The 57029-nt window shown below is 74.4% G+C and carries 52 protein-coding genes (1 of these 52 cut by a window edge); 35 read left to right on the top strand and 17 right to left on the bottom strand.

What is annotated here, in order from left to right:
- The 4 genes from ET471_RS16985 to ET471_RS16970 all read left to right on the top strand — a co-directional run.
- A protein-coding gene (locus tag ET471_RS16985) for a DUF3375 domain-containing protein (RefSeq protein WP_129190277.1) crosses the window boundary here: on the top strand, positions 1–784 show its 3' portion. The gene continues 707 nt to the left of window position 1, outside the view; only the last 784 of its 1491 coding nucleotides appear in the window; its start codon lies beyond the left edge, outside the window; it ends in the stop codon at positions 782–784.
- Positions 781–1485, top strand: coding sequence for a DUF4194 domain-containing protein (locus tag ET471_RS16980; RefSeq protein WP_129190275.1), 705 nt, complete (start codon positions 781–783; stop codon positions 1483–1485). Before ET471_RS16985 ends, ET471_RS16980 begins: the two co-directional genes overlap by 4 nt.
- Positions 1482–4847 (top strand): ATP-binding protein, encoded by a 3366-nt coding sequence (locus ET471_RS16975; protein ID WP_129190273.1) that lies wholly within the window; start codon positions 1482–1484, stop codon positions 4845–4847. Before ET471_RS16980 ends, ET471_RS16975 begins: the two co-directional genes overlap by 4 nt.
- Positions 4848–4949: 102 nt before the next feature.
- Complete coding sequence (locus tag ET471_RS16970) at positions 4950–7421, top strand: glycogen/starch/alpha-glucan phosphorylase (RefSeq protein WP_129190271.1); 2472 nt, start codon at positions 4950–4952, stop codon at positions 7419–7421.
- Between the two features lie 65 nt (positions 7422–7486).
- Here ET471_RS16970 and ET471_RS16965 read toward each other — a convergent pair whose 3' ends face one another.
- Complete coding sequence (locus ET471_RS16965; protein WP_129190269.1) at positions 7487–8767, bottom strand: GNAT family N-acetyltransferase; 1281 nt, start codon at positions 8765–8767, stop codon at positions 7487–7489.
- Positions 8768–8875: 108 nt separating this feature from the next.
- On the opposite strand from ET471_RS16965, the gene rpmG reads away from it, so the two are divergent.
- Positions 8876–9040, top strand: coding sequence for a 50S ribosomal protein L33 (gene rpmG / locus ET471_RS16960; RefSeq protein ID WP_129190267.1), 165 nt, complete (start codon positions 8876–8878; stop codon positions 9038–9040).
- Position 9041: 1 nt separating this feature from the next.
- Positions 9042–9266 carry a type B 50S ribosomal protein L31 gene (locus tag ET471_RS16955; RefSeq protein WP_129190265.1) on the top strand — a complete coding sequence of 75 codons (225 nt, stop codon included), beginning with the start codon at positions 9042–9044 and terminating at the stop codon, positions 9264–9266.
- Positions 9267–9331: 65 nt separating this feature from the next.
- On the opposite strand, the gene ET471_RS16950 is transcribed toward ET471_RS16955, so the two are convergent.
- A complete protein-coding gene (locus ET471_RS16950) occupies positions 9332–11161 on the bottom strand; it encodes a helicase HerA-like domain-containing protein (RefSeq protein ID WP_129190263.1) in 1830 nt (609 codons plus the stop codon).
- A 77-nt stretch (positions 11162–11238) separates the two neighbouring features.
- Here ET471_RS16950 and ET471_RS16945 point away from each other — a divergent pair, with 77 nt between their 5' ends.
- A complete protein-coding gene (locus ET471_RS16945) occupies positions 11239–12156 on the top strand; it encodes a DegV family protein (RefSeq protein WP_129190261.1) in 918 nt (305 codons plus the stop codon).
- A gap of 7 nt (positions 12157–12163) precedes the next feature.
- On the opposite strand, the gene ET471_RS16940 is transcribed toward ET471_RS16945, so the two are convergent.
- Genes ET471_RS16940 through ET471_RS16925 form a run of 4 tightly spaced genes read right to left on the bottom strand, consistent with a single transcriptional unit; the run spans position 12164 to position 15969 of the window.
- On the bottom strand, positions 12164–12916 hold the full coding sequence (locus ET471_RS16940; RefSeq protein WP_129190259.1) for a succinate dehydrogenase/fumarate reductase iron-sulfur subunit: 753 nt from the start codon (positions 12914–12916) through the stop codon (positions 12164–12166).
- Complete coding sequence (locus tag ET471_RS16935; protein WP_129190257.1) at positions 12913–14847, bottom strand: fumarate reductase/succinate dehydrogenase flavoprotein subunit; 1935 nt, start codon at positions 14845–14847, stop codon at positions 12913–12915. Before ET471_RS16935 ends, ET471_RS16940 begins: the two co-directional genes overlap by 4 nt.
- Before the next feature lie 10 nt (positions 14848–14857).
- The gene (locus ET471_RS16930) at positions 14858–15691 is read right to left on the bottom strand and encodes a hypothetical protein (protein WP_129190255.1); all 834 of its coding nucleotides are present in this window, start codon (positions 15689–15691) and stop codon (positions 14858–14860) included.
- Complete coding sequence (locus ET471_RS16925; protein ID WP_129190253.1) at positions 15688–15969, bottom strand: hypothetical protein; 282 nt, start codon at positions 15967–15969, stop codon at positions 15688–15690. Before ET471_RS16925 ends, ET471_RS16930 begins: the two co-directional genes overlap by 4 nt.
- A 212-nt stretch (positions 15970–16181) precedes the next feature.
- On the opposite strand from ET471_RS16925, the gene ET471_RS19040 reads away from it, so the two are divergent.
- From ET471_RS19040 to holA, 3 genes are all read left to right on the top strand, one after another.
- Positions 16182–17219 carry a ComEA family DNA-binding protein gene (locus ET471_RS19040; RefSeq protein ID WP_342586055.1) on the top strand — a complete coding sequence of 346 codons (1038 nt, stop codon included), beginning with the start codon at positions 16182–16184 and terminating at the stop codon, positions 17217–17219.
- Positions 17216–19798: a ComEC/Rec2 family competence protein gene (locus tag ET471_RS16915; RefSeq protein WP_129190251.1), complete on the top strand. Its 2583-nt coding sequence runs from the start codon at positions 17216–17218 to the stop codon at positions 19796–19798. Before ET471_RS19040 ends, ET471_RS16915 begins: the two co-directional genes overlap by 4 nt.
- 100 nt (positions 19799–19898) lie before the next feature.
- Positions 19899–20927: a DNA polymerase III subunit delta gene (gene holA / locus ET471_RS16910; protein WP_129190249.1), complete on the top strand. Its 1029-nt coding sequence runs from the start codon at positions 19899–19901 to the stop codon at positions 20925–20927.
- Between the two features lie 167 nt (positions 20928–21094).
- Here holA and rpsT read toward each other — a convergent pair whose 3' ends face one another.
- Positions 21095–21355 (bottom strand): 30S ribosomal protein S20, encoded by a 261-nt coding sequence (gene rpsT, locus ET471_RS16905; RefSeq protein WP_129190247.1) that lies wholly within the window; start codon positions 21353–21355, stop codon positions 21095–21097.
- A 193-nt stretch (positions 21356–21548) separates the two neighbouring features.
- Positions 21549–21926 carry a type II toxin-antitoxin system PemK/MazF family toxin gene (locus ET471_RS16900; protein WP_425356563.1) on the bottom strand — a complete coding sequence of 126 codons (378 nt, stop codon included), beginning with the start codon at positions 21924–21926 and terminating at the stop codon, positions 21549–21551.
- A 324-nt stretch (positions 21927–22250) separates the two neighbouring features.
- On the opposite strand from ET471_RS16900, the gene ET471_RS16895 reads away from it, so the two are divergent.
- From ET471_RS16895 to ET471_RS16885, 3 genes are read left to right on the top strand one after another with little or no spacing between them, the layout of a single operon-like run.
- Positions 22251–23861: a circularly permuted type 2 ATP-grasp protein gene (locus ET471_RS16895; RefSeq protein WP_129190242.1), complete on the top strand. Its 1611-nt coding sequence runs from the start codon at positions 22251–22253 to the stop codon at positions 23859–23861.
- Entirely contained in the window at positions 23855–24787 is a 933-nt protein-coding gene (locus tag ET471_RS16890; protein ID WP_129190240.1) for an alpha-E domain-containing protein, read from the top strand. The genes ET471_RS16895 and ET471_RS16890 overlap by 7 nt, the downstream gene beginning before the upstream one ends.
- Positions 24784–25623 (top strand): transglutaminase family protein, encoded by an 840-nt coding sequence (locus ET471_RS16885; protein WP_129190238.1) that lies wholly within the window; start codon positions 24784–24786, stop codon positions 25621–25623. Before ET471_RS16890 ends, ET471_RS16885 begins: the two co-directional genes overlap by 4 nt.
- Positions 25624–25689: 66 nt before the next feature.
- On the opposite strand, the gene ET471_RS16880 is transcribed toward ET471_RS16885, so the two are convergent.
- Together ET471_RS16880 and ET471_RS16875 are read right to left on the bottom strand one after the other, a co-directional pair.
- The gene (locus tag ET471_RS16880) at positions 25690–26832 is read right to left on the bottom strand and encodes a ScyD/ScyE family protein (protein ID WP_129190236.1); all 1143 of its coding nucleotides are present in this window, start codon (positions 26830–26832) and stop codon (positions 25690–25692) included.
- 93 nt (positions 26833–26925) lie between these two features.
- Positions 26926–27678, bottom strand: a complete 753-nt coding sequence (locus tag ET471_RS16875; protein WP_129190234.1) for a maleylpyruvate isomerase N-terminal domain-containing protein — start codon at positions 27676–27678, stop codon at positions 26926–26928.
- 384 nt (positions 27679–28062) lie between these two features.
- Between ET471_RS16875 and ET471_RS16870 the strand changes: the two genes are divergently transcribed.
- From ET471_RS16870 to ET471_RS16840, 7 genes are all read left to right on the top strand, one after another.
- Positions 28063–28725, top strand: coding sequence for a hypothetical protein (locus ET471_RS16870; RefSeq protein ID WP_129190232.1), 663 nt, complete (start codon positions 28063–28065; stop codon positions 28723–28725).
- 161 nt (positions 28726–28886) lie between these two features.
- Positions 28887–29888: a peptidoglycan-binding domain-containing protein gene (locus ET471_RS16865; protein WP_129190230.1), complete on the top strand. Its 1002-nt coding sequence runs from the start codon at positions 28887–28889 to the stop codon at positions 29886–29888.
- A 4-nt stretch (positions 29889–29892) separates the two neighbouring features.
- The gene (locus ET471_RS16860; protein ID WP_129190228.1) at positions 29893–30498 is read left to right on the top strand and encodes an ABC transporter ATP-binding protein; all 606 of its coding nucleotides are present in this window, start codon (positions 29893–29895) and stop codon (positions 30496–30498) included.
- Positions 30495–31601, top strand: coding sequence for a hypothetical protein (locus ET471_RS16855; RefSeq protein ID WP_129190226.1), 1107 nt, complete (start codon positions 30495–30497; stop codon positions 31599–31601). The genes ET471_RS16860 and ET471_RS16855 overlap by 4 nt, the downstream gene beginning before the upstream one ends.
- Before the next feature lie 193 nt (positions 31602–31794).
- Positions 31795–33657 carry a translation elongation factor 4 gene (gene lepA / locus ET471_RS16850; RefSeq protein ID WP_129190224.1) on the top strand — a complete coding sequence of 621 codons (1863 nt, stop codon included), beginning with the start codon at positions 31795–31797 and terminating at the stop codon, positions 33655–33657.
- A 4-nt stretch (positions 33658–33661) separates the two neighbouring features.
- On the top strand, positions 33662–34915 hold the full coding sequence (gene hemW / locus ET471_RS16845; protein ID WP_129190222.1) for a radical SAM family heme chaperone HemW: 1254 nt from the start codon (positions 33662–33664) through the stop codon (positions 34913–34915).
- Positions 34916–35005: 90 nt separating this feature from the next.
- Positions 35006–36193: a tyrosine-protein phosphatase gene (locus ET471_RS16840; protein WP_129190220.1), complete on the top strand. Its 1188-nt coding sequence runs from the start codon at positions 35006–35008 to the stop codon at positions 36191–36193.
- Positions 36194–36255: 62 nt separating this feature from the next.
- Here the strand turns inward: ET471_RS16840 and ET471_RS16835 are convergent, their stop codons facing one another.
- Complete coding sequence (locus ET471_RS16835) at positions 36256–36738, bottom strand: DUF4870 domain-containing protein (protein ID WP_242496345.1); 483 nt, start codon at positions 36736–36738, stop codon at positions 36256–36258.
- Between the two features lie 268 nt (positions 36739–37006).
- Between ET471_RS16835 and ET471_RS16830 the strand changes: the two genes are divergently transcribed.
- On the top strand, positions 37007–37729 hold the full coding sequence (locus ET471_RS16830) for a DUF2189 domain-containing protein (RefSeq protein ID WP_129190218.1): 723 nt from the start codon (positions 37007–37009) through the stop codon (positions 37727–37729).
- Between the two features lie 26 nt (positions 37730–37755).
- On the opposite strand, the gene ET471_RS16825 is transcribed toward ET471_RS16830, so the two are convergent.
- From ET471_RS16825 to ET471_RS16820, 3 genes are all read right to left on the bottom strand, one after another.
- On the bottom strand, positions 37756–38598 hold the full coding sequence (locus ET471_RS16825; RefSeq protein ID WP_129190216.1) for a DUF3097 domain-containing protein: 843 nt from the start codon (positions 38596–38598) through the stop codon (positions 37756–37758).
- 21 nt (positions 38599–38619) lie between these two features.
- Positions 38620–38796 carry a hypothetical protein gene (locus ET471_RS18100; RefSeq protein ID WP_165350527.1) on the bottom strand — a complete coding sequence of 59 codons (177 nt, stop codon included), beginning with the start codon at positions 38794–38796 and terminating at the stop codon, positions 38620–38622.
- A gap of 306 nt (positions 38797–39102) precedes the next feature.
- A complete protein-coding gene (locus ET471_RS16820) occupies positions 39103–39333 on the bottom strand; it encodes a hypothetical protein (protein WP_129190214.1) in 231 nt (76 codons plus the stop codon).
- A gap of 219 nt (positions 39334–39552) precedes the next feature.
- On the opposite strand from ET471_RS16820, the gene hrcA reads away from it, so the two are divergent.
- The 12 genes from hrcA to ET471_RS16760 all read left to right on the top strand — a co-directional run bounded on the left by hrcA (position 39553) and on the right by ET471_RS16760 (position 52873).
- Complete coding sequence (hrcA, locus tag ET471_RS16815) at positions 39553–40593, top strand: heat-inducible transcriptional repressor HrcA (RefSeq protein WP_129190212.1); 1041 nt, start codon at positions 39553–39555, stop codon at positions 40591–40593.
- Between the two features lie 37 nt (positions 40594–40630).
- A complete protein-coding gene (dnaJ, locus tag ET471_RS16810; protein ID WP_129190210.1) occupies positions 40631–41755 on the top strand; it encodes a molecular chaperone DnaJ in 1125 nt (374 codons plus the stop codon).
- A gap of 74 nt (positions 41756–41829) precedes the next feature.
- On the top strand, positions 41830–42600 hold the full coding sequence (locus ET471_RS16805) for a 16S rRNA (uracil(1498)-N(3))-methyltransferase (protein ID WP_129190208.1): 771 nt from the start codon (positions 41830–41832) through the stop codon (positions 42598–42600).
- Between the two features lie 22 nt (positions 42601–42622).
- On the top strand, positions 42623–42982 hold the full coding sequence (locus tag ET471_RS16800) for a histidine triad nucleotide-binding protein (RefSeq protein ID WP_129190205.1): 360 nt from the start codon (positions 42623–42625) through the stop codon (positions 42980–42982).
- A gap of 47 nt (positions 42983–43029) precedes the next feature.
- Positions 43030–44070, top strand: a complete 1041-nt coding sequence (locus ET471_RS16795; protein ID WP_129190203.1) for a PhoH family protein — start codon at positions 43030–43032, stop codon at positions 44068–44070.
- The gene (gene ybeY, locus ET471_RS16790; protein WP_129190202.1) at positions 44067–44528 is read left to right on the top strand and encodes an rRNA maturation RNase YbeY; all 462 of its coding nucleotides are present in this window, start codon (positions 44067–44069) and stop codon (positions 44526–44528) included. The genes ET471_RS16795 and ybeY overlap by 4 nt, the downstream gene beginning before the upstream one ends.
- A complete protein-coding gene (locus ET471_RS16785; RefSeq protein ID WP_242496344.1) occupies positions 44525–45937 on the top strand; it encodes a hemolysin family protein in 1413 nt (470 codons plus the stop codon). Before ybeY ends, ET471_RS16785 begins: the two co-directional genes overlap by 4 nt.
- Complete coding sequence (era, locus tag ET471_RS16780) at positions 45934–46890, top strand: GTPase Era (RefSeq protein ID WP_129190200.1); 957 nt, start codon at positions 45934–45936, stop codon at positions 46888–46890. The genes ET471_RS16785 and era overlap by 4 nt, the downstream gene beginning before the upstream one ends.
- 96 nt (positions 46891–46986) lie before the next feature.
- Positions 46987–48549, top strand: coding sequence for an alpha/beta hydrolase family protein (locus ET471_RS16775; protein WP_242496343.1), 1563 nt, complete (start codon positions 46987–46989; stop codon positions 48547–48549).
- Between the two features lie 89 nt (positions 48550–48638).
- On the top strand, positions 48639–50504 hold the full coding sequence (locus ET471_RS16770) for a DUF7937 domain-containing protein (protein WP_129190198.1): 1866 nt from the start codon (positions 48639–48641) through the stop codon (positions 50502–50504).
- Between the two features lie 176 nt (positions 50505–50680).
- Positions 50681–52453 (top strand): 2-isopropylmalate synthase, encoded by a 1773-nt coding sequence (leuA, locus tag ET471_RS16765; RefSeq protein WP_129190196.1) that lies wholly within the window; start codon positions 50681–50683, stop codon positions 52451–52453.
- Between the two features lie 105 nt (positions 52454–52558).
- Complete coding sequence (locus tag ET471_RS16760) at positions 52559–52873, top strand: helix-turn-helix domain-containing protein (protein ID WP_129190194.1); 315 nt, start codon at positions 52559–52561, stop codon at positions 52871–52873.
- An 84-nt stretch (positions 52874–52957) separates the two neighbouring features.
- On the opposite strand, the gene ET471_RS16755 is transcribed toward ET471_RS16760, so the two are convergent.
- Both ET471_RS16755 and ET471_RS16750 read right to left on the bottom strand, forming a co-directional pair.
- The gene (locus ET471_RS16755; RefSeq protein WP_129190192.1) at positions 52958–53545 is read right to left on the bottom strand and encodes a ClpP family protease; all 588 of its coding nucleotides are present in this window, start codon (positions 53543–53545) and stop codon (positions 52958–52960) included.
- On the bottom strand, positions 53542–54168 hold the full coding sequence (locus ET471_RS16750) for a ClpP family protease (RefSeq protein ID WP_129190189.1): 627 nt from the start codon (positions 54166–54168) through the stop codon (positions 53542–53544). Before ET471_RS16750 ends, ET471_RS16755 begins: the two co-directional genes overlap by 4 nt.
- Before the next feature lie 160 nt (positions 54169–54328).
- On the opposite strand from ET471_RS16750, the gene recO reads away from it, so the two are divergent.
- Positions 54329–55096, top strand: coding sequence for a DNA repair protein RecO (gene recO, locus ET471_RS16745; protein ID WP_129190187.1), 768 nt, complete (start codon positions 54329–54331; stop codon positions 55094–55096).
- Positions 55096–55878, top strand: a complete 783-nt coding sequence (locus ET471_RS16740) for an isoprenyl transferase (RefSeq protein WP_129190185.1) — start codon at positions 55096–55098, stop codon at positions 55876–55878. The genes recO and ET471_RS16740 overlap by 1 nt, the downstream gene beginning before the upstream one ends.
- A gap of 84 nt (positions 55879–55962) precedes the next feature.
- Here ET471_RS16740 and ET471_RS16735 read toward each other — a convergent pair whose 3' ends face one another.
- Positions 55963–57009: an iron-siderophore ABC transporter substrate-binding protein gene (locus tag ET471_RS16735; protein ID WP_129190183.1), complete on the bottom strand. Its 1047-nt coding sequence runs from the start codon at positions 57007–57009 to the stop codon at positions 55963–55965.
- Positions 57010–57029: the final 20 nt, after the last annotated feature.

Below are 57029 nucleotides of genomic sequence, written 5' to 3'. Positions count from 1 at the left end.
GCTGCGCGAGTATCTCGACGCGGCCGAGCACCTGCTCGAGTCCACGTCGGAGGGGCGGGCGTTCAGCGGCGCCCTGCGGCTCGTGGGGGAGCCGGAGCAGCTCGACGCGCTCGCCGACCACCTCGACCTGATCCTCCGGCAGCCGTTCACGCAGCGGCTGCCCGCCCGGCAGCGTGCCGAGCTCGCGGGCGTCGCCCGCCGCATCGAGGAGGGCCTCGACGCCGTCCTCGCCGCGCAGCGCACGGCCTCGCGCGTCATCACCACGCAGGTGCGCCACCACGACCCGCTGCGCGACCGGCAGGTCGACGACCTGCTGCGCGACGTCATCGTCGAACTCGCCGCGTGGATCCCGGGGACGCGCCGCGGCCAGCCCGTGCACGCCGTGCCGCGCCTGCCGCGCGCCCAGGTGGGCCGCCTGCGCGAGACCCTCGACGACCTGCGCCTCGCCCAGCCCCCGGCCCCGCTCCCGGAGTGGGACGACGACGCCGCCGGCTCGCTCGACCACGCGCGCGCGTGGGGCGGGCCGCACTACGCCGACCTGCGCAGCCACCTCACGGCGCACGAGGGCAGCCTCGCCGCGGCGTTCGCCGCGGCCCCCGAGGCGCTGCGCCGCCCCGTCGACCTGCTCGGGCTGCTCGAGATCGCCGACGGCCTGGGCGCCGTCGCGTCCGACGAGGTGGTGGAGGTCGTCGCCGTGCGCCCGGACGGCACGCGCCGCCGCCTCGCGTTCAGCGACGTCGTCCTGGCTCCCGAACCCACCCCCACGACGTCGGAGGACCGATGACGACCGACGACCCCGGCTTCATCGAGCCGGTCCCCATGGAGGCCGACCCCGCCGCGCTGTTCGCGGGGGACACCGGCACCCTCGACGCCGAGGCGCGCCGCGTCCTGGTCAACCTGCTGCGCCGCCGCTACCTGCGCGCGGACGCGAACCCGGCCCAGTGGAAGGCGCTCATCGCGCACCAGGCCGTCATCGAGTCGCGCCTGCACGACCTGTTCGTGCGCCTCGTCGTCGACCACGACCGCGGCCTGGCCTACAAGCGGCAGGTCCGCACGGCCGAGACGGAGGTGCCCGTGCTGCTGCGCGACGAGGCGTACTCGCGCATCGAGACGATCCTGCTGGTGCACCTGCGCACCGTGTTCCAGCGCGAGCAGGGCGCCGGCGAGCGCTCGGCGCGGCTCGACGCCGAGGAGCTCGAGCAGACCGCGCTGACGTACCTGGACCCGCACGAGACGAACCAGGCCGCGCTCCAGCGCGAGATCCGCGCGGCCGTGGCGCGGCTGGTCAAGGAGGGCTTCCTCGAGGAGGAGTCCGAGGGCCGCTACCGCGTGACGCCGCTGGTCGAGGTGGTGCTCTCGGTGGAGCGGCTCGGCGAGCTGCTCGCGTGGCTGCGCTCCGGCGCGCACCTGGCCGCCGCCTCGGTCGGCGCCCCGGCGGGCGCCCCGGCCGGCGCGGCCGCCGACGACGAGGAGGACGACGAATGACGATGCTCGACTCCCTGTTCGGGCTCATCCCCGCGGCCTCGACGGGCCAGCAGTGGGTGGCCCGCGAGCTCCAGCTCGTCAACTGGGGCGGCTACGACGGCCACCACCGCGTCGTCCTCGCCCCGGGCGCCACGCTGCTCAGCGGCGCGTCCGGCTCGGGCAAGTCGACGCTCATGGACGCGTACATCGCCCTGCTCATGCCGCACACGACGCCCTTCAACGGCGCGTCGAACGGCGGCGTCACCGGGCGCCCGCGCGGCAAGGACCAACGCAACGTCATCTCGTACGCGCGCGGCAAGATCGACGAGTCGCGCACGGCCGACGGCACCCGGCAGCGCGTGCTGCGCGGCGACGGCCGCGACACCTGGTCTGCCATCGCCATGACGTGGGCCGACCAGTCCGGCTCGCTCTTCACGGCCGTGCGCGCCTGGTACGTGCCCGCGGGCACCCAGGCCATGGAGGACCTGGTCGCGGTCCGTGCGACGGTCGCCGGGCGCTTCGACGCGCGCGACCTCACGACGCCCGCCGAGCAGCGCTTCGCCCGCGCGACCCTCACCGCGCTGGGCCTGACCTGCTTCGACACCGACAAGGAGCTCACGGCCCGCCTGCACTCGACGCTCGGCATCGGCGCCGCGGGCGGCGGCGCCAAGGCCGTCGCGCTGCTCGCCCGCATCCAGGCCGGCCAGCAGATCACCACGGTCGACGCGCTCTACAAGGCCATGGTGCTGGAGGAGCCCGAGACGCTCGCCAAGGCCGACGACGTCGTCGAGCACTTCGACGAGCTCGCCGGCACGCGCGCGCAGATGCTCACCGCGCAGCAGCAGGTGCGCGTCCTCGCCCCGATCCGCCAGCACCGGGCGTCCGTCGACGCAGCGCGCGCCCGCCTCGACGTCATCGCGGGCGTCGGCACGCTCGACGACGTCGCCTCGCCCGTCTCGCTGTGGCGGCACCGCCGCCGCGTGGAGCTGCTGCGCGGCGTCGAGGAGGACGTCCAGCGTCGTGCGCGCGCCGCCACCGCCCGGGTCGCCGACCTCCAGGCGAGCGTCAGCGCCCGCAAGGACGAGCTCGACGGCACCCGCGCCACGCTGTGGACGTCGGGCGGCGCCGCGCTCCAGAACGCCCAGCGCGAGCTCGCCACGGCCACCGCCCACCTCGAGGCCGTGCGCCGCGACCGCGGCAAGCTCGACGCGGCCCTCGCGCAGCTCGAGCACGACGCCGTGACCACCCGGGCGGGGCTGGAGAAGGCCGCCGCCGCGCTGCACGCGCGGATCTCCGACGGCGCCGCCCGCCACGCCCTCTTCGCCGCCCGCGACACCGCCCGCGACCTGGTCAAGGACGCCGAGCGCGATGTGCGCACCCTCGAGGCGGAGCGGACCGCGCTCGCCGGCCGGCAGGGCAACGTGCCCGAGCACCTCCACGCGGCGCGTGTCGCGCTCGCGAAGGCCGCCGGGCTGCGCGCCGAGGACCTGCCGTTCGTCGCCGAGCTCGTCGAGGTGCGCACCGAGCACGAGGCCTGGCGCGACGCCTTCAACCTGGCCCTCGGCGGGTTCGCCACCCAGGTGCTCGTCGACGAGGCCCACCTGGACCGGTTCCGCGCCGCGATCGAGGCCGTCCCCACGCGCGAGCGCATCCGGTTCGAGGGCGTGCCCACGGACCTCGACTGCGACGTCGCGCTCGACGCGGGCACGCTGCCCGGCCGCCTGGACGTCAAGGCGGGCCCGTTCCACGGCTGGCTCAGGGGCCGCCTGGCCGAGCGGTACGCGTACGTCTGCGTGGAGTCGGCCGACCGGCTCGCCCGCCACGGCAAGGCGCTGACCCGCGCCGGCCAGACGAGCGAGGGCGCCCGCGGTGCGCACGGCGGCCAGGGCCGCGCCAACGTGCTGGGCTTCACGAACTCGCGCCGCCTTGCCCACCTCGACGAGCAGGTCGCCGCGGCGAAGGAGGCCCTGGTCAAGGCGTCCGAGGCGCTGCGCGGCGCCGACCTGCGCCTCGACGCGCACGAGGAGGACGTCGCCGCGGCCCGCGTCGTCGTCGACCTCGCCTGGGAGCAGGTCGACGTCGTCGGCGCGCAGGGCGAGCTCGACCGGTGGACCGACGTGATCGACAAGGTCCGTGACGACAACGGCGACCTCGGCGGGCTCGAGGCGCGCTCGCGCGAGCTCGACGCGCTCGTCGGCGCGCTCCAGCAGGACCTCGGCTCGGCCAAGGCCGCCGCCGCCGCGCTCGAGCGCGAGTGGGAGCAGGTCAGCGACGCCGTCGACGTCGCCCAGCGTGCGCTCGACGACGCGGACGACCGCGGCGGCTCCGTGGACGACGAGCAGCGGGCCTACCTCGACGCGCTCGTCGCGGACGCACCCGGCGACCCGGCCGGCGGCGACCCCGCCGCCGCGCTCCGGGCCTTCGACGACGTCGTCGGCCGCGTCGCGGACCGGCTCGTGCACGACACCGAGACCGCCCGCCTCGAGGCCGCGACCAGCACCGACGCCCTGCGGGCGACGTTCGAGGCGTTCCTGCGGCAGTGGGACGACCCGAACCTGGGCACCGACCCGGACGCGAGCTACCCCGACTTCGAGCGCGTGCTCACGACGCTCGAGACCGCCCGCCTGCACGAGCTCGAGGCCGACTGGCGCAAGAGCCTGCTGCGGCTCTCCGGCGCCGACCTCACCGACTTCGAGCACACCATGGCCCGCGCGGTCCGCGAGATCACCGACCGCATCGCCCCGGTCAACGAGATCCTCGCCGGCCTGCCGTTCGCCGACGACGTGCACCGCCTGCGCATCGACGCCCACCAGACGCAGTCCGCCCTGGTCACGGGGTTCCGCAAGGAGCTGCGGGCCGTGCGCACGCTCCTCGGCGAGCAGGCCACCGACGCCGAGCGCGAGGTGCGCTACGCCCGCATGGCCCGCCTCGTCGACCGCATGCGCCGCACCGCCCCCGACTTCGCCGACCTCGTCGACGTGCGCCGGCACGTGCGCCTGGCCGCCGAGAAGGTCGACCTCGACGGCACCCACGTCGCGCTCTACGACCACATCGGGGAGAAGTCCGGCGGCGAGTCGCAGGAGCTCGTCGCCTTCATCGTCGGCGCGGCCCTGCGCTACCAGCTCGGCGACGCCGGCGCCGCGCGGCCCCGGTACGCGCCCGTGTTCCTCGACGAGGCCCTCATCAAGGCCGACGCCCAGTTCTCCGGGCGTGCCGTGGGGGCGTGGCGCGGGCTCGGGTTCCAGCTCGTCGTCGGCGCGCCCAACGACAAGGTGAGCGCGCTCGAGCCCCACGTCGAGGCCTCCTACGTCGTCGTGAAGGACGCGAGCGGGCGCTCGCGGGCGCGCGCCGTCGTCGGGCTGGACGGGGAGCCGGCGAGCTGACGGTGGGGCGCCGCCGGGCGGCCGTCCGCGGACGCCCGGCCCGGGGGCTCACAATGGGCCGCTGCTGGTGCTGGCCGCGGGCGTGGCTTGTACTGTCAAACCGTGACCGAGACGACCCCCCTCATCGCCAGCCCCGAGCTGAACGTCGAAGGCTTCACGCGCCAGTACCTGCGCGAGCTGACGTACACCCAGGGCACCACGCTCGAGCGTGCCTCGACCAACGACAAGTACCTCGCGCTCGCGCGGACCGTGCGCTCGTACCTGATGTCGCGCTGGAACCGGACCGTGACGCAGCAGTACCACGAGCCCGCGCGCGCCGTCGCCTACCTCTCCGCCGAGTTCCTGCTCGGTCGCCAGCTCGACAACGCGCTCATCGCGTCGGGCCTCGAGGAGATCGCCGCCGAGGGCCTCGCCGGCCTGGGCCTGAGCCTCGACGAGCTGCGCGCCGCCGAGGTCGAGCCGGGCCTCGGCAACGGTGGCCTCGGCCGCCTCGCCGCGTGCTTCATCGACTCCCTCGCGACGATGAACATCCCCGCGATCGGCTACGGCATCCGCTACGAGTTCGGCATCTTCCGCCAGACGTTCGTGGACGGCCGCCAGGTCGAGGAGCCGGACAACTGGCTCGACAACGGCTCGCCGTGGGAGATCGCCCGCCCCGAGCAGGAGGTCGAGATCTCGTTCGGCGGCCACACCGAGACCACGACCGTCGACGGCGTCGAGAAGACCACGTGGGTGCCCGGCTGGTCCGTGCTCGCCCTGCCGTACAACTACATGGTCCCCGGCTACCTCAACGGCCGCGTCAACACGCTGCGCCTGTGGAGCGCCCGCGCCACGCACGCGTTCGACCTGAAGATCTTCAACTACGGCGACTACGCCGAGGCCGTGCGCGCGCAGACGTTCGCCGAGAACATCACCAAGGTCCTCTACCCGGAGGACTCGACGCCGCAGGGCAAGGAGCTGCGCCTCCAGCAGCAGTACTTCTTCGTCGCGGCGTCGCTGCACGACTTCGTCGAGCGCGTCCTCGAGGCCGGGTTCGACCTGCACGACCTGCCCGAGCGCGTCGCGTTCCAGCTCAACGACACCCACCCGGTGATCGCGATCCCCGAGCTCATGCGCGTCCTCGTCGACCTCAAGGGTCTCGCCTGGGACGAGGCGTGGGCCATCACGCAGAAGTGCTTCGCGTACACGTGCCACACGCTGCTGCCCGAGGCGCTCGAGGTGTGGCCGGTCGAGCTCATGTCCCGGCTCCTGCCGCGGCACATGGAGATCATCTACCGCATCAACGACGAGTTCCTCGAGCAGGTGCGCGCCAAGTTCGGCAACGACGAGATGCTCGTGCGCCGCATGTCGATCATCGCCGAGTACCCCGAGCGGGCCGTGCGCATGGCGTACCTGGCCAGCGTCGGCACCACGAAGATCAACGGTGTCGCCGAGCTGCACTCGCAGCTGCTGCGCGACAAGGTCCTCAACGACTTCGCGGCGTTCGCACCGGAGAAGTTCACCAACGTCACCAACGGCGTGACCCCGCGCCGGTTCGTGCGCCTGGCGAACCCGGGCCTGTCGGCCCTCATCACCGAGGCGATCGGCGACGGCTGGGTCACCGACCTGAGCCGCCTGTCCGAGCTCGAGCCGTTCGCCGACGACGCCGAGTTCCGTCGCCGGTTCCGCGAGATCAAGCGCGGCAACAAGGACCGTCTGGTCACGCTGCTCAAGAACCGCGACGGCATCGACATCGACCCCGACACGATGCTCGACGTCATGGTCAAGCGCCTGCACGAGTACAAGCGCCAGCTCCTCAAGGTGCTGCACGTCGTCTCGCAGTACGACCGCCTGAAGTCCGGCGCGATCGACCCCGCGACGACGGTGCACCGCACCTTCGTCTTCGGCGCGAAGGCCGCCCCGGGCTACCAGATGGCCAAGGAGATCATCGCGCTCATCAACCACGTCGGGGCGCGCGTCAACGGCGACCCCGTCGTGTCGCAGGCGCTGCGCGTGGCCTTCCCGGCGAACTACAACGTGACCGTCGCCGAGACCCTCGTCCCGGCCGCCGACCTGTCGGAGCAGATCTCGCTCGCCGGCAAGGAGGCGTCCGGCACGGGCAACATGAAGTTCGCCCTCAACGGCGCGCTGACCGTCGGCACCGACGACGGCGCGAACGTCGAGATCCGCCAGCTCGTGGGCGACGAGAACTTCTTCCTGTTCGGCCTCACGGAGCCGGAGGCGTCCGCGATCCAGGAGGCCGGCTACCGCCCGTCGTCCTACTACGAGCAGAACCCGGACCTGCGCCGCGTCCTCGACCTCATCGCCTCGGGCGAGTTCTCCGGCGGCGACCGCAGCGTGTTCGAGCCGATCGTCTCGAACCTGCTGCACGAGGACCGGTTCATGGTGCTCGCGGACTTCCAGTCCTACATGGACGCCCAGGAGCGCGTGGACACGTACTACCGCGACCAGGAGGCCTGGAGCCGGTCGGCCGTGCTGAACGTGGCCCGCACGGGCTTCTTCAGCTCGGACCGCTCGATGCAGGACTACCTGGACCGCATCTGGCACGCGAGCCCGGTCCCGATCGAGGGCTGAGCCCGACAACGTGCACGAGGACGGCGCCGTACCCACACGGGTGCGGCGCCGTCGGCGCCCGCGCGTCAGAAGATCCAGCTGCACCCGGGCGCCAGCGGCCACGCGAACGCCGCGGCGGCGCGCGCGAGGGCGCCCGGGGTTCGCTCCGTGACCAGGCCCGACGCCGCCAGTGCGGCGAGCGACGTGCCGCCGAGGTAGGCGGCGCCGAGCTCGCGGACGTCGAGCTCCAGGTCGGGGGCGGCGTCCGTGCGCGAGCACGTCGCCGGCGCGAACGCCGGCGCCCGCAGGTGCCACGTCCCGGTGTTCGCGGGCAGCCGCTCGTCGCCAAGCGCGAGCACGACGTCGACGTCGGCCGCGTACTGCCGCGCCGCGAGCGCCGCCGGGGCGTCGACGAGCCGCACCCACAGGTTGTCGGCGACGCGCGGCAGGGCCGCCCGGCGGTCGACGAGGAGATGCGTGACGACGTCGTCGACGGGCAGCACGAACGGCGCGACGACGCTGGTGAGATCGAGGTCGAGCAGCACGCCCCACAGGGCGCGCGCGGCGGCGGCGTCGAGCGCGACGACCTCGCCCGTGTCGACGCGGCCGCGCGGGCCGGCGGTCTCCCAGTCGAGCTTGCGGCGCAGGCGCGCGTAGCCGCGCGGCTCGCCATCGCGTTCGACGACGACGACGCGCTGCGTCTCGCGCCCGGCGCGCCGCAGGGGCGAGTCGTCCCAGAACGCGGCCTGGAGCCCGGCGGTCTCCCGGCTCACCCAGCCGGGGCGGTTGACGCCGCCCACGCCCAGGCCGGCCCGGCGGTGGACGCGGTCGACGAGGTCGCCGTGCGCCTCGCGCGAGGCGAGCTCGACGCGGACGGTGTGCGCGTCGGCGCCGGGGACGTCGCGCAGGGCGGCGCCGCGCGGGATCTCCAGGCGCAGGTCGTCGGCCGCGCGCCCGTAGCCGAACCTGCCGTAGATGGCGTGCTCGGCGGCGAAGAGCGCGGAGAAGGCCTCCCCGCGGGCGGCGCACTCGGCGAGGTGCGCGTCGATCATGGCGGTGAGGATGCCGCGCCGCCGGTGCTGCGGGTGCACGCCCACCCAGGTCAGGCCGCCGGCTGCCGTCGTCGCGCCCGGCACGGGGAACGCCCGGAAGGGGTACGACGAGTACATCGCGGCGAGCTCCCCGTCGCGGGCGTCGGGCGCGACGACGCCGACGGTGCGGTCCCACGCGAGCGGGAAGGCGTCGGCGGGGAAGTCGTCGAGCGGTGCGGGGCTGGGGAACGCCCAGGTGTCGAGCACGAGGACGTCGCGCAGGCGGTCGGCGTCGAGCGCCTCGAAGCGGTGGCCTGCGGGCAGGGAAGCGGTCATGGGCCGATCGTTCCCCGGGCGGGCGCCGGCCGCGAGGGCATAAGGCGCGGGAATACCTGCGCCCGCCTCGCGTTGATGGGAATGGTTCTCAACAACGAGGAGGCTCCCATGGCCCGCAACGAGCTGCGGCCGATCGTCCGGCTCCGGTCGACGGCCGGCACCGGGTTCACCTACGTGACCCGCAAGAACCGCCGGAACGACCCGGACCGGCTGGCGATCCGCAAGTTCGACCCCGTCGTGCGCCGGCACGTCGACTTCCGTGAGGAGCGCTGACATGCGCAAGGACATCCACCCCGCCTACGGCCCCGTCGTCTTCCGCGACCGGAGCACCGGCACCACGTTCGCGACCCGCTCCACGCTGGGCGGCCGCGGCGGCGACGTTCCCGTCGTCGACGTCGAGATCTCGGCGGCGAGCCACCCGTTCTGGACCGGCGGCACGCGCGTCGTCGACACGGCCGGCCGCGTCGAGAAGTTCCGCCGCCGCTACGGGACGCGCTGACGCCCCGAGCCGCCGACGGCGCCGCACCCCACCAGGGTGCGGCGCCGTCGGCGCGTCCGGGCCGTTCAGCGGCGGCGCGTGCCGAAGATCGAGCGCGTGATCTCGCGGACCAGGGTGTTCCCGGCGGTCTTCATGATGGCGTCGAGCGGGCTCGCCGACCGGCGCGGCGCGGCGCGCGGTGCAGTGCGCTGCTTGGCGGCGTCGCGCTCGAGGCGCTCGCGCATCTTCTCGAGCTCGTCCGCCTCCTTCTTCGCGGCGCGCTCGCGCTCCTTGGCGGCGTCGGCGTCGGCCTTGGCCTGCGCCTTCGCGGCCGCCTCGGCGGCGTCCGCCGCCTCGCGCGCCGCGGCCTCCTTCTGGACGCGCACCTGGAGCAGCTCGAACGCCGACTCGTTGTCGACGGCGGTGCCGTACCGGGCCTGCCCGGGCGACGCGGCGACGACGGCGTCGAGCACGCCCTCGGGGGCCGGCTCCATGGACGCCTGCGGGGCGCGCACGCGCGTCCACGCGACGGGCGTCGGGGCGCCCTTCTCGGACAGGACCGTGACCACGGCCTCGCCCGTGCCGAGCGACTGGAGCAGCCGCTCGAGGTCGTAGGGGGAGTGCGGGAACGTGCGCACGGCCTGGCGCAGCGCGGTCGCGTCGTCGGGCGTGAAGGCGCGCAGCGCGTGCTGGACGCGGTTGCCGAGCTGGGCGAGCACGTCGGCCGGCACGTCCTTGGGCGACTGCGTCACGAAGAAGACGCCGACCCCCTTGCTCCGGATGAGCCGGACCGTCTGCGTGACCTGGGTGAGGAAGTCCTTGCTCGCTCCCGTGAACAAGAGATGTGCTTCGTCGAAGAAGAACACGAGGCGGGGCTTGTCGGGGTCACCCACCTCGGGCAGCTCCTGGAACAGGTCGGCGAGCAGCCACATGAGGAACGTCGAGAACAGCCCAGGGCGGTCCTGGACGGCCGGCAGCTCGAGCGCCGAGATGACGCCCTTCCCGTCCGGGGCGACGCGCAGCAGGTCCGACGTCGCGAAGGCCGGCTCGCCGAAGAACACGTCGGCGCCCTGCGCCTGGAGGCCGACGATCTCGCGCAGGATGACGCCCGCCGTCGCGGCGGACAGCCCGCCGATGCCCTTGAGGTCGTCCTTGCCCTCGGCGGAGACCAGGTACGCGATCGTCGACTGGAGGTCCTTGAGGTCGAGCAGCGCAAGGCCCTGCGTGTCGGCCCAGTGGAAGACGAGGCCCAGGCTCGACTCCTGCGTCTCGTTGAGGCCCAGCACCTTGCTCAGCAGCAGCGGGCCGAAGTCGGTGACCGTGGTGCGGACCGGGACGCCCTTGCCCAGGCCGCCCAGCGAGTAGAACTCGACCGGGTACTGCGTGGACGACCACGCCTGGCCGATGCTCGCCGCGCGGGCGACGATCGCGTCGTTCGTCGCGCCCGGCACGGCGAGGCCCGACAGGTCGCCCTTGACGTCCGCGAGGAACACCGGGACGCCCGCGAGCGAGAGGCCCTCGGCCATGCCCTGGAGCGTCTTGGTCTTGCCCGTGCCGGTCGCGCCCGCGACGAGCCCGTGGCGGTTGAGCATCCGCAGCGCGAACCCGACCTGGGCGGCGGGGTTGGGGGCCGGGGTGGCGCCCGGCTCGCCCTCGAGGAGCGCGCCGAGAGGGAGCGTGCCGCCGCCGTAGGCGTAGGCGGCGGCCACCTCGGCGGCGTAGCCGGTGGCGGGCGCGGGAGGCGCCGCCGCGTCGAGGGGCGGGGTCGACGCGGGCGCCGGCGCCGCGGCCGCCTCCGCGGCGTCGAGCGCGGCCTGGGCCGCTGCTGCCTTGGCCTCCGCCGCCTCGGCCGCGGCCTGCGCGGCGGCGGCGCGGAGGGCGGCGAGCTCGGCGGGCGTGGGGGAGGTCGCAGACATGGCGGCAACCTAGCGCGGGCCGGCACGCGCCGCACCAGGCGGAGGGCCCGTGGCGCGGCGGCTAGGGTGGCGGTGCCATGCGCCTCACCATCCCGAAGCCCCGCCCCCGGCCCAGGCCCGTCACCCCGGCGGACGCCGCGCGCCCCGCGGTGCGTGTCGTCACCGACTCGACGGCGTGCCTGCCCGAGGCGGGCGCCGCCGACGGCGGTCCCGTCGTCGTGCCGCTGCAGGTGCTGACCCCGGACGGGACGCGGCGCGAGGGCGTCGACATCACGCCGGCGGAGGTGGCCCGCCGCATCGGGGCCGGGCAGCGGCTGACGACGTCGCAGCCCGCGCCGGAGGACTTCGCGGACGTCTACCGCGGCCTGGCCGCCGAGGGCGCGCGCGCGATCGTGTCGGTGCACCTGTCGGGCGACGTCTCGGGCACGGTCACCGCCGCGGCGCACGCCGGGCAGCGGGCCATGGTGCCCGTGCGGGCCGTCGACTCGCGCACGGCCGCGATGGCCCTGGGCTTCGCGGCGCTGGCGGCGTCGTCGTGCGCGCAGGCCGGGGCGGACGCCGTCCACGTGGCCGCGCGCGCCCGCGAGGTCGCGGCGTCGAGCCGCTGCCTGTTCCTCGTCGACTCGCTCGACCACCTGCGCCGCGGCGGGCGGCTGTCGGCGGGGGCGGCCGCGCTCGGCGCGGCGCTCGGGGTGCGGCCCATCCTCGAGATCGTCGACGGGCAGGTGACCCTGGTGCAGCGCGTGCGGACGCGGGCGGCGGCGCTCGACCGGATGCTCGCGCTCGCGGTGGCGCACGCCGCGACGATGGAGCGGCCCGGCGTCGCCGTGCACCACCTCGGGGCGCCGGAGCGCGCGGCGGCCGCCGCGGGCAGGCTGGCCGAGGTGCTCAACGTGACCCCGGTCGTCACGCCCGTGAGCGCGGTGCTGGGCACGCACGCCGGGCCGGGCGCGCTGGCCGTCGTCGTCGCGGAGCTCGGACGCCACGAGCACTGAGCCGGGCTCAGTCCCGGCGGCGCGAGATCGTCCGGCCCAGCCAGACCAGCGGGTCGTACCTGCGGTCCGCGACGCGCTCCTTCATCGGGATGAGCGCGTTGTCCGTGATCCTGATGCCCTCGGGGCACACCTCGGTGCAGCACTTCGTGATGTTGCAGCGCCCCAGCCCGTGCTCGTCCTGGACGGCGTCGACGCGGTCGGCGACGTCGAGCGGGTGCATCTCGAGCTCCGCGACGCGCATGAGGAAGCGCGGGCCGGCGTAGGCGGCCTTGTTCTCCTCGTGGTCCCGCAGGACGTGGCAGACGTCCTGGCACAGGAAGCACTCGATGCACTTGCGGAACTCCTGCGACCGCTCGACGTCGACCTGCGCCATGCGGTACTCGCCGGGCGCGAGATCGGGCGGCGGCGCGAACGACGGGATCTCGCGTGCCTTGGCGTAGTTGAACGACACGTCCGTGACCAGGTCGCGGATCACGGGAAAGGTCCGCAGGGGCGTGATCGTGACGGGCTCGTCGGGCTCGAAGCCGGCCATCTGCGTCATGCACAGGAGCCGCGGCCGGCCGTTGACCTCCGCCGAGCACGACCCGCACTTGCCCGCCTTGCAGTTCCACCGCACCGCGAGGTCCGGCGCCTGCGTGGCCTGGAGCCGGTGGACGACGTCGAGCACCACCTCGCCGTCGTGCACCTCGACCCGGTAGTCCTGGAGCGCGCCGCCGTCGGCGTCGCCGCGCCACACCCGGAGCCGGGCGTCGTAGCTCATGCCGGGCCTCCCCGCGTGAGGCCGGCCAGCTCGCCCGCCGTGTAGTACTTCCTGAGCTCCTCGACGTCGAACAGCGCGAGCAGGTCCTCGCGCATCGGCTCCCGCTCGGCGGCCTCGACGGCGACCCGCGGCACGACGGCGTCGTCGTCGCCGCCGTCGCGCACGCAGCGGGACACGAGCACCCGGTGGCGCCACTCCGGATCGAGCGCCGGGTGGTCGTCGCGCGTGTGGCCGCCGCGGCTCTCGGTGCGGGTGAGCGCCGACGTCGCCACGGCCTCGGAGACCATGAGCATGTTGCGCAGGTCGAGCGCGAGGTGCCAGCCCGGGTTGTACTGCCGGTGCCCCTCGACGACGACGTGCCGCAGCCGGGCGCGCAGCTCCGCGAGGCGTGCGAGCGCCTGCGTCATCTCGGCCTCGGTGCGGATGATGCCGACGAGGTCGTTCATCATCTGCTGCAGCTCGGCGTGCAGCGTGTACGGGTTCTCGCCCGCCTCGCCCGACGCCGGGGGGTCGAAGGGCGCCAGGGCCGTCGTCGCGGCGGCGTCGACGTCGGCCTCGTCGATCGCGGGCCGCTGCCCGAGGCTGGCGACGTAGTCGGCGGCCCCGAGGCCGGCGCGGCGCCCGAACACCAGCAGGTCGGACAGCGAGTTGCCGCCCAGCCGGTTGGACCCGTGCATCCCGCCCGCGCACTCGCCGGCCGCGAACAGCCCGGCCACGCTCGACTGCCCGGTGTCCGGGTCGACGCCGACGCCGCCCATGACGTAGTGGCACGTCGGGCCGACCTCCATCTGCTCCGCGGTGATGTCCACGTCGGCCAGCTCCTTGAACTGGTGGTACATCGACGGCAGGCGGCGCCTGATCTCCTCGGCGGGCATGCGGCTCGCGATGTCGAGGAACACGCCGCCGTGCTCGGAGCCGCGGCCCTCCTTGACCTCGGTGTTGATCGCGCGCGCCACCTCGTCGCGCGGCAGCAGGTCGGGGGTGCGGCGGTTGGCGTCCTGGTCGGCGTACCAGCGGTCCGCCTCGTCCTCCGACTCCGCGTAGAGGCCCTGGAACACCTCCGGGACGTACCCGAACATGAACCGGTCGCCGGCGGCGTTCTTGAGCACGCCGCCGTCGCCGCGCACGCTCTCGGTCACGAGGATGCCCTTGACGCTCGGCGGCCAGACCATGCCCGTCGGGTGGAACTGCACGAACTCCATGTCGACGAGCCCGGCCCCGGCCCGCATCGCGAGCGCGTGGCCGTCGCCCGTGTACTCCCACGAGTTCGACGTCACCTTGAACGACTTGCCGATGCCGCCCGTCGCCAGCACGACGGCGGGGGCCTCGAACACGATGAACCGGCCCGACTCCCGCCAGTACCCGAACGCGCCCGCGACGGCGCCGTCCTCGGCGGTGAGCAGCTCGGTCACGGTGCACTCGGCGAACACGCGCAGGCGGGCCTCGTAGTCGCCCGTCTCGGCGTGGTCGGCCTGCTGGAGCGCGACGATGCGCTGCTGCAGGGTCCGCAGCAGCTCGAGCCCCGTCCGGTCGCCCACGTGCGCGAGCCGCGGGTACGTGTGCCCGCCGAAGTTGCGCTGGCTGATCCGGCCGTCCGGCGTCCGGTCGAACAGCGCGCCCCACGTCTCGAGCTCCCAGACGCGGTCGGGCGCCTCCTTGGCGTGCAGCTCCGCCATCCGCCAGCTGTTGAGGAACTTGCCGCCGCGCATCGTGTCCCGGAAGTGCACCTGCCAGGAGTCCTTCGCCGCGACGTTGCCCATCGCGGCCGCGCACCCACCCTCGGCCATGACGGTGTGCGCCTTGCCGAACAGCGACTTGCACACGATCGCCACCCGCAGCCCGCGCTCGCGCGCCGCGATGGCGGCACGCAGCCCGGCGCCGCCCGCGCCGATGACGACGACGTCGTACTCGTACCGTTCGGTCTCGGTCAACGCGGGCTCCTTATCCGAGGAAGCGGAGGTCGGTGATCGCGCCGCGGGCGACGAGCATCACGTACAGGTCGGTGAGGATCAGCGACCCGAGCGTGATCCACGCGAACCGCGAGTGCCGGGTGTTGAGCGCCGAGATCCTGGTCCACAGCGCGTACCGCACCGGGTGCCGCGAGAAGTGCTTGAGCCGCCCGCCCATCACGTGCCGGCACGAGTGGCACGACAGCGTGTACAGCCACAGCAGCGTGACGTTGCCCAGCAGGACGAGGTTGCCGACGCCGACGACGAACCCGTCCGTCGGGTGCCAGAACGCCCGGATCGCGTCGTACGTGTTGACCAGCGAGACGACCAGCGTCAGGTAGAAGAAGTACCGGTGCGCGTTCTGGAGGACCAGGGGGAAGCGCGTCTCACCGTGGTACGAGGCGTGCGGCTCCGGGACCGCGCACGCCGCCGGCGCGAGCACGACCGACCGGTAGTACGCCTTGCGGTAGTAGTAGCAGGTCAGCCGGAAGAGCAGCAGGAACGGCAGGGTCAGTGCCGCGTACGGGATCAGCGGGTGGTCCGGCAGGAACATCCCGAAGTGCGACGAGCCCGGCTCCGACGCGCACCCGTGCGAGACGCACGGGGAGTAGAACGGCGTGAGGTAGCGCTCGTCGGCGAAGAAGTACTGCTGCTGGAACGCCCGCACCCCGCCGTACACGAGGAAGACCAGCAGGCCGATGGTGGTCGTCGCGGGCGGCAGCCACCAGCGGTCCGTGCGCAGCGTCCGCGCGCCGACGGTGGCACGCCCCGGGGCGTCGACGCCGCGTTGGTCGACGCCGCGTCGTGGGCCCGCGACAGTCGTCACGACCGGGCGCCGTGGTAGCCGCCCACGCCCTCGTCGTCGGCGTCGCCCCACATCGAGGAGTCCAGCGGCGTGTCGGGCACCACGACGATCTCCGGCGCCGGGCTCGCGGGCCGGGGGATGGCCGACGCGAGGTCACCGACGTCGATCTCGAGGCGTTCGAGGTCGTTCACCAGGCGGCGCACCTCGGGCGCGTCGCCGAACGCGTCGCGCACCCCGGCGACGCTGTGGCGCAGCTGGTCGATCGTGCGACGCAGCGTCGCAAGCTCGGTCGTCGTCACGCGGCACCTCCTCCGCGCGCACGTCGCAACGGTGTGACGTGCGTCACGATCGATTCTGCGGTGGGCGCCCTCGGGTGGCAAGCGTGGGGCGTCGCGTGTCGAGCAAGGTCCTCGGTCGGACGCCGACCCCCGGCGGTCCCACCGGTGAGTTGTGCACAGGGCCGTCCCAGAGCGGACCGGCCCGCACGCGGCCGCCTCCTAGCGTCGCGGCCGTGAACCAGGACAGGTGGACCGAGCCCGAGACCGAGCCGCTCACCGCGGCCGTGAGCCGGCTGCGCGCGGCGCGCTCCGTCGGCGCCGAGCCGCCCGTCGCGGTGGCACCCAGCACCGACGTCTCGACCGGCGTCGGGGTCGCCGACGGCGGTGGCACCCCGGCGCTCGCCGGCACGGACGACGCGACGGCGCGCGGCGACGCGGCAACGCCCCGCCTCGACGCCGACCGCGGCGCCCCGCCCGACAGCACCTCCGCCCTGGCCGACGACCTCCGGGACCGGCTGCGCGACCGGCGGGCAGCGACGAGCGCGGCGCGGCAGGCCGCGACGGCGTACGCGGCGATGCACGGCCACGTTGCGGGCGGCTCCGAGGAGGAGCTCGACGCCGTGGGCGGGCAACGCTGGGCCCTGCGCCCGCGGACCGCGCTCGTCGCCGTCGGGGCCGTGCTGGTGCTCGCCGCCGCGCTCGCGGTGGTGGCGTCCTGGCCGCACCAGGACGTGGACGCGGTGGCGCTCGCCCCGGTGGCCGACGCCTCCGCCGCGCCCCAGGCGCCGCTGCCCGAGCCCGCGGCGTCACCGACACCGTCGGCGCTCGTCGTCGTCGACGTCGTCGGGCAGGTGCAGAGCCCGGGCCTCGTCACGCTGCCCGCGGGGTCACGCGTCTTCGACGCCGTGGCGGCCGCCGGCGGAGCGACCGACGGTGCGGAGCTCGGCGCGATCAACCTCGCCCGACCCGTCGTCGACGGGGAGCAGGTACGCGTGCCGGCCCCCGGCGAGGTCGTCGCCGCGGCGGCCCCGCCCGACGGCGGTACCGGCGAGCCGTCCGGCGCGGGCGGGCGCGGCGCAGGGCTCGTCGACCTCAACACCGCCGACGAGGCCGCCCTCGACACCCTCCCGGGGATCGGCCCGGCGCTCGCCGCGCGCATCGTCGCGTGGCGCACCGACAACGGCCCGTTCGCGTCCGTCGACGAGCTGGACGAGGTGGCGGGCATCGGCCCCGCGATGCTCGCCAAGGTCCGCGACCTGGTGACCGTGTGACCGACCTCCGGCTCGTGCCCGCGGCGCTCGCGGCCTGGGCGGCGGCGTGGGTGCTCACGCGGGAGACGGCGTGGGCGTGGCCCGCGGTCGCGCTCGCGGTCGGTGCGTGCCTCGTCGCGGCCGCGACGGCCGCCCTCGGCGAGCATCGCTCGCGGCGGCCGGCCGGGAGCGAGCGCTCCGCCGGCCGGCCTGCGCGAGGCGCCGGTGCTGCGCACGTCGCCCTCGCGCTCGCGTGCGTCGCCGGGGTCGGGCTGTCGGTGCAGGTCCACGCCGCCGGGCGGTCCGTTGTCGAGGCGCTCGCCGCGCAGAGGGCGGACGTCGTCCTGTCCGGGCGCGTCGCCGACGACGGCCGGCCGGGCGCCTTCGGGTCCGGTGAGACGTGGGTGCTCGCCGCCGACACGGTGCGAGCCCGCGCGGTGACGTCCACGGTCCGGGCGCGCGTGGAGGTGACCTCGACGGACGAGGCGCCGCCGTACGGGGCACGCGTCGTCGTCCACACCCGGCTCGCCCCGACCGACGACGGCGCCGCCGAGGCCGCGCGGGCGAGCACCGGGAGCACCGAGCTCGTGCGGGCGCCGCCGGCGGTCGTCGCCGCGACCACCGCGATGCGGTCCGCGCTGCTCGACGTGACGGCCGACCTGTCGCCGCAGGCGCGGGGTCTCGTCCCCGGCATCGCCGTGGGCGACACCTCGCGCCTGCCGCCCGACCTCGCCGCCGCGTTCCGGGCGACCGGCCTGACGCACCTCACCGCCGTCTCGGGCGGGCACTTCGCGATCGTGCTCGCGCTCGTGACGGCGCTGGCCGGCACGGTGCGCGCGCCGCGCCCGGTGGGGGTGCTCGTAGTGGCGGTGGTCGCCGCCGCGTTCGTGCTGCTCGTGCGCCCGGACCCCAGCGTGCTGCGCGCCGCGGCGATGGCGGCCGTGATGCTGCTGGGCGTCACGTGGGGGAGGCCGGCGCTCTCGGTGCCGTCGCTCGCGGCGTGCGCGGTCGTGCTGCTGGGCGTGGACCCGTGGCTGTCGCGCTCCTTCGGGTTCGCGCTCTCCTGCGCGGCGACCGCGGGGCTGGTGCTGCTCGCCCCGCCGGTGGTCCGGCGCCTGACGCCGTGGGTCGGGCGCACGGCCGCGTTCGCGCTCGCCGTGCCGTTCGCGGCGCAGGCGGCGTGCGGTCCCGTGCTCGTGCTCCTCTCGCCCGCCCTGCCGACGACGTCGGTGCCGGCGAACCTGCTCGCGGCCCCGGCGGTCGTGCCGGCGACGCTGCTCGGGCTCGCGGCGACCGTCACCGCCCCGTGGTGGCCGTTCGCCGCGCACGCGCTGGCCTGGCTGGCGGGCTGCGCCACCTGGTGGATCGCGGCCGTCGCGCGCTGGTGCGCATGCCTGCCCGGGGCGGCCGTGCCGTGGCCGGGCGGCGTCCTCGGGGCGACGGCGCTCGGCGTCCTGACGGTCGTGGGCGTGGCGCTGGTGCTGCGGCGCCCGCCCGGCGAGGGCTGGCCCCACGCCTGGACGGACCTCGCGCGGCGGCGGTGGCGCACCGCGCACGCCTCGGGCCGGGCCGCCCTGGTGCGGTTCCGGCACGGGACGCCGAGCCGTCGCGACCGCAGGCGCGCGCTCGGCGCCGTCCTCGCCGCGCTGACGGCCGTGGTCGTCGTCACGACCGTGGCCGTGCGCGCGGTCCCCCACGCCGGGGACGTCCCCGCCGACTGGCAGGTGGTCGCCTGCGACGTGGGGCAGGGCGACGGGCTCGTGGTGCGCACCGGCCCCGCGGCCGCCGTCGTCGTCGACGTCGGCCCCGACGGCGACGCCGCCGACCGTTGCCTGGACCGGCTCGGTGTCACGCGCGTGGACCTGCTGGTGCTCAGCCACTTCCACGCCGACCACGTCGGCGGGCTGCCCGCCGTCCTGGCCGGCCGCGAGGTGCGCGCGGCCTGGGGGTCGCCGTTGCACGAGCCCGCCGGGCAGGCGCGCCGGACGGTCGAGGCGCTCGAGCGCGTCGGCGTGACCGTGCAGGTGCCCGCACCCGGCGACGCCGGCGTGCTCGGCGAGGGCGGCTGGCGGGTCGAGTGGCACGTGCTCGGAACGGGCCTCGTCGGCGGCGGCAGCGCGGGCGCCGGCGGTACGGGCACCGGCGGTACGGGGCTCGGCACCACGAGGACCAGCAGCGCCGGGACCGGCGGCTCTGTCGAGGGCGACGGCGTCAACGACGCCAGCCTGTCGCTCGAGCTCGTCGCGTCCGGCCCCGGTGGCACGCTCGACGTCGTCGCGCTGGGCGACCTGGAGCAGCCCGGGCAGGACGCGCTGCTCGCCTCGCTGGAGGCGGGTGGTCCGCCCGGCGTGCTCGACGGCGTCGACGTCGTCAAGGTGGCGCACCACGGCTCGGCGTCGCAGTCGCCCGGGCTCGCCCGGCTGCTGCGCCCGCGGGTCGCGCTCGTGAGCGTGGGGGAGGGGAACACCTACGGGCACCCGACCGACCGCATGCTCGACCTGTATGCGGGCGTCGGGTCCACGGTCGTGCGGACGGACGAGTGCGGGTCCGCGGTGCTCGTGGTGCGAGGCGGGAGGACGTCGCTCGCGTGCGTCCGCTGACTCCTGGGTGCCGACCGGGGCACGTCGGCGGGGGCACGTGGGCGGGGCCGCGGAGCGTCGGGCTGCCGAGAGCGTCGGCGGCCCGTGGCAGAGTGGGCGCGTGCCTCCCGCCACCCGCGCCCGCGCCGGCGCCCGCAAGCCCGCAGGCAACGTCCGCGCCTGGGACGAGCCCACGCTCGCGCCCGTCGTGCTGGTGCGCGGCCCGGAGGACCTGCTGCGCGAGCGGGCCGTCGACGGGCTCGTGGGCCTGGCCCGGGAGCGGGACCCCGAGACCGAGAAGGTCGAGCTCGACGGCACCACCTACGGCGCGGGCCAGCTCCAGGTCGCGGCCAGCCCGTCGCTGTTCGGCGAGGCCAAGATCGTCGTGGTCACGGCCGCCGACGCCGGCACCGACGAGCTGTACGCCGACCTGCTCGACCACGTCGCGCGCCCGGACCCGGAGACCACCGTCGTCGTCGTGCACGGCAGCGGGCAGCGTGGCAAGAAGATGCTCGACGCGATCGTCGCGTCCGGGTCGCCCGTCCTCCAGTGCGACGCCGTCACGCGCGACGCCGACAAGGCCGAGTTCGTCGCGCGCGAGCTCCGCACCGCCCGGCGTCGCGCCGAGCCCGAGGCCGTGCGGGCCCTCGTCGACGCGCTCGGCACCGACCTGCGCGAGCTCGCCTCCGCCGTGTCGCAGCTCGTCGCCGACACCTCCGGCACGATCAGCGCAGGCGTCGTCGACCGCTACTACGGCGGCCGGGTCGAGGCCACCGGTTTCAAGGTGGCCGACGCCGCCGTCGCCGGGGACGCCGGCGGTGCGGTCGCCCTGCTGCGGCACGCGCTGGACACGGGTGCCGACCCCGTGCCGCTCGTCGCGGCGCTGGCCATGCGCCTGCGGACCCTCGCCAAGGTGGCCGCGCTGCGCGGCGGCGCCGTCACCGCGCGCGAGCTGGGCCTGCAGGACTGGCAGGTGCGCAACGCCCAGCGCGACCTGCAGCGCTGGACCCCGGAGGGCCTCGCGACCGCGATCAGCGCCGTCGCGCAGGCCGACGCCGAGGTCAAGGGCGAGGGCCGCGACCCGGTGTTCGCCGTCGAGAAGGCCGTGCTCACGATCGCGCGCACGGTCCGGCCGTCGGGTCGCCGCTGACCCCAGGACGTCGCCCTGGTGACGACGGCACGCGCAGCGGGCCTCACGCCGAGACCAGCCGCCACCGTGCGGCGGGACCCGGGGAGGACGAAGGGCGCCGCTCCCCGTGGTGGGGGAGCGGCGCCCTCGACGTTCGTTCAGGCCTGGACGGCCCGGGCGGTCTCAGCTCAGAGAGCGTTGACCAGCTTCGCGACGGCCGACTTGCGGTTCGCGGCCTGGTTCGCGTGGATGACGCCCTTCGAGACAGCCTTGTCGAGCTTGCGCGACGCGGCGGCGGCGGCAGCGGTCGCGGCCTCCTTGTCGCCGGTGGCGACGGCCTCGCGCACGCGGCGCACGTACGTCTTCAGCTCCGACTTGACGGCCTTGTTGCGCAGACGAGCCTTCTCGTTCGTCTTGATGCGCTTGATCTGGGACTTGATGTTTGCCACTGGTGGACTTTCTGGTGTGTTCGCCTGCCAGCCAGCTGACAGCACGAGCGGATAGGTCGTAGAGGGCGGCCGCAGCTCCGGGACTGGGGGTGGGGAACCCTTGGAGAGGAGATGCGGCGGTGCCCGCCGACCTGGGCGGACACGCAGCCACCAACGATACCAGAGGCTCCGAGCGGGCTCGAAGCCGCGGGTCTCAGCCCAGGGCCTTCGCCATCGCGGCCGTGACCTGCGCGAAGAGAGCCTTCGACATGACCGCCCCCTCGCGCCGCACGGCCTGGGGTGCGACGCGGATCACGCGGTTGAGCCGGATCTCGCTCGGGCGCCCCTGCTTGTCCCACGGCCCGGTGCCGATGTCCATCCAGTACCGGCCCGCGCGGGCCTCCTGCTGCACGTCGCGGTCGTGGTCCTTCGAGGTGAGCTGGAGCGCGAGCAGCCACTGCCCGTCGCGCCCCACGAGGAGCACGGGCCGGTCCTTGCCCTGGCGGTGGTCCTCCTCGTACGGCACCCACGTCCACACGATCTCGCCGGGGTCCGGGTTGCCGTCCGGGTGCGGGTCGTACTGGGCCCGCACGCGCCCGCGGTAGTCGCCCGGATAGCCGCCCGCCGCCCCCGTCTCGTGCGATGCCCCCGGGGTCCGTGCCCCCGGGGCCCGAGATGCGCCTGGGGTCCCGGACGGGCCGCCCGGGGTCCGGGACGCGCGCGGACGGCTGCTCGCCACGACCGCGCGCGCAGCGTCCACCAGCAGGTTCACCCATCGACTCGCCACGCGCCACAGCCTACGGGGCGGCCCGTCCTCTGGCCCGGCCGCCCCGTCCCGACCCCCGCCGCCGCGCCGTCATGAGACGGAAACACCATCGGAACCCGCCCGCCACAGACCAGGCCGTACCGTGCGGCCATGGCGGACCTGTTCGACGACTACCCGCTCGGCGCGGCCTACGACGAGATGCTCGACCGTGACCGCGGCGTGCGGCCTCGCTACGCGCCGGTGCACGGCACGCTCGCGAGCCTCACGGCCTCCGAGGTGGCCGGACGGGCCGACGCGCTCGCCCGCTCGTACCTGGCCCAGGGCGTGACCTTCGACTTCGCGGGCGAGGAGCGTCCCTTCCCGCTCGACGTCGTCCCGCGCGTCATCGAGCCGGCGGAGTGGGACACCGTGGCGCGCGGCGTCTCGCAGCGGGTCCGCGCTCTGGAGGCGTTCCTCGCCGACGTGTACGGCCCGCAGCAGGCGGTCAAGGACGGCGTCGTGCCGCTGCGGCTGATCCTGTCGAGCGCGGAGTTCAAGCGTGCGGCCCACGGCATCGAGCCGCCCAACGGGGTGCGCTGCCACGTGTCCGGCATCGACGTCGTGCGCGACGAGCGCGGCGAGTACCGGGTGCTGGAGGACAACGTGCGCGTCCCGTCGGGCGTGAGCTACGTGGTGTCCAACCGGCAGGCGATGGTGCGCTCGTTCCCCGAGCTGTTCTCCTCCATGCGGGTGCGGCCCGTCGTCGACTACCCGCAGCGGCTGCTGGCGGCGCTCGTGGCGGCGGCGCCCGAGGGCGTGCCGGAGCCGACCGTCGTCGTGCTCACGCCGGGCGTGTACAACTCGGCGTACTACGAGCACGCGCTGCTGGCGCGGCTCATGGGCGTCGAGCTCGTCGAGGGCCGCGACCTGTTCTGCTCCGCCGGGCGCGTGTTCATGCGCACCACCGAGGGGTCGCGCCGGGTCGACGTCATCTACCGCCGCGTCGACGACGACTTCCTCGACCCGGTCCAGTTCCGGGCCGACTCGGTGCTGGGCGTGCCTGGCCTCGTCGGCTGCGCCCGGCGGGGGCAGGTGACGCTGGCCAACGCGATCGGCAACGGCGTCGCCGACGACAAGCTCGTCTACACCTACGTGCCCGAGCTCGTGCGCTACTACCTCGGCGAGGAGCCCCTCCTCAAGAACGTCGACACGTGGCGGCTCCAGGAGCCCGAGGCGCTGGCCGAGGTGCTCGACCGGCTCGACGAGCTCGTGGTCAAGCCCGTCGACGGCTCGGGCGGCAAGGGCATCGTCGTCGGGCCCGCGGCGTCGCGCGGCGAGCTCGACGCGCTGCGCACCCGCCTCGTCGCCGACCCGCGCGGCTGGATCGCCCAGCCGGTGATCCAGCTCTCGACGGCGCCCACGTTCGTCGACGGCGGGTTCCGCCCGCGGCACATCGACCTGCGGCCCTTCGCCGTGAACGACGGCCACGACGTCTGGGTGCTGCCCGGCGGCCTGACGCGTGTCGCGCTGCCCGAGGGGCAGCTCGTCGTCAACAGCTCGCAGGGCGGCGGGTCCAAGGACACCTGGGTGGTCGAGGGGCGGCCGCGCGCCCGCCGCGGCGTGGCCGAGGCCGGCGCGACGCCGTCGGGCCGGGCCGCCCACCCCGCGGGCGTCACCGTGGCCGGCGTGCCGCTGACCACCAACCCGGCCGACGTCCGCACGAGCCAGCAGCAACAGCAGCAGCAGACCGCCATCGAGCCGACGGGAGCCGTCACGTGCTGAGCCGCATCGCCGAGTCGCTGTTCTGGATCGGCCGGTACGTGGAGCGCGCCGACGACACGGCGCGCATCCTCGACGTCCACGTCCAGCGCCTCTCCGAGGACCCGTTCGCCGAGGAGCAGATCGCCTGCCGCTCGCTGCTCGCGATCATGGACCACCCGGCGCCGCCCGCCGAGGAGCTCGTCGACCGCGACCTCGTGGTGCGCCTGCTGGCCCGCGACCGCGTCAACCCGTCGTCGATCGCGGGCGCGCTCGTCGCGGCGCGCGAGAACGCCCGCCGGGCGCGCGAGATCGTCTCGACCGAGCTGTGGGAGTGCCTCAACACCACGCGCAACGAGGTCTCGACGATGGCGCCGTCGCTCATCCCGCACGACTTCTTCGCGTGGGTGCGCCAGCGTGCCGCCGTCGTCGCCGGGATCATGGACTCGGCCACGAGCCGCGACGCGACGTGGCACTTCATGATCCTGGGCCGCTCGATCGAGCGGGCCGACATGACGGCCCGCCTGGTCACCACGCAGGCCCGGCTCGGCGCGGCGGGCCCTGGCTGGACGACGTTGCTGCGCTCGTGCGGCGCGCACGAGGCGTTCCTGCGCGCCTACCGCGGCCGCGCCGACGACGACCGGGCGGCCGGGTTCCTGCTGCGCGACCCGCTGTTCCCGCGCTCGATCGTCGCGGCGCTCACGCAGGCTGACGCCGCGCTGCGCGACCTCGAGCCCGCCGAGGCGGGCCGGGGCGCTGGCGACGAGGCCCGGCGCGAGCTCGGCATCGTGCGCACGGAGCTCGAGTACGCCCGTCTCGAGGACCTCCTCGAGCGGCTGCCCGAGGTGCTGGAGCGCGTCCAGCTCGCGTGCGCGCGGGCCAGCGACGCCGTCAAGGACAGGTACTTCCCGGCCGCCGCCACGACGGCCTGGGTGGGGGAGGCGTTGTGAGCGTGCTGCGGGTGGTCCACACGACGACGTTCGACTACGGCGGCCCCGTGCGCGCCTCCTACAACGAGGCGCGCATGCGCCCGGTCGACGACGAGCGCCAGCGCGTGCGCAGCGCCCGGGTCGACGTGCAGCCCCACACCTGGACCGACGAGTACGTCGACTACTGGGGCACGGCCGTCACGTCGTTCGAGATGCTCAGCTCGCACGAGCGGCTGACCATCGTGGCCGAGTCCGTCGTCGAGCGGGGCCCCGCGCCGGCACCGGCGCTGGCGTGGTCCTGGGCCGACATCGGCGGCGAGTCCGTCCTCGACGCCCACGCCGCGTTCCTCGCCCCGACCGCCACCACGGACGTGCCCGACGACGTCGCGGCGCTCGCGCTGGAGGCGGCGGGCGGGCTGGCCCCCACGGCCGCGGCCGAGGCGGTGTGCCTCGCGGTGCGCGACCGGCTCGAGTACGTGCCGGGCGTGACCGCCGTGCACACCCCGGCGAGCGAGGCCTGGGCGGCCCGCAAGGGCGTGTGCCAGGACATGGCGCACCTGGCCATCGGGGCGCTGCGCAGCGTCGGCATCCCGGCGCGGTACGTGTCGGGCTACCTGCACCCGCGCGGCGACGCCCCGGTGGGGGAGACGGTGCTGGGCGACTCGCACGCCTGGCTGGAGTTCTGGACCGGCACGTGGACGGGGTACGACCCCACCAACCGCCGGTTCGTCAGCACCGATCACGTCGTCGTCGCCCGCGGGCGCGAGTACGGCGACGTGCCGCCCCTCAAGGGCGTGTACGCCGGGCCGGGGCCGAGCGCCCTGGAGGTCGAGGTGCAGATCACCCGGATCGGGTGAGCGACGCCGCCAGCGACGGGCGGGCGGGCCTCGCCCGGCACGGGTGCCGGGCGAGGCCCCTGCCTGTCAGCCGAGCGGGATCCGCAGCACCGAGCCCGTCCCGGCGCACACGCTGCAGTCGGACACGTAGGCCGCGCGCTTGTCGAACGTGAGGCCGCCCGGGGCGGTCAGCGCGGGCGTGGCGACCGGCTGGGCGGTGCCGTTGCGCCCGACGCGCAGCAGCGCGCCGCTGAGGTCGCCCGAGAGCAGCCCGTTCTGCGTGATCTCCAGGACGTACAGCCTCCCGTCGGGGCCGAAGCCGAGGTCGATGACGTTCGTGAAGCCCGACGCGTACACCGTCGGCGCCTGGCCGGGCACCACCCGGTAGACGTTCGCCCCGCCGTTCGGGAAGGGGAACCCGGTGAGCTGCCCGACGTAGTAGGCGCCGTCGGGCCCGCGCGTGACCGACGTCGGGACGGCGTCCATCGGGAGCTGCGTCCCCGGGGGCAGCCCGAGCTCGGGCGGGGCGTCGACCATGCGGATCGGGAACGTCGCGAGGGTCCGCACGCGGCCCCGCGGGTCGACGGACAGCAGCGAGTTGCCGCCCGCGTCGACGGCGACGTACCCGTTGCCGTTCGCGACGAGCGAGTTGGGGTTGGTGTCGGGGCCGGCGCCGTCGGGGTCGGCCGTGGCCTCGTACGTGGCGAGGTCCGCGACGCGCGAGACGCCGCGGCCCTGCTGGACCAGCAGGGAGGCCGACCGCTTCGCGGCGAGCGGCGGCAGCTGGGCGATCGTCGCCGGCGGGTTGCCGAGCCCGACCGTGAACGCGAGGCGCCCGTGCGCGACGACGACGTCGGACGGGCCGATGGCCTGGGCGCCGTCGCCCTGGCCGCCGAGCGAGGGCAGGCCCGTGACGACGCGGGCCTGCTGCCCGTGGCGCACGCGCGTGATGGCGCCGCTGTCGCCGAAGCAGACGGAGCCGCCCTCGGGCCCTTCGAAGCACGGCGCGTCGCCGCCGCGGCCGGCCTCGGCCACGTAGATCGTGCCGTCGGGGGCGACCGTCAGGCCGCGCGGGTTGTCGAGGCCGGAGGCGACGGTGGTGACACCGCTGCCGCCGTGCTGGCCGTGCTTGCCGTGGTCGTCGTGCGCCGACGCCGCGGCGCCCGTGCCGACGGTGAGGAGGACTGCCGCCGCGACCGCGGTCACGGCGCGAGGTGTTCTGGTACGCATGATGCTCCCGTGTTCCTCGTGCGCCCGCGCCGGTCGCGGGCACCGCGCAGTAGAGAGGGAGCAGGAGCGCGGCCGTGACACCCGGCCGGAGTCTCAGGGGGTGATTCCCGCGGCGAGCGCCGCGTCGAGCGCGGCGGCGTCGCCGTCGACGGTGACACCCGCTGCGGCCGGGGAGACGCGGCGCCACAGGACGAGGTCGAGGGCGCGCGCGTCGCCCGTGACGGTCGCGGCGGGGGAGCCGGCCGGGTCCCGGCCGTCCTCGTGGGCCCCGAGCACCCACCGTGCCGCGCCGTCGGCGTCGCGCAGCGCGACGAGCCGGGCGAGCGGCGCGATGCGGCCCAGGCGCACCTGCCGCGGCTCGAACATGGTCACGACCTCGTCGACGCCGTCGGCCCAGACCTCGGGCTCGAGGTCGACGACGCCGTCGAGCACGTCCGGCGTCCAGGCCCCGGCGCGGGCCGCGGCGAGGTCGCCGAGGTGGACGAGGGTCTCGTGCACCTGGCGGCGGAACCAGAACGACGCGGCCCCGGGGCCGACGAGCGTGAGCGCCGCGCCGTCGGGCCCGACGGCGGCGAGCGTGGCCCGCAGGTCGGCGGCGTGCTCGGCGTAGAGCGCCGCGAGCTCGGGCGCGTCGAGCGCGCCGACGCCGGGTTCCTGGTCGCGGGTCGGGTCGCCCTCGGCCATCCCTGCGGCCCAGCGGTGGACGCCGGCCAGGTGCGCGACGAGCTCGCGGACCCGCCAGCCGTCCAGCCCTGGGACGACGGCCTCGGGGTCGACGTCGGCAGCGAGCGCCGCGAAGGCGGACTGGAGGCGTGCGAGCTGCGCGAGGTACGCGTCGGGCGTCATGACCGCACGCTAGCGGCGACGTCGGTGGCACAACACCGTGGGCAGCGGCGATCGAGATCGATCTCGACGATCACATGCCCGCCATCGCTCTGTCAAAGAACGAGAGCGGCCGGAAGGCCCTCTTATCGTGATCGGGGTGGTTCACGATGACATAGGAGTCAGGATGAGAAGGCTTGTTACGTCGCCGATGACGAACCGAGGAACCTGGGGCCGGGCCCCACATGACTCTCGTGCCACGCGTCCTTCGGGGACGACGATCATCTCTCGTGGCGTCGAAGGTCGCGGGTTCTAGCCGTGCCGGAGTCGACGGACGCCCGGCGGGACCATCGGGTTCGCCGTGTCTCTCGTGGTCGGGGCACGTCCGGCGGGAGGAGGCGTTCGGCGGTGCTCGTCATGGCCGCGACCGGGTCGCTCGCTCTCGGGGGGTGCTCCGCGGGCGGCGACGAGGCCGGCGCGAGCCCGTGGCCCGTCAGGGTTCAGGCGATCCTGGACGATCACGAGACGTCGCCCTTCGTGCGGAGCGTGATGGAAGACGGCGTCGTGACGATCGCGGAGGCGCGCGAGGCGGTCTCGGGGTTCACGACGTGCCTCGCGGGCCACGGGCTCGGGTACTCCACCTGGAGCGATCGGGACGGCTGGCCGTTCGCGAACGAGTCGAGTCCCTCGCACGTGGTGTACACGCAGGAGATGCAGGACAACGGGTTCAGCTGTCAGATCGAGTGGCTCGGTATCGACGCGCTGAACGAGCTCGGACAGGCGATGTATGCGAATCCTGCGGGCGAGGCCGAGGAGGTGCTGACCGCGCGTTGCCTCGTCCGGAACGGTCTTGTTCCGGAGGGCTTCTCGGGCCAGGACTTCAGGGAGTTCGAGCGACCTTTCCTCGTCACGTCTCCGGACGAGCAAGAACATGTCCGGGCGTTTCAGCGCGAACGCGAGGCGGTGCTGCCCGGAGGTGTCGAGTGGTTGAGCCACGAGGTGACAGCGTGCCGCGTCGACCACCGTTTCGATCTCGCGAACGGCACGGCGACGGAATGGCTCAACGACTAGCCGGTCCCACGGCTGCCGCCCGGGGTGTCGACCTCAACGAGAGCGAGGCCGCGTGGGAGTGCCGGACGGACCCTCGGCACGGCGTAGAGCACGGCACTTGGACAGCACGGCAGTGAGTGAGGCAGGTAATGACACGTCGATGGAGAGCAGGGGCCCTGTGCGTGGCCGCCGGGCTCGGTCTCGGAGCGGCGGTCGTGCTCGTCGCGGCTCCGACCCCGGCGCCCGCGTGGGCGGACCCCGAGGGTGCCGTGCTCGGGGACGTGGCTGTGACGGTCCAGGAGCACACGGGGCAGCAGGCCGTCTCGGGGATCCCCGAGGTGAGTCCCGAGGTGACGATGGGCTGGCCCGCGGGCGGGGTTCTTCGGGGGACCGCGTGCGTTCCGGGTGGCGTGCTGGAGTCGGGCACGACCCCGTTCGTCGTCGACGGGCGCCCGGTGCTCGCCCTCCATGCCGCTACCCCGTTCTGGCGGGATCTCGCGCAGGGTGCTCGTGGCGACGACGTCCTGGCCCTCCAGCAGGAGCTGAACCGTCTCGGTGCCGGCGTGTCCGAGGACGGCCGGCTCGCCGCGTCGACCGTGTCCGCCGTACGTGACCTCTGGGCACGGGCCGGCGGCGGGCAGCGACAGGCGACGCTGCCGCTCGGCCAGGTGATCTGGCTCCCGGAGCCGGCGATGACGGTCACGGGCTGCCCCGCGCGCGTGGGTGCGACGGTGAACGCCGACGAGCCGGCGCTCACGGTCGGCGGGCGTCTCGAGACGCTGACGCTTGCCGTGCCGGACGGCGCGGACGACGGGCAGTGGGCAGGGGAGTGGGTGGCCATGATCCCTGGGACCGAGGTCGCTGCCCCGGTGCCGGCGGACGGCGTCGTGATCGAGCGCGCGTTCCTGGCGGCCTTCGGGGAGCTGGGGACGTTCCAGCAGTGGGCGACGACGGGGCTGGGCACGGTGCCGGTCACCGTGCGCCTCGCCGAGCCGCGACCCGTCGTGGCCGTCCCGGCGTCGGCGCTGTTCGACGTGGTCGGCTCGGCCGGGTGCGTGGTCGCGGACGGTGTGCCGACGCCGGTGCGGATCGTCGCGTCCCAGTTCGGGCACACGCATGTGACGGCCGAGCCGCTCCCCGCCCGCGTGCAGGTGGCACCCGTCGCGCCGCCGGCGTGCAGGTGACCGGATGCCGGTGACGCTGCGCGGCCTGTCGCACTCCTTCCCCGGCACGGGGGTGCTGTTCCGCGGCCTCGACCTGGACCTCCGGGCGGGCGACCTGGTGGCGCTGACCGGCCCGTCCGGGTCGGGCAAGTCGACGCTGCTGTCCCTGATCGCCCGGTGGGAGCGACCAGCCGCCGGGACCGTGACGTGGGCGGGTGTCACGTCGGTCGGATGGGTGTTCCAGAACTCGCACGGCGTCGCCCGCCGAACCGCGCTCGACCACGTCACGCTGCCGCTCCTCGCCCGCGGCGCCGGGCGCGCCGACGCCGACCGTCACGCCCTCGCGATCATGGAACGCTTCGGGCTGGCGGCGGTCGCCTCTCGGCCCTTCGCCGCACTGTCCGGTGGGGAGGCGCAGCGCCTCATGCTGGCCCGGGCCGTGGCGAAGGCCCCGTCGTTGCTCCTCGTCGACGAGCCGACAGCCCAGCTCGGCCCCACCGCCGCCGCGACCGTGAACCGGGTCCTGGGCGAGCTTGCGATGGCCGAGACGATCGTCGTCGTCGCCACGCACGACGCGGACACCCGCGACGCGTGCTCACGGGTCGTGGACCTGCGGCGGGTCCCGGCATGACCGCCGTCCGATGGCGTGAAGTGCTGCGCGAGGCCGCCCGCAACGTCACGACAGGGACCACGCGTGCGCTGATCGCCCTCGTCGCGTTCGCCGCCGTGGTCGGCGTCACCACGGTCGCGCAGGTCCGGGGCGTCGCGGACGTTGCCCAGCAGGCGTACGCGTGGCGCGCCCAGGGTTCGTCGGTGCAGATCGTCCAGCTCGCGGGAGCGATCGACGGCGCCCAGTGCGACGCCCTCGCCGGATCTGGTGGCATCGTCTCCTCGGGAGCCGTGCGTGCGACCGCAGCGACCCGGCTCGCGGTGCTGCCCTCCACCCCCGTGGAGACCTTCGAGGTCACACCCGGGCTGGGACGCCTCCTCGGCGTCACGACCGGACCGCACCATGCACCGGGCGGGGTGTGGATCGCCGAGGACCTGGCCGACGTGGTCGGCCGCAGCACGGACACGGTGCACGTGCTGCGGGGCGACGGCTCCGGCCACGACATCCAGGTCGCCGGCGTCTACCCCTACCCCGCGGACGGGCGCATGCCCGCGCTCGCCTACACGCTGCTCGCACCCGTGCCCGCAACGGGCCGGTTCGACTCCTGCTGGGCCGAGGTGTGGCCCGAGAACCCCGCGGCGATCACCCTGCTGATGCTCTCCGCCGACGCCCCGGTCCTGGACGGCGGCCGGCGCGACGCCCCCCAGGTCGTCCAGCTCAACGCCACCGCCGGGCGCGCCTTCGACGCATCGGCACGGTTCGCCGCGCTGCCCCTGTGGCCGCTGACCGCGGCCGCTGTCGTCCTGACCGCCGCACTCGCGGTCACCCTCGTACGGAGCCGCCGGCTCGAGCTCGCCTCCGCGCTGCACGCCGGGATCGACAAGCCCTCGATGCTCGCCCAGCTCCAGGCCGAGACCCTCGCCTGGACGCTCACGGCGAACATCGTCGTCGTCCCCGCCGCCTGGGCGGCGTCGGTCTGGGCGAACCCCGACCCTGCCTGGACCGCCTTCGCCCCCGCGCTTCGCACCACCATCCTGGCCCTTGTCACCGCGCACCTCGCCACGCTCGCGACCACCTGCACCCTCCGCGAGAGGCACCTCTTCCGGCATTTCAGGCAACGCTGACCCTCGTGGTTCCGGCGATGTCAGCCCGCCTCATGACGGCGCCTGCCGGCGCACGGGCGCTCCGGGCACGCGGGCGCCGGCCGCGTCGCAGTCCAGCACGTCGCACGTTGGCGGCGGCCACGTGGGCCGCGCAGCATGGGAGAATGTCGGGGCCCCTCCCGCCGACACCCGTCGATCCAGAAGCGAGTACGCGTTGCCCATCCCCGGACCTGCGCTCCGCGCGCGCATCGAGCCCAACGCCACCGCGCCCGAGCTGATCCGCAACTTCTGCATCATCGCGCACATCGACCACGGCAAGTCCACGCTGGCCGACCGCATGCTGCAGCTGACGGGCGTCGTCGAGGCGCGCGCGATGCGCGCCCAGTACCTCGACCGCATGGACATCGAGCGCGAGCGCGGCATCACGATCAAGTCGCAGGCCGTGCGCATGCCGTGGCAGGTGGGCGAGACGCCGTACGCGCTCAACATGATCGACACTCCCGGCCACGTCGACTTCACCTATGAGGTCTCGCGAAGCCTGGCCGCCTGCGAGGGCGCCGTGCTGCTGGTCGACGCCGCCCAGGGCATCGAGGCGCAGACCCTCGCCAACCTGTACCTGGCGATGGAGAACGAGCTCGAGATCATCCCCGTGCTCAACAAGATCGACCTGCCCGCGGCCCAGCCGGAGAAGTACGCGGAGGAGATCGGCAACCTCGTGGGCGTCGACCCGGAGGACGTGCTGCGGGTCTCTGGCAAGACGGGCATGGGCGTCGAGGCGCTGCTCGACAAGATCGTCGGGACGATCCCGGCCCCGGTCGGCGACGCCGACGGCGCGGCCCGCGCGATGATCTTCGACTCCGTCTACGACATCTACCGCGGCGTCGTCACCTACGTGCGCGTCGTCGACGGCAACCTCAACCCGCGCGAGCGCATCGCCATGATGTCGACGGGCGCCACCCACGAGCTGCTCGAGATCGGCGTCATCTCGCCCGAGCCGATCCCGACCAAGGGCATCGGCGTCGGCGAGGTGGGCTACCTCATCACGGGCGTGAAGGACGTGCGCCAGTCCAAGGTGGGCGACACCGTCACGACGCAGGTCAAGCCCGCCACCGAGGCGCTGGGCGGCTACGAGGACCCGAAGCCCATGGTGTTCTCGGGCCTGTACCCGATCGACGGGTCCGACTACCCGGCGCTGCGCGACGCGCTCGACAAGCTCAAGCTCAACGACGCCGCGCTCAACTACGAGCCCGAGACGTCGGTCGCCCTCGGCTTCGGCTTCCGCGTCGGCTTCCTGGGCCTGCTGCACCTGGAGATCGTGCGCGAGCGCCTGGAGCGCGAGTTCAACCTCGACCTCATCTCGACGGCGCCCAACGTCATCTACGAGGTGGACCTCGAGGACCGCACCACGGTCACGGTGACCAACCCGAGCGAGTTCCCGGGCGGCAAGATCCGCGAGGTGCGCGAGCCCGTCGTGCGCGCCACGATCCTGACGCCGTCGGAGTTCGTGGGCACCGTCATGGGCCTGTGCACGGACCGCCGCGGCACGCTGCTCGGCATGGACTACCTGTCCGAGGACCGCGTCGAGCTGCGCTACACCCTGCCGCTCGCCGAGATCGTGTTCGACTTCTTCGACCAGCTCAAGTCCCGGACTCGGGGCTACGCGAGCCTCGACTACGAGACCACGGGCGACCAGGTCGCCGACCTCGTCAAGGTCGACATCCTGCTCCAGGGCGACAAGGTCGACGCGTTCTCCGCCATCGTGCACAAGGACAAGGCGTACGACTACGGCGTGCGCATGACGGAGAAGCTCAAGGAGCTCATCCCGCGCCAGCAGTTCGAGGTGCCGATCCAGGCGGCCGTCGGCGCGCGCGTCATCGCCCGAGAGACCATCCGCGCCATGCGCAAGGACGTGCTCGCCAAGTGCTACGGCGGCGACATCTCGCGCAAGCGCAAGCTGCTCGAGAAGCAGAAGGAGGGCAAGAAGCGCATGAAGACCATCGGGTCCGTCGAGGTCCCGAAGGACGCCTTCATCGCCGCGCTCTCCTCGGACGCCGGCGGCGGCAAGAAGGAGAAGTAGCGCCGTGCCGCAGCTCCCCGAGGGCGTCCCGGTGCCCGACGACGGAGCGCTGCCGGAGTGGGTCGCCGGGCCGCGCCCCGGCGCCTTCGGCGTCTACGTGCACGTCCCGTTCTGCTCGGTGCGCTGCGGGTACTGCGACTTCAACACCTACACGGCCTCGGAGCTCGGCGGCGGCGCCTCGCAGCACGCGTACGCGACGACGGCCCTGAGCGAGGTCGCGCTCGCCGAACGCGTCATGGCGGCCTCGGGCGTGCCCGCCCGCCCCGTCTCGACGGTGTTCTTCGGCGGCGGCACGCCCACGATGCTCCCGGCGTCGGACCTGGTGCGGATCCTGGGCGGCGTCCGGGACGCCTGGGGCCTGGCCGACGACGCCGAGGTGACCACCGAGGCGAACCCGGACTCGGTGACGCCCGAGTCCCTCGCGGCGCTGCGGGCCGGCGGCTTCACGCGGGTGAGCTTCGGCATGCAGTCGGCCGTGCCGTCGGTGCTGGCCACGCTCGACCGCACGCACGACCCGCGGCGCATCCCCGACGTCGTGCGCTGGGCGCGCGAGGCGGGCCTCGCCGTGAGCCTCGACCTCATCTACGGCACGCCGGGGGAGAGCCTCGCCGACTGGCGGACCTCGCTCGAGGCGGCCGTCGCGACGGGCGTCGACCACGTCTCGGCGTACGCGCTCGTGGTCGAGCCGGGCACCAAGATGGGCGCCCAGGTGCGCCGCGGCCAGCTGCCCGAGCCCGACCCGGACGAGCAGGCCACCATGTACGAGCTCGCCGACGAGCTGCTCACCGCGGCGGGGCTCGGCTGGTACGAGGTCAGCAACTGGTCCCGTCCCGGCTTCGAGTGCCGCCACAACCTCGCCTACTGGCGGGGCGACGACTGGTGGGGCATCGGCCCCGGCGCGCACTCCTACGTGGCCGGCGCGCACCCCGAGCACGCGGGCGTGCGCTGGTGGAACGTCAAGCACCCGCGGCGCTACGCCGCGCTCCTCGAGGGCGGCACGACGCCGGCCGCGGCCCGCGAGCTGCTCACCCACGAGGACGGCGAGCTCGAGCGCGTCATGCTCCAGATCCGCCTGCGCGAGGGCCTGCCGCTCGACGCGCTCACGGCGTCGGGCCGCACCGCCGTCGGGACCCTCGTGGGCCAGGGCCTCCTGGACGGCCGCGCGGCGCTCGGCGCCGACGGCGCGGGCCGCCGCGCCCTGCTGACCCTGCGCGGCCGCCTGCTGGCGGACGCCGTCGTCCGCGCGCTGACGGACTAGCACCGCACGGATCGGGCTGTTCAGCGGCGCGCCCTCGCCGGACCCCCGGTCGTTCATGTCCGGTTCACGTGGGTTGCGTAGAAGTTCGCCATGCGTACCTCTCTCCACGGCCGCCGCCCGGCGGCCGTCCTGGCCTGCGGCGTCGCCCTGACCGCCGCGATGTCCCTCACGGCCCCCGCCGCCGTCGCCGGCCCGGCGCACCCCGCCGCCCACGCCGCCTCGGGCGCGACCCACGCCGCCTCGGGCGCGGCCCACGCCGCCTCGGCCCATGCACAGAAGCCCGCCGCGGCCGGTCTCACCGCCGTCGCGGTCGAGGCCGCCGGCGACGGCACCTGGACCGTCTCGTGGACCGGCGCCGGGCTGCGCTCGGTGCAGGTCTACGTCGGCGCCGACGCCCGCCACCTCGGCAAGAAGCCCGCCGCCGTCGGGCGCGGGGCCTCCGGCGCGGTCACGGTGTCGACGACGGCGCAGCGCCCGTGGGTCGAGGTCGTCCCCGACACGGGCAAGGCCGTGCTCACCGCGTCGCGCGTCCTCGGCCTGGCGACCGCCACCAACGCGCGGGACATCGGCGGCTACCGCACCCAGGACGGCCGCTGGGTCAAGACCGGCGTCGTCTACCGCACCAACCAGCTCACGCTGTCCGCCGCCGACGCCGCGTTCGTGGGCACGCTCGGCATCACGGCCGACTACGACCTGCGCACGACGGGCGAGGTCGCGGCGGCTCCCGACGTCGTCCCCGCCGGCGCGCGCTACCGGCAGCTCGACGTCATCGGCGGCGACGTCTCCGGCGGCATCGGGGCCATCACGACGCCGGAGGCGGCCGCCGAGGCGATGCGCCAGGGCGAGGTCGCGTTCGTCGACTCCGGCTCCGCCAAGGCCGCGTACCGCGAGCTGTTCACCTCGCTGGCGCGCGACAAGGGCGCCAGCCTCTACCACTGCACCGCGGGCAAGGACCGCACGGGCTGGGCGACCGCCGTCCTGCTCACGGTGCTGGGCGTCGACGAGCAGACCGTGATGGACGACTACCTGCTCTCCAACACCTACTTCCTCAACACGCCCGCCGTGCAGGCCCAGCTCGACGCCATGGGGCCCTACCGCGAGGTCTATGCGCCGTTCATGGCGGTGGACTCCTCGTACCTCCAGGCGGGCCTCGACCGCGTGGCGCAGGAGTACGGGTCCATGGAGGCGTACCTGACCAAGGGCCTCGGTCTTAGCCACGGCACGATCCAGCAGCTGCGCCAGCGTCTGCTGTCGCCCGCGCCGGTGCCGGCGAGCTGACCTGTCACGCCGGACGGCCGGAGCGGCCACCCCACCGGGGTGGCCGCTCCGGCCGTCGCGTGCTACTTCACGAAGCGGATGCTGATCGGGTAGCGGTACGCCTCGCCGCGCGACGCCGCCATCGCCCCCTGGATGCCGAACACGAACGAGCAGACCAGCGCCGCCAGCAGGACCAGGAAGCCGACGAGCACGACGGTCAGGATCGCGCCGACGACGTACGCGATGACCAGCGTGATCTGGAAGTTCAGCGCCTCCTTGGCGTTGACGTCGACCAGCCAGCTGCGCTGGCGGTGCATCAGCCAGATGACCAGCGGGGCGAGGATCGCCAGGAGGCCCGCGCTGAGCACCGTCAGGGCGAGCGGCGCCCAGTGGGCGGCCGACGCCCAGCCGCGGGCCTCGTGCTCGGGCATCGGCGCCGGCACGTAGTACCCGCCCGGGGGCGGGTACTGACCGGGCGGGCCGTAGGGCGGCTGACCCGGCGGCGGGCCGTACGGCGGCTGGTTCGGGTCCTGCCCGTACGGTGGCTGGTTCTGGCTGTCGCTCACAGGCACCACGCTAGGGCTCGGCGACGCCGCTGTCTGCACCGATGTCACGCCCCGGGGTAGCGGCGCGGCGCCGGACGCGGAACGCTGGGGGGATGAGCGACCCCTACGGCCCGCCCCCGTCGTCCGACCCGAACGACCCCCGACAGCCCGGCCAGCCGGCCCAGCCGACGCCGCCCCGTACGGCCAGCCGACCCCGCCGGCATACGGCCAGCCGGGACCGCCCGCCTACGGCCAGCCCGGTCCGCCCGCCTACGGCCAGTACGCGGGCATGCCGTCCGCGCCGTCGGCCACCCCGTACGGGCAGGTGGCACCGCAGCTGCGCGTCGGCGACGCGCTCTCCTTCGGCTGGGCCAAGTACAAGCAGAGCTGGCCGGCGTGGGTGCTCTTCGTGCTGGTCTTCGCGGTCGTCTCGGCCCTCCTCTTCGCGCCGCTGGCCGGTGACCTCGTCGACTGGACGCGCCGCCTCGGCGACGAGATGCGTGACGCCGGGTCCACGTCGTTCGAGGTCACCGACTTCCGGTTCAGCGGCGGCGCCATCGCCCTCGCGGTGGTCGCCAGCCTGCTCGCCCTCGTGGCGCGGGCGATGGCCTGGGGCGCGGCGCTGCGCGAGGCCGACGGGGCCCGCGTGTCGCTGGGCCAGTTCTTCACGGCCCGGAGGCTCGGCGCGGCCGTGCTCGCCGGACTCGTCATCATCGTGGGCGACGGCATCGCCGGGTGGATCCCGCTCGGCAGCATCGCCTGGCAGGTCTTCACGGTGTTCACGCTCGCGTTCGTCATCGACCACGGGCGCCCCGTGTTCGGCGCGATCGGCGACAGCTTCCGCCTCGTGGGCAAGAACTTCGGCGCGGTGTTCGTCCTGCTGATCGCCCTCGTGGGCATCAACATCCTGGGCGCGATCCCGGTCGGCCTGGGCCTGCTGGTCACGCTGCCGCTGTCCGTGCTCGCGCTGGCCTACGCCTTCCGGCGCCTGACGGGCGGCACGATCGTCTGACGGGTAGGCGATCGCCTGACGATCGCCTACCCGGTCACGAAGTCGATGAGCTCCTCGACCCGGCCCAGCAGGGCCGGGTCGAGGTCCCGGTAGTCGCGCACGGAGCGCAGGATGCGCTGCCAGGCGCGGGCGACGTCCTCCTGGGTCTCGGCGGGCCAGCCGAGCGAGCGCAGGATCCCGCGCTTCCACTCGACGCCGCGCTCGACGACGGGCCACTCGGCCAGGCCCAGCCGTGCCGCCCGCACCGCCTGCCACACGTCGACGTACGGATGGCCGAGCACCAGCACGGTCCCGGCCGGCGCGCCGCGCAGCGCCTCGTCCGCGATGCGCCGCTCCTTCGAGCCGGGCACCAGGTGGTCCACGAGCACGCCGACGCGCCGGTCGGCCGTGGGCGCGAAGTCGCGCAGGGCGGCGGCGAGGTTGTCGACGCCGTCGAGCAGCTCGACGACGACGCCCTCGACGCGCAGGTCGTCGCCCCACACCTTCTCGACGAGCTCGGCGTCGTGCTTGCCCTCGACCCAGATGCGCGACCCGCGGGCGACGCGGGCGCGCTGCCCGTGCACGGCCACGGAGCCCGACGCCGTCCGCGTGGGCGGCTGCGGAGCGCGCGAGGTGACGGGCGGGGTCAGCACCACCGCGGCGCCGTCCACCCAGAAGCCCGGGCCGAGCGGGAACGAGCGCGTGCGCCCGTGCCGGTCCTCCAGCACGACGAGGTGGATGCCGCCGGACTTCTCGACGCGGACGACCGCGCCGACCCAGCCGGTCTGGACCTCCTCGACCACGAGGCCCGGCTCGGCCGGCTGGGGCCGCGCGGCGGGCCGGCGGTGGGTGGTCGAGGCGAGGGCGTCCGAGCCGTAGCGATCCTGCACGCCCGCGAACCTAGGACGGCGTCAGTGCCGGCGCCCCCGCGCCACGCCGCGACGGCCCGCACGGCCGCCCGGGCGGCTGGTCTCGTCGCGGTGGGCGTCCTGCGCGCGGCGCTCGCCGATCTGGCGACGCCGCTCGGTCTCCGCGGCGCGGCGTGCCTCGTCGGCGCGGAAGGTCATGAGGTAGGTCTGGGGGTCCATCAGGGGCTCCTTCGTCCCGGGCGGGCGATGGTGGGCCCGCCTGTGGTTCCGGCGCGTCACGGTGGCGTCGTCGCCGGGCCGGCGACCCTGCGCCGGCACCGCCCATCCTGCCAGCCGAGGGGGCCCCGCGCCCGCCTCTGGCGTGTGATGTTCGCCCAGGTCACGCAAGGTTTTCGTGCCATCTCGTGAAGGGTGGGTTCAGCGTTCGCGAACCCGCCGGCGCGACCGCCCGCACGGCCTGTGCCAGGCCATGCGGACGGGCGGTCAGGCCATGCGGACGGGCGCTCAGGCCATGCGGACGGGCGGTCAGGCCATGCGGACGGGCGTCGAGGGCGCGCGGTGGGTGAGCCTGCGGACCAGCGTCCGGGCACGGCGTCGCAGGCTCGTCGTCCGGACGAGGGCGGCGGTCTCGCGCCGCTCCGCGGCGAGCCGGCGGCGCTCGGCGCGCAGCTCGCGGACCATGAGGTCCTGGGCCAGGCGGCGCTCGCGCCGCGCCTCCTCGGCGCGGTGGAGCTCGTAGAACGTGAGGGGTTCCATGGCGGTGTTCCGATCTGCGTATGACATACCTGCAGCGTCGTCCCTGAGGTGCCGTGCGCGGATCGGGCAGGTTCCTTATCTTCCGCAGCGGGGACACCTAGGACGAGCCGCGGACCGCCTCAGTGATACGTGCGGGGCGCCTCAGCGGCACGACCGGGCCGCGTAGGATGGCACTCGCACGGGGAGAGTGCCAGCAACAGCGATCGAGGGGAGGGACCCGTGAGCGAGGACCGTCGGCTCGAGGTGCTGCGCGCCATCGTCGAGGACTACGTCGCCACGCAGGAGCCCGTCGGCTCGCGCGTGCTCACCGAGCGGCACCGCCTCGGCGTCTCGCCCGCGACGATCCGCAACGACATGGCCGCGCTCGAGGACGCCGGGCTCATCGCCCAGCCGCACACCTCCGCCGGCCGCATCCCCACGGACAAGGGCTACCGCCTGTTCGTCGACCGCCTCGCCGAGGTGCGGCCCCTGTCCAGCCCGCAGAAGCGCGCGATCGAGACGTTCCTGTCGCAGGGCGTCGACCTCGACGACGTCATGGGCCGCGCCGGGCGCCTCATCGCCCAGCTCACGGGCCAGGTGGCCGTCGTCCAGTACCCGTCGCTGCGCCGCTCCGGCCTGCGGCACCTCGAGCTCGTCCCCGTCGGGGCCGACCGCCTCCTCGTCGTCGTCATCACCGACACGGGCCGCGTCGAGCAGCGCTTCCTCGAGGTCCCCGCCGACGCCGACATCGACGACGGCGTGCTCGCCGAGCTCCGCACGCGCCTCAACGCGGCCGCCGCCGGCAAGCGCCTCGTCGACCTGCCGGAGTCGTTCGCGCAGGTCGCCACGCAGGTGGCGCCCGCGCTGGGACCGCTGGCGCGGCGCGTGGCGGCCACGGTCGTCGACACGCTGGACGAGCAGAACGAGGAGCGCATCGTGCTCGCCGGCACCGCGAACCTCGCCCGCGCCACCATGCGGTTCGAGCAGGGCCTCCAGCCCGTGCTCGAGGCGCTCGAGGAGCAGGTCGTCCTCCTCGGCCTGCTCACCGAGATGGCGCTGGAACCCGGCGTCGGACCCGTCACCGTGCGCATCGGGCACGAGGTGGGCCTCGAGGGCCTCGTCGAGGCCTCCGTCGTCACGTCGGGCTACGGCACGTCGTCCGACGACGGCGACGCCGTCGCGTTCCTCGGCTCGATCGGGCCGACCCGCATGGACTATCCCGGGACGATCGCGGCGGTGCGTGCCGTGGCACGCTACCTGTCGCGCGTCCTGCCGTCCTGACTCATCATCCGAAGAACCCACGAACCTGAGAAGAGCTGTGGCCGACTACTACGACATCCTCGGCGTCGAGCGCGACGCCACGCCCGAGCAGATCAAGAAGGCCTACCGCAGGCTTGCCCGCGAGCTGCACCCCGACGTCGCGGGGGAGGCCGGCGAGGAGCGGTTCAAGGACGTCGCGCGCGCCTACGAGGTGCTGAGCAACCCCGAGAAGCGCCAGCAGTACGACCTGGGCGTCGACCCGACCGCCCCGGGCGGCGGCGCCGGCGGCGGGTTCGGCGCGGGCTTCGGCTTCCAGGACATCTTCGAGACGTTCTTCGGCGGCGCGCAGGGCGCCCAGGGCCCCATCCCGCGCGCCCGCCGCGGCCAGGACGCCCTGGTGCGCATGGACGTCGACCTCGCCGGGGCCACGTTCGGCGCCAAGCGCGAGCTGCAGGTCGACACGGCCGTCGCGTGCTCCACGTGCGGCGGCAACGGCGCCCGGCAGGGCACCACGCTGCGCACGTGCGAGGTCTGCGCGGGCCGCGGCCACGTGCAGCGTGTCGCGCGCTCGTTCCTCGGCCAGGTCATGACCACCGCGCCCTGCACCGCGTGCAACGGCCACGGCACCGTCATCCCCGAGCCGTGCCCCGACTGCGCCGGCGAGGGCCGCGTCCGCTCGCGCCGCACGCTGACCGTCAACGTCCCCGCGGGCGTCGACACGGGCACGCGCATCAAGCTCACCGCGCAGGGCGAGGTCGGACCCGGCGGCGGCCCCGCCGGCGACCTGTACGTGGAGATCCGCGAGAAGCCGCACGAGGTGTTCGTGCGCCGCGGCGACGACCTGCATGCCACGCTGCCCGTGCCCATGACGGCCGCCGCGCTCGGCACCGTGCTGCCGCTCGACACGCTCGACGGCGCCCAGGAGATCGACCTGCGCCCGGGCACCCAGCCGGGCCAGATCGTCACGCTCAAGGGCCTCGGCGTCGGCCACCTGCACACGGGCGGTCGCGGCGACCTGCACGTGCACATCGACGTCACCGTCCCCAAGCCCGACGACGACGAGCAGGCCGAGCTGCTGCGCCGCCTCGCCGCGCTGCGCGGCGAGGAGCGCCCCGAGCCGCGCCTCGCCGCCGCCAACCCGGGCGTCTTCTCCCGCCTGCGCGACAAGCTCAGCGGGCGCTAGGGCATGAGCGAGCGAGTCATCGAGCACAGGGCGCCTCGTGCCTCGTGCGCGCACGGAGCGAAGCGAGTACGCGCATGAGCGCCCCGGTCTTCCTGGCGGACACCTCGCTTGCCGCGCACACGCCCGGCAGCACCTACGTGCTCGACGGCGCCGAGGGCCGCCACGCCGCCGTCGTGCAGCGCAAGCGCGTCGGCGAGCGCGTCGACGTCGTCGACGGCGTCGGGGACCGCCTCGTGTGCGTCGTCGCGGCGACCGAGGGCTCGCAGGTGCGGCTCACGGTCGAGGACGTCGTCAAGGAGCCCGCGCCCGACGTCGTTGTCACGCTCGTCCAGGCGCTCGCCAAGGGCGACCGCGACGAGATGGCCGTCGAGGCCGCCGTCGAGACCGGGGCCGACGCCGTCCTGCCCTGGCAGGCCGAGCGGTCGGTCGTCGTGTGGCGCGGCGACCGCGCCGCGCGCTCGCGCGCCCGCTGGGTCGCCACGGTGCGGGCGGCCGTCAAGCAGGCCCGCCGCGCCTGGGTGCCGCCCGTCGGCGACGCCGTCACGACGGCGCAGCTCGCCGCCCGCGTGCGCGACGTCGTCGCCGCGGGCGGTGCCGCGCTCGTCCTGCACGAGGAGGCGACGACACCGATCGCCGCCGCGACTCTGCCCGCGCCCGACGCCGCCGACCCCCGGCAGCTGCTCGTGGTCGTCGGCCCCGAGGGCGGCATCGGCGAGGCCGAGCTGCGCACCCTCACCGACGCCGGGGCGCTCGCCGTGCTCCTGGGCCCGCACGTGCTGCGCACCTCCACGGCCGGGCCGGTGGCGATCGCGCTGCTCAGCGAGCGTCTGGGCCGCTGGTCGTAGTCCCCTGGCGTACCCTGCCCGCATGACCAGCACCTCGTCCGCCGACGCCGACTGCCTGTTCTGCAAGATCGTCGCCGGGCACGTCCCGGCCGACGTCGTCGCCTCATCCGAGCGTGTCATCGCCTTCCGCGACATCGCCCCCCAGGCGCCCGTGCACGTGCTCGTCGTGCCCAAGGAGCACTACGGCGACGTCGCCGTGCTCGCCGCGTCCGACCCCGCGCTGCTCGCCGAGGTCGTCGCGCTCGCGGACGAGGTCGCGGGCGAGCTCTCCGACGGGCAGTTCCGGCTCATCTTCAACAACGGGCCGCACGCGGGGCAGAGCGTCTTCCACGTGCACGGCCACGTGATCTCCGGGGCGAGGCTGGGGTGGACGCCCGCGTGAGAGATCCCGGCTGCCCCGGCGCGGTGCGCCGGTAGACTGGCTGCCACATGTCTGCCACCCAACCCAGCGCGACCCAGCGCACCGAGCCGCCCGCGGTGCATCCCTCCGAGCACCGCATCGTCGTGCCCCCGCACGTCCCCATGGTCGCCCTGCTGGGGTCCCAGGACTCCGTGCTGCGCGCCGTCGAGAGCGGGTTCCCGAAGGTGGACGTCCACGCCCGCGGCAACGAGATCTCCGTGACCGGCCCCGCCGGCGACGTCGCGATCGTCTCCCGCCTCCTGGACGAGCTCGTCGAGGTGGTCGAGGGCGGCACGCAGCTCACGCCTGACGTCGTGCGCCGGTCGGTCAAGATGCTCGCCTCCGAGCTGCCCGCGCAGCGCCCGGCCGAGGTGCTGACCTTCAGCATCCTGTCGAGCCGCGGCCGCACCATCCGGCCCAAGACGGTGGGGCAGAAGCACTACGTCGACGCCATCGACGCGAACACGATCACGTTCGGCATCGGCCCGGCCGGCACGGGCAAGACGTACCTCGCGATGGCCAAGGCCGTGCAGGCGCTCCAGTCGCACCAGGTCAACCGCATCATCCTGTCGCGCCCCGCGGTCGAGGCCGGCGAGCGGCTCGGGTTCCTGCCTGGAACCCTGAGCGAGAAGATCGACCCGTACCTGCGTCCGCTGTACGACGCGCTGCACGACATGGTCGACCCCGACTCGATCCCCAAGCTCATCGAGGCCGGCACCATCGAGGTCGCGCCCCTGGCGTTCCTGCGCGGGCGGTCCCTCAACGACGCGTTCGTCGTGCTCGACGAGGCGCAGAACACCACCGTCGAGCAGATGAAGATGTTCCTGACCCGCCTGGGCTTCGGCTCCAAGATGGTCATCACGGGCGACGCCACCCAGATCGACCTGCCTGGCGGGGTCGCCTCCGGCCTGCGCGTGGTCGAGGACGTGCTCACGGGCGTCGACGACGTCGAGTTCTGCCGCCTGACCTCGTCCGACGTCGTGCGCCACCGCCTGGTGAGCGACATCATCGACGCCTACGCTCGCTGGGACATGACGACGTCGAAGCCCCCGAGGAGCCCCCGCCGATGAGTATCGAGGTCGCCAACGAGTCCGGGTTCGACGTCGACGGGCTCGACGAGGCGGAGTTCGCCGAGCTCGCCCGCTACGTGCTCGACGCCATGCACGTGCACCCGCAGGCGGAGCTGTCGATCCTCTTCGTCGACACGGCCGTGATGACCGACCTGCACGTCAAGTGGATGGACGAGCCCGGCCCCACCGACGTGCTGTCCTTCCCGATGGACGAGCTGCGCCCCGGGCGCGAGGGCGACCTCACCCCGCCCGGCACGCTCGGCGACATCGTGCTGTGCCCGGAGGTCGCCGCCAAGCAGGCCGTCGCCGCGGGGCACTCGGCGGTCGAGGAGATGCTGCTGCTGACGACGCACGGCATCCTGCACCTGCTCGGCTACGACCACGCGGAGCCGGAGGAGGAGAAGGAGATGTTCGGCCTCCAGCGCCGCCTCCTGCTCACGTTCCTCGCGTCCCGATGACGGGCGTCCTCGTCCTCGTCGCCGTCCTCGGCCTGCTGCTGGCCGGGCTGCTCTCGGCCGGCGAGGCCGCCGTCCTGCGCGTCACGCGCGCCTCCATCGCCGACGCGCTCGCCGAGGCCGAGCAGGGCGAGGGCCTCCAGGCCGAGACGCGCGCCGACCGCGCCCGCGCAGCGCAGGCCCTCGTGGTCGACCCGCCCGCCACGGTCGCCGCGGTGGCCGTGGTCCGCGTGGTCGCCGAGCTGCTCGCGCTCGGCGCCGTCGCGCTGCTGGTCGAGCGGCTGCTGCACGACGTGTGGGAGGTGCTGCTCGTCCTCGTGCTGGTCGGGCTCCTCGCCGGGTTCGTCATGGCCCGCCTCAGCCCGCGGCAGGCGGGCTTCCGGCGCCCGCTGCGCGTCGTGCTCGCGCTGTCCGGCCTGCTCCTGGCCGTGCGCCGGCTCACCGGCTGGGCCGCGCCGCGCACCGGCCGCGACGAGCAGGCTGCCCCGTCCGAGGAGGAGCTGCGCGACCTCGTCGACCGCGTCGGGGAGTCCGACGCCATCGAGGAGGACGAGCGCGAGCTCATCCGGTCCGTCTTCGAGCTCGGCGGCACGCTGACCCGCGAGGTCATGGTGCCGCGCACCGACATGGTCACCGTCGACGCCGACACGCCGCTGCGCAAGGTCATGCGGCTCTACCTGCGGTCGGGGTTCTCGCGCGTGCCCGTCGTGGGGGAGTCGGCCGACGACCTGCTCGGCGTCGCCTACCTCAAGGACGTCGCCCGCCTGCTCGACGCCGACCCGTCGGCCGCGAAGCGACGCGTGCGCGACGTCGCCCGGCCGCCCGTGCTCGTCCCCGAGTCCAAGCCCGTCGACGACCTGCTGCGCGACATGCAGCAGAAGGCCACGCACATCGCGCTCGTCATCGACGAGTACGGCGGCGTCGCCGGGCTCGTCACGGTCGAGGACATCCTCGAGGAGCTCGTCGGCGAGCTGCACGACGAGCACGACCGCGTCATCGAGGAGGAGCCCGAGCAGGTCGGCCCCGGCGTGTTCCGCGTGCCCGCCCGCCTGCCCGTCGACGAGCTCGGCGACCTGTTCGACCTGCGCTTCGACGACGACGACGTCGACACCGCCGGCGGCCTGCTCGCCAAGGCGATCGGCAAGGTGCCGCTCGCCGGCTCGACCGCCGACGTCGGCGGGCTGCACCTCGAGGCCGAGCGCATCGAGGGCCGCCGCAAGCAGGTCGCGACCATCCTGGTCAGCCTGACCACCCCGGCCGCCCCACCCTCGGACGCCGCACCGGAGCCCGGGGCCGACTCCGCCGCCACGCCCGTGGCCGCCGAACGCCCCGAGATCCCCGAGGGCCCCGAACGCATCGACCGGCCCGAGCGCCCCGAACGTAGACCGCACAGCAAGGACGTGACCCCATGAGCACCCCCACCACCCCCGCGCACCGCTCGGGCTTCGCCTGTCTCGTGGGCCGCCCCAACGCGGGCAAGTCCACGCTGACGAACGCGCTCGTGGGGGAGAAGGTCGCGATCATGTCCGCGCGCCCGCAGACCACGCGCCACACCATCCGCGGCATCGTGCACCGCGACGACGCCCAGCTCGTGCTCGTCGACACGCCCGGCCTGCACCGGCCCCGCACGCTGCTCGGCCAGCGGCTCAACGACCTCGTCAAGGAGACGCTCGGCGAGGTCGACGTCATCGCGTTCTGCCTGCCCGCCGACCAGAAGGTGGGCCCCGGAGACCGGTTCATCGCCGCCCAGCTCGCGCCCCTGATGACGGGCCGCCGCGCGGTGCCCGTCGTCGCGGTGGTCACCAAGGCCGACCTCGTCGACCGGCAGACCCTCATGGAGCACCTGCTCGCCGTCGACGCCCTCGCCACCGAGCACGAGCGCGAGTGGGCCGCCATCGTGCCCGTGTCCGCCAAGGACGGCTACCAGGTCGACGAGCTCGAGGACGTGCTCGTCCAGCACCTGCCCGAGGGACCCGAGCTCTACCCGGGCGGCGAGCTGACCGACGAGCCCGAGCAGATCATGGTCGCCGAGCTCGTGCGCGAGGCCGCCCTCGAGGGCGTCCGCGACGAGCTGCCCCACTCGCTGGCCGTCGTCGTCGACGAGATCGTGGAGCGCGAGGGCTCGGGCGACGCGTCGAAGGGCCGGCCGCCCCTGCTCGACGTGCGCGTCAACCTCTACGTGGAACGCGAGTCGCAGAAGGCCATCGTCATCGGCCGCGGCGGGTCGCGGCTGCGCGAGGTCGGCACGCGCGCCCGGCAGGGGATCGAGCGGCTGCTCGGCACGCGCGTCTACCTCGACCTGCACGTCAAGGTCGCCAAGGACTGGCAGCGGGACCCCAAGCAGCTGCGCAAGCTGGGATTCTGATCCAGGGCAGCCGCGCACGCTGGGCTTCTGATCCCGGCGCGCCACGGCGGCGTGCAGTCCGGGGCTGCCGTCGGGGCCCGCAGGTAGTCTCCTGACGTGGTGTTGCGAACGGTTGCCTCGAGTGCGGCGATCCTGGTGGGCCTGGCGATCCTCGGGGCACTCGCCGGGCCGGCATGGGACCCGGTGCCGCTCACCGACACCATCACGCCGACCGCGACGAGCACCGCCATCGGCGGCACCGACGCCGGTGTCGCCGCCGGGCGCGTGCACCCGCCGGGCACCTTCGAGGTCGCCTCGACGGAGGTCGAGATCCAGCTCGACGGCTACCGCGTCAGCGGTCTGCTGCGCGAGCCCGTCGGCGCCGGCGACGACCTGCCCGGCATGGTGTTCATCCACGGGGCCGGCACCGGCCGGTGGCAGGACGCCTTCCCGGAGCAGGCCGAGCAGATCGCCTCCGCCGGCGTCGTCACGCTGGTGCCGGACAAGCGGCTGGACACGTACACGCTCTGGCACCGCAACTACGTGTCGATGGCCGCCGACTACCAGCACTCCGTCGAGTGGCTGCGCCAGGTCCCGGGCGTCGACCCCGACAACGTCGGCCTCTACGCCGAGTCCGAGGGCACGTGGATCGCGCCCATCATGCAGGCCGAGGACCCGCGGATCTCCTTCACCGTGCTCGCGTCTGCCCCCGTCGTCGAGCCGCGGCGGCAGGCGGCGTTCGCCGTCGACAACTTCCTGCGCAACACCAACGTGCCCGGGGGCGTGTTCCGCGCGATCCCGCGCACCGTGGGCATCCAGCTGCCCTCCGGCATGCTCGACTACGCCGACTTCGACGTCACGCCGTGGCTCGAGCGCCAGACGTCGCCCGTCCTCGTGGTCTACGGCACGGGCGACCCGTCCATGCCGATCGTGCAGGGCACCCGCCAGATCATCGCGGACACCGCCGTCGGCGGCGTCGCGCCCGTGACCGTGCGGTTCTACGACGGCGCCAACCACGGCCTGCGGGTCGACGACGTCGTGGTGCCCGAGCTGTCGCGCGACGTCGCCGCGTGGGTCCAGGGCCTCCCGGAGACGGCGACGGCGGAGCCGCGCATCGCGGGCGCCCAGCCGGAGCAGCTGTTCCTCGCCTCGAGCGTCCCGCGCCCCCGCTGGTGGGGCAACGGCGACATCATCATCGGCTCCGTGATCGGCGGGCTCGCGCTGCTCCTCGTCGGCCCGCTCGTGTGGGGCGCGACGTCGCTCGTGCGACGCCTCGCGGCCGCCGGGCGCGGCGTCCCCGGCGCCCGCTCGACCACCCGGATGGCGCGCGGCGTCCGGCCGCTGCTGCTCGCCCTGAGCGTCGGGAGCGTGGCGACCACCGTCGCGCTCATCGCCTACCTCATGGCCGTCGCCCGCCTCGCGCTCAACTACGAGCAGGACTGGCTCGTCGTCCAGGGCGGGTGGATCGGCGTGCGCCTGCTGGGCGTCGCGACGGTCGTGGCGCTCGCGCTGCTCATCGGGCGTGCCCGCGACCTGCGCGACGCGCGCCGCACGGGCGACGCCGAGGCCGTCTTCGTGGCCGGCTGGCCCGCCCGGGTGACCCTCTGGGCGGCGCTCGCCGGGACCGCGTCGCTGCTGCTGTGGCTGGCCTACTGGGGCGTGTTCCAGCTCGGGATCTGAGCCACGTGACCTGACACGTGCGGGTGAAGCAGGATAGAAACGAGCCCGGACGTCACGTCCGGACGTCGCCGAGCGAGGGAGAACCACCCATGACCGACGCTGCCACGACCACGGAGCGCTCCCCGCGCCTCCCGTTCGCCGGGGTCCCGGTGCGCGACCTGGTGCGCGACGTCGTCGCCATGACGGCCCTGCTCGTGGGCCTCGCGCTGCCGTGGACCGCCACGGCGCGCGGCAGCGACCGGCTCGAGGTGGTGCTGGCCACGGTCGTGGCGGTCCTGACCGTCGCGCTGCCGTACGCGCACCGCGCGCAGCTCTTCCCCGGCGCCTGGGCCGCCGACGAGCAGCGGACGCGGTGGGTCGGGCTCGCGCCCCTCGCCGTCGTCGCGCTCGTCCACGTGCTGCTCGACGTGCTGCCGGGCGGCGCGGTGGGCGTCGGGGCGGGGCTCGGGCTCGGGCTCGCCGGCGCCGTCCTCGCCGGCGGCCTGCCGTGGCGGCGGGCCGTCGTCTCCGTCGCCTGGGTCATCGGGCTCGGCGCGGTCGCGGCGCCCGTGCTCGCCGTGATCGACGGCGGCGTCGGGGCCTGGGGCGTCGTCGCGCTCGTGCTGACGGCGCTGCTGGTGCTCGGCGTGCTGTGGCTGACCGCGGGCCGGTTCGACCGGCAGGGCGACCAGGCCGCGGGCGTGCTCCTCGTCGGGGTGGGCATCGTGCTGTCGGTCGGCGCGGCCCTCGTGGGCGGGGCCGGCGCGGCCCCCTGGGTCGAGAGCGTGCACGGCACCCAGTTCGGCCTGCTGCTGCTCCCCGTGCTCGCCGCGGCCGCCGTGCCGCGCGTCGTGGACCAGACCGTCCTCGCCGACGCGCAGCCGCGCCTGTGGGCGCAGGTGGCGGTCCACGCGGTCGAGCTCGGGATCGTGCTCGGCGCGTCCGTGGCCCTGCTGGCCCTCGTCGGCCTGATCTCCTCCGACGTCGGCGGCCTCCACGGCACGCTCCGCCTGGTGCTCGGCGTCCTGATCGCCGTGGTCCTCGTCTTCGCCCGCCGCGCGCTGCGCCGCGACCTCGCCTCGGGGCACGCCACCGCCGTCGGCGCGGCCGTCGTCGTGGTCGTGCTCGGGCTGGTGCTCGTGATCGTGCGCGCCGAGGGCACCACGGCCGTGCACCCGGTCGACCTGCTGCTTGCGTTCGGCGTCCCCGCCGTCGTGCTGTCCGTGCTCCTCGTGCCGCGCTCGCTGCACGAGCTGCGCAGCCACGGCCCCGTCCCGCTCATCGAGCCGGCGCCCGACGACGACGTGGCCGCCCCGGAGAGTGGGTACGACTCCGAGGGCGGGTACGCCTCTCCGGTGCGGCCCTCCGGGCCTGCTGAGGCCGCCTACGGTGTGGCCGAGCGCGCCTTCGGCGCGGCGGGGCCCGTCGCGGGGGCGGCACCGTACGCCGCCGCGTACGGTGCGGCCGCCGGGGGCGAGGCGGGCGCCGCGGCTGCCGAGGTCCAGGCCGAGGTCCAGGCGGTGACCGCCCCGCAGGCGTCCGCGGCGGAGACGACGATCATGGCGCCGCTGGGTCAGGGTCCCGACGTGCCCGGGGTCGAGCCCCGGTACGCCCCGGTCGAGCCCGAGCCCGAGCCCGCCGCGCCCGAGACCGCGAGGCCCGAGACCGCCGCGGTCGAGACAGCAGCGCCCGAGACCGCTGCGGTCGAGACCGCGGCGCCCGCCGTCGGCCCCTTCGGGAGCGTCGGCGCCACGCAGGTCCTGCCGCCCGTCGTCGACGTGCCGGACTCGCCGTGGAGCGCCGCGCAGGCGCTCGACCCGGCCACGCCGCTGGCCGACCTGGCGCTCATCGTCCAGGAGTCGCCGCACCTGCGGCCGCTCGTCGCGGCCAACCCGTCCACGTACCCGGCGCTGCTCGACTGGCTCGGCGCGCTGGGCGACCCGGACGTCGACGCCGCCCTGCGCACGCGGGGCTGACGACCACATCACGGCCGCAGGGACGGAGAGGCCTCGGCGACGGGTTATGGTGACTTCGTGCGCGTCACGGTGAGCCTCCTGCTTGCGTGCCGCGGCGGGGCCCTCTGAGGCCGGTTCCCTGCCGCGGCTGATCTGGTGTGCCGGCTCCCAGACACTCAAGCCGAAGGAACCCCCGCATGATCCACGAGACCGTTCGAGGCATCGCCGCCCGCAACCCGCAGACGCCGTCCACGATGCCGGTGCACAAGTACCTGCCGTTCCACGAGCAGATCGTCGTCGACCTCCCCGACCGCACGTGGCCGGACACCCGCATCACGAAGGCGCCCCGCTGGTGCGCGGTCGACCTGCGCGACGGCAACCAGGCCCTCATCGAGCCGATGAACGCCGAGCGCAAGCTGCGCATGTTCGAGCTGCTCGTGCAGATGGGCTACAAGGAGATCGAGGTCGGCTTCCCGTCGGCGTCGCAGACCGACTTCGACTTCGTGCGCCTGCTCATCGAGTCCGGCCGCATCCCCGACGACGTCGTCATCCAGGTGCTGACCCAGTGCCGCGACCACCTCATCGAGCGCACCTACGAGGCGATCCGCGGGGCGAAGCAGGCCATCGTCCACATCTACAACTCGACGTCGGTGCTGCAGCGCGAGGTCGTGTTCCGCTCCGGGATGGACGGCATCATCGACATCGCCGTCCAGGGCGCGCGCCTGTGCCGCAAGCTCGAGGAGACCGTCCCCGAGACGACCGTCTACTACGAGTACTCGCCCGAGTCGTACACGGGCACCGAGCTCGAGTTCGCCGCCCGCATCTGCAACGAGGTGCTCGCCGTTCTCGAGCCGACGCCGGACCGCCCCGTCATCGTCAACCTGCCCGCGACCGTCGAGATGGCGACGCCCAACGTCTACGCCGACTCGATCGAGTGGATGAGCCGCCACCTCGACCACCGCGAGAACGTCGTGCTGTCGCTGCACCCGCACAACGACCGCGGCACCGCCGTCGCCGCCGCCGAGCTGGGCTACCAGGCCGGCGCCGACCGCATCGAGGGCTGCCTGTTCGGCAACGGCGAGCGCACCGGCAACGTCGACCTGGTGACCCTCGGCATGAACCTGTTCAGCCAGGGCATCGACCCGCAGATCGACTTCTCGGACATCGACGGCATCCGCCGCACCGTCGAGTACTGCAACCAGCTGCCCGTGCACGAGCGGCACCCCTACGTGGGCGACCTCGTGTTCACCGCCTTCTCCGGCTCCCACCAGGACGCCATCAAGAAGGGCTTCGAGCACATGGCCGGCCGGGCCGCGGACGCGGGCACGACGGTCGACGAGATCACGTGGGGCGTGCCGTACCTGCCGATCGACCCGCGCGACGTGGGCCGCTCGTACGAGGCGGTCATCCGCGTCAACAGCCAGTCCGGCAAGGGCGGCATCGCGTACCTGCTCCAGACGGAGCACGCCCTCGACCTGCCGCGCCGCCTGCAGATCGAGTTCTCCGGCGTCGTGCAGCGCGTCACCGACACCGAGGGCCACGAGGTCACCGGCGGCGACATCTGGCGGATCTTCACCGACGAGTACCTGCCCGTCGAGGAGGGCAACGCCGCGGGCCTCGAGCCCTGGGGGCGCCTCAAGCTCATCGAGACGCGCACCGTCTCGGCCACGGACGGCACGACGACGATGTCCGTCGACGTCATCGACCGCGGCGAGGAGCTCACCCTCGACGGCGTGGGCAACGGGCCCGTGGCCGCGTTCGTCGCGGCGATCGCGAAGGTGGGCGTCGACGTCAAGGTGCTCGACTACGCCGAGCACGCCCTCAGCGAGGGCGGCGACGCGTCCGCGGCCGCGTACGTCGAGGCCCTCGTGGGCGACGACGTCCTGTGGGGCGTCGGCATCGACCCGTCGATCACGACGGCGTCGCTCAAGGCGATCGTCTCGGCCGTGAACCGCGAGGCGCACGCCTGACCTGACGGCAGGACGCCCGCGACCCAGACCACGTCTGCGTCGCGGGCGTTCTGCTGTCAGCAGAGACGCGGGCGCGCGAGCGCCTCGCGTGCGTACCGTCCCCGTATGGCCGGATCCCCTCGCGAACCCCTGTGGCGGCACGTGCTCGGCGACTACCTGCGGCGGCTGCGGCACCGGCGCGGCCAGACGCTCGGCGACGTCGCCGCCCGCGCCGGGGTGTCGCCGCAGTACCTGTCCGAGATCGAGCGGGGCGTCAAGGAGCCGTCGAGCGAGATGATCGCCGCGATCACCGGCGCGCTGGACGTCACCCTCGTGGACCTGACGCTGGGCGTCGCCACGGAGCTGTCGGGCGTGCGCGCCGACGCGCCGGCCCGCGTCCCCGCGCCCGTAGGCCCGCAAGCGCTGGCGCTAGCCGCATGAGCAACCCCGCCGCCCCCTCGGTCGAGCGACCCTGAAGGTCCGCTTCTGGCGGCTCATACCCGGACGTCCAGGGTCGCGCGACGGTCAGCGCTGGGTGATGACGTGGTCGATCAGGCCGTAGGTTCGGGCCTGTTCGGCCGTCAGGACTCGGTCTTGGTCGGTGTCGGCGCGCAGGTGCTCCACCGACTGGCCCGTGTGCCGGGCGAGCACGCCCTCCAGGTCGGAGCGGATCCGCAGCACCTCGTCCGCCTGGAGGATCAGGTCGGGGATCGGCCCGCGCCTCTGCGCCGCCGGCTGGTGCAGCACGACGCGCGCGTGCGGCAGCGCCGCCCGCTTGCCGGGCGTGCCCGCGGCGAGCAGCACCGCGCCGACCGCGACGGCCTCGCCCACGACCGTCGTCGCGACGGCCGGCCTGATGTACCGCAGCGTGTCGTAGACGGCCAGGCCCGCCCCCGGGTCGCCGCCCTCGCAGTGGACGTAGAGCTGGATGTCGGAGTCCGGGTCGGCGGACTCCAGGAACAGCAGCTGCGCGATGAGGGCGTTGGCCACGCCCGCGTCGACCGCGGTGCCCAGGTAGATGATCCGCTCGGTCAGCAGCTGCGAGTAGACGTCCAGGGCGCGCTCGCCGCGCGGGTGCTGGGCGATGACGGTCGGGATCGTGTACGTGCTCATCGGACCTCCTCCGGAGTGCGGCCGAAGCCGGTCACACCGCGTCGCAGCGGCGCGATGTCCCCGAACGATCCGACGACGGCGTCGACGAACCCGTAGTCGAGCGCCTCCTGCGCCGTGAACCAGTGGTCGTGCAACGAGTCCTCGAAGACGCGCTCGCGCGGCTGCCCGGTGTCCTGCGCGACCAGGCCCAGCACGGTGTCGCGCATGTGCCGCAGGTCGTCCGCCTGCAGCTCGATGTCGACGGCGGTGCCGCCGATGCCCGCGGACCCCTGGTGCAGCAGGATCCGCGCGTGCGGCAGCGCCCGGCGCTTGCCGGGCGTGCCCGCCGAGAGCAGGAACTGCCCCGCGCTCGCGGCGAACCCGAGCGCGAGCGTCGCGACGTCGTTCGGGATCGTCCGCATGAGGTCGCGGATCGCGAGCATCGCGGGCACGGAGCCGCCGGGGGAGTGGATCCACAGGGCGATGTCGGCGGTCGGGTCCTCGGCAGCGAGCGTCACGAGCTGCGTCGAGAGGAGGGTGCCGTTGTCGTCGTCGAGGACGCCGTCGAGCACGAGGACGCGGCGCTCGTACAGGCCGCTGCGGGCGGCGGCGTCGAAGAGCCGGGGTGGGGGTGTCTCGCTCATGGACCCACCGTGCGCCGTGCGCGGCGCGCGTGGGGTGCCGCGCTGCCGTGGGCGGATCCGCCCAGAGCGGCGCCGGTGCCGTCGTCGTCCGGGTCCTGCGACTCCGCGCAGGGCGACGGGGAGGTGCCGCCCTGTCGTACCGGCCTGGGAGAATGGGCGCGTGCCCCTGTACCGAGACGACGCGATCGTGCTGCGCACCCACAAGCTGGGTGAGGCCGACCGCATCGTCACGCTGCTGACGCGCGAGAACGGCAAGGTGCGCGGCGTCGCCAAGGGCGTGCGGCGCACGTCGTCGCGGTTCGGCGCCCGGCTGGAGCCGTTCATGGTCGTGGACGTGCAGCTGCACGTCGGGCGGTCGCTCGACACCGTGACCCAGGTCGAGACCATCGGGCCGTACGCGCGCGCCATCTGCGAGGACTACGCCCTGTACACGGCCGGAGCGCCCATGCTCGAGGCGGCCGACCGGCTCGTCGAGGCCGAGCGGGAGCCCGCGGTGCAGCAGTACTGGCTGCTCGCCGGGGCGCTGCGGGCGCTGGCCCAGCGCGACCACACGCCGTCGCTCGTCATGGACTCGTACCTGCTGCGCGCGCTCGCCGTCGCCGGCTGGGCGCCGTCGTTCACCGACTGCGCGCGGTGCGGCGAGCCGGGCCCGCACCACTCGTTCTCCGTCGCGACGGGCGGCGCGGTGTGCTCGCGCTGCCGCCCCCCGGGCTCGACGGCGCCCGCCCCGCAGACGTTCGACCTGCTCGCCGCGCTCCTCACGGGAGACTGGGCGACGGCGGACGCGTCGGGGGAGCGGCACCGCAAGGAGGCGTCGGGCATCGTCGCCGCCTACGCGCAGTACTACCTGGAGCGCACGCTGCGCTCGCTCCGCCACGTCGACCGCACCACGACCGCGCCCGCGCCCGGGCCTGACCTGGAGACCTGATGCCCCGCACCTACGCCGAGCCGTTCCCGCACCCGTCGGGAGCGACGCCGCCGTCCATCCCGGCGGACCTGCTGCCGAAGCACGTCGCCGTCGTCATGGACGGCAACGGGCGGTGGGCCAACCAGCGCGGCCTGTCCCGCATCGAGGGGCACAAGGCGGGCGAGAAGCAGCTGCTCGACGTCGTCGCCGGGGCGGTGCAGCTGGGCGTCAAGAACATCAGCGCGTACGCGTTCTCGACGGAGAACTGGAAGCGCTCGCCCGAGGAGGTCAAGTTCCTGCTGGGCTTCAACCGCGACGTGATCCGCCGCCGCCGGGACGAGATGGGCTCGTGGGGCGTGCGGATCCGCTGGGCGGGGCGGCAGCCGCGCCTGTGGGGCTCGGTCATCAAGGAGCTCCAGGTCGCGGAGCAGATGACCGCCGGCAACGACGCGTGCACGCTCACGATGTGCGTCAACTACGGCGGCCGCGCCGAGCTCGCCGACGCGACCGCCGCCATGGCCCGCGACGTCAAGGCCGGCCGGCTCAACCCGGAGCGGATCACCGAGAAGACGATCCAGAAGTACCTCTACGTCCCCGAGCTGCCCGACGTCGACCTGTTCCTGCGCTCCTCGGGCGAGCAGCGCACCAGCAACTTCATGCTCTGGCAGTCCGCGTACGCCGAGATGATGTTCATCCCGGAGCTGTGGCCCGACGTCGACCGCCGCCACCTGTGGCGCGCGTGCGAGGAGTTCGCGAACCGGGACCGCCGCATGGGCGGCGCGGTCGACAAGCCGACGGCCTGAGCCGCCGATCGGAACGTGCGAACGAGATCGGAACGTGCGTCCCAGCGCACGTTCCGATCTCGTTTGCACGTTCCGATCGAACGGTCAGCCCGCGAGCGTCGTCGCGATCCCCGCGATGAGCGTCGGCAGACCGCCCTCCCACTGGAACGTCAGCGCCGTCGGGGGCGAGACGGACGAGACCGTGACCGGGCCGACGACCTTGACCACGCGGCCCGCCGCGACGGCCGGGATGGCCTGCAGGGCCGGCTTGGCGAGCGACGCCTCGACCTCGGCGTCGGTGTTGCCGTAGACGATGACGAAGTCGGCGGTGAGCTGGTCCAGCTTCTCGTAGGACAGGTCGTAGTAGAACCCGCCGTTCGACGTGTCGAGGTCGGAGACCGACGGGGCGATCTGCAGGCCGAGCTCGGTGAGGATCGCGACGCGCGGGTCGGCCGGGGTGTAGACGGACACGGACCCGTCGCCGTCCCAGATGCCCGCGAACGTCACGCCGTCGAACTCGGGGTGGGCGGCCTTCTGGTCGGCGAGGAAGGCGCTGATGTCGTCGAGCACGGCGTCGCCGGCGGCGCTGCGGCCCAGGGCCTTGGCGCTGGTCCGGATGACGTCGTCCCAGGTGGTGGTCCACGGGCCGTCCTGGAACGCGACCACAGGGGCGATGTCGCTGAGCAGGTCGAACTGCTCCTGCGTCAGGCCCGAGTAGGGCGCGAGGATGAGGTCGGGCGCGGCGGCGATGATCTCCTCGTAGGGGACGGTCGCGCCGCCCGCCTCGTCCGTCAGCACGGCGGGGTGCTCGACGCCGGCCTTGTCGTACGCCTCCTCGACCCACGGCACGAGGTTGCCCTCGCCCGCCGTCCAGCGCTGCTCGGCGACCGCCACGGGGTAGACGCCCACGGCGATCGCAGCCTCGGTGGAACCCCAGCCCCAGGTGACCACGCGCTCCGGCGCGGACTTGATGGTCGCCGTGCCGAGCGCGGACTCGATCGTGATCGGGAACTCGTCGGTCGCGCCGCTCGTGGCGGGGCCGCTCGGTGTGGCCGCGGCGTCGTCGCCGCCCGTCGACGAGCACCCGGCGAGGGCGAGCGAGGCGGCGGCCAGCAGGGCTGCCGTGGCGGTCAGGGGGCGACGGAATCGCACGGAACTGCTCCTCAGGGGGA

This window comes from Xylanimonas protaetiae (assembly GCF_004135385.1).
GTDB lineage: Bacteria > Actinomycetota > Actinomycetes > Actinomycetales > Cellulomonadaceae > Xylanimonas > Xylanimonas protaetiae.
Note: the sequence above shows the minus strand (reverse complement) of the source record. Positions and strands in the feature narration are given on the sequence as shown.

What these genes read in the sequence shown, in the direction of transcription:
- ET471_RS16940 (WP_129190259.1), bottom strand. Translation starts at nt 12,916, where the DNA reads ATGAGCTACGACGCCCGGCTCCGGGTGTGGCGCGGCGACGCCGACGGC.
- ET471_RS16860 (WP_129190228.1), top strand. Translation starts at nt 29,893, where the DNA reads ATGCCGGTGACGCTGCGCGGCCTGTCGCACTCCTTCCCCGGCACGGGG.
- ET471_RS16895 (WP_129190242.1), top strand. Translation starts at nt 22,251, where the DNA reads ATGGCGGACCTGTTCGACGACTACCCGCTCGGCGCGGCCTACGACGAG.
- ET471_RS16975 (WP_129190273.1), top strand. Translation starts at nt 1,482, where the DNA reads ATGACGATGCTCGACTCCCTGTTCGGGCTCATCCCCGCGGCCTCGACG.
- ET471_RS16980 (WP_129190275.1), top strand. Translation starts at nt 781, where the DNA reads ATGACGACCGACGACCCCGGCTTCATCGAGCCGGTCCCCATGGAGGCC.
- ET471_RS16950 (WP_129190263.1), bottom strand. Translation starts at nt 11,161, where the DNA reads ATGTCTGCGACCTCCCCCACGCCCGCCGAGCTCGCCGCCCTCCGCGCC.
- ET471_RS16805 (WP_129190208.1), top strand. Translation starts at nt 41,830, where the DNA reads ATGAGCGCCCCGGTCTTCCTGGCGGACACCTCGCTTGCCGCGCACACG.
- ET471_RS16750 (WP_129190189.1), bottom strand. Translation starts at nt 54,168, where the DNA reads ATGAGCGAGACACCCCCACCCCGGCTCTTCGACGCCGCCGCCCGCAGC.
- ET471_RS16945 (WP_129190261.1), top strand. Translation starts at nt 11,239, where the DNA reads ATGCGCCTCACCATCCCGAAGCCCCGCCCCCGGCCCAGGCCCGTCACC.
- leuA (WP_129190196.1), top strand. Translation starts at nt 50,681, where the DNA reads ATGATCCACGAGACCGTTCGAGGCATCGCCGCCCGCAACCCGCAGACG.
- ET471_RS16795 (WP_129190203.1), top strand. Translation starts at nt 43,030, where the DNA reads ATGTCTGCCACCCAACCCAGCGCGACCCAGCGCACCGAGCCGCCCGCG.
- rpmG (WP_129190267.1), top strand. Translation starts at nt 8,876, where the DNA reads ATGGCCCGCAACGAGCTGCGGCCGATCGTCCGGCTCCGGTCGACGGCC.
- ET471_RS16880 (WP_129190236.1), bottom strand. Translation starts at nt 26,832, where the DNA reads ATGCGTACCAGAACACCTCGCGCCGTGACCGCGGTCGCGGCGGCAGTC.
- ET471_RS16855 (WP_129190226.1), top strand. Translation starts at nt 30,495, where the DNA reads ATGACCGCCGTCCGATGGCGTGAAGTGCTGCGCGAGGCCGCCCGCAAC.
- ET471_RS16770 (WP_129190198.1), top strand. Translation starts at nt 48,639, where the DNA reads ATGACCGACGCTGCCACGACCACGGAGCGCTCCCCGCGCCTCCCGTTC.
- era (WP_129190200.1), top strand. Translation starts at nt 45,934, where the DNA reads ATGAGCACCCCCACCACCCCCGCGCACCGCTCGGGCTTCGCCTGTCTC.
- ET471_RS16755 (WP_129190192.1), bottom strand. Translation starts at nt 53,545, where the DNA reads ATGAGCACGTACACGATCCCGACCGTCATCGCCCAGCACCCGCGCGGC.
- ET471_RS16785 (WP_242496344.1), top strand. Translation starts at nt 44,525, where the DNA reads ATGACGGGCGTCCTCGTCCTCGTCGCCGTCCTCGGCCTGCTGCTGGCC.
- ET471_RS16830 (WP_129190218.1), top strand. Translation starts at nt 37,007, where the DNA reads ATGCCGTCCGCGCCGTCGGCCACCCCGTACGGGCAGGTGGCACCGCAG.
- ET471_RS16955 (WP_129190265.1), top strand. Translation starts at nt 9,042, where the DNA reads ATGCGCAAGGACATCCACCCCGCCTACGGCCCCGTCGTCTTCCGCGAC.
- ET471_RS16965 (WP_129190269.1), bottom strand. Translation starts at nt 8,767, where the DNA reads ATGACCGCTTCCCTGCCCGCAGGCCACCGCTTCGAGGCGCTCGACGCC.
- ET471_RS16800 (WP_129190205.1), top strand. Translation starts at nt 42,623, where the DNA reads ATGACCAGCACCTCGTCCGCCGACGCCGACTGCCTGTTCTGCAAGATC.
- ET471_RS16760 (WP_129190194.1), top strand. Translation starts at nt 52,559, where the DNA reads ATGGCCGGATCCCCTCGCGAACCCCTGTGGCGGCACGTGCTCGGCGAC.
- ET471_RS16820 (WP_129190214.1), bottom strand. Translation starts at nt 39,333, where the DNA reads ATGGAACCCCTCACGTTCTACGAGCTCCACCGCGCCGAGGAGGCGCGG.
- ET471_RS16740 (WP_129190185.1), top strand. Translation starts at nt 55,096, where the DNA reads ATGCCCCGCACCTACGCCGAGCCGTTCCCGCACCCGTCGGGAGCGACG.
- ET471_RS16875 (WP_129190234.1), bottom strand. Translation starts at nt 27,678, where the DNA reads ATGACGCCCGACGCGTACCTCGCGCAGCTCGCACGCCTCCAGTCCGCC.
- ET471_RS18100 (WP_165350527.1), bottom strand. Translation starts at nt 38,796, where the DNA reads ATGGACCCCCAGACCTACCTCATGACCTTCCGCGCCGACGAGGCACGC.
- ET471_RS16840 (WP_129190220.1), top strand. Translation starts at nt 35,006, where the DNA reads ATGCGTACCTCTCTCCACGGCCGCCGCCCGGCGGCCGTCCTGGCCTGC.
- ybeY (WP_129190202.1), top strand. Translation starts at nt 44,067, where the DNA reads ATGAGTATCGAGGTCGCCAACGAGTCCGGGTTCGACGTCGACGGGCTC.